Genomic DNA, 57,671 nt, shown 5'->3' with positions numbered 1-57,671 from the left:
TGCCCCGATTCCGAAAGTGACGGAGGATCAGAAGAATCACCGCGTCTTCGGCGGCTTGGGCGATGCGATCGCGATCAATCCGAAATCGAAAAATATCGAGGCGGCGTGGAAGTTTATGAAATGGTACGCCGACGGAGGCATGCTCCCGCTGACGAAGGGCGGACGCATCCCGTCATCCAAGGCGGTCAGTACGGACAAATCGATGCAAATTTTGCTCGATGGCGTCGACAAGCTGTATGACGTCGATTCCGTTAAGAAAGTGCTGTTCAACAACGATTTCAAAACATTCCAGAGCAGCCTGCCGCAGCAAATGATCGACGCCCGGAAAAAAGAATACCAGCTGTATTTCACCAACGACCAGACGCTGGATCAAGTGTTCAGCAAGGTGGTCAAGAGCCATAACACCTACTTGCAGCAAAATAAATAACGAGTCGGGTGCCGCGGCGCAGGCGTTGCGGCACTTCTTCTCTCTTTAGAAGGCGCGCCCCTTTAAATCAACTGGAGGACTTGTCTATGAAATGGGGAAAAAAGCAACAGCTTGCCGGTTATTTCTTCGTGCTTCCCAATATTATCGGCGTCACCGTATTTTTCTTTATTCCGGCTGTATTCACGTTCGTTATTTCGTTTACGAATTGGAAGTTCACGACCAAGACGGCCGATTTCGTCGGATGGGCCAACTTTCAGCGATTGTTTCAGGATGAAGTGTTCTATGAAGCTTTGCGGAACACGTTCGTGTTCTTGTTGTCGGTACCCGTGTCGGTTGTACTGGCCTTTTTCGTGGCGCTGCTGCTGAACAAGCAGGTATATTTGAAAAATTGGCTGCGTGCCATGTACTTCCTCCCTTATATTACCAGTGGTGTCGCGGTAGCGTTCGTGTGGATGCTGCTGTTCGATGCGAAGAACGGGCCGATCAACCAGCTTCTGCGCTCGGTAGGCATAGCCCATCCGCCCGGATGGTTTTCCACGACGACTACGCCGATGCTGGCTTACGATATCATCTGGATTTGGCTGCTGCTCGGGTACAACATGATCATTTATTTGGCCGCATTGCAGGAGGTGCCGAAGGAATTGCTGGAGGCCGCCAAAATGGACGGAGCCAAGGCGAGGCATACGATCCGTCATGTCATTCTTCCGCTCGTCAGCCCGACGACATTCTTCCTGCTGCTGACCGGCTTCGTGGTTACGGTCAAAGCGTTCGGCATCATGGAGGCCGTCACCCACGGCGGTCCGGGAACGAGCTCGCAGGTGCTGTCGCTGTACGTGTACAAAACCGCTTTCCGCTATTATGAGATGGGCTACGCTTCGACGATTTCGATCGTATTGTTCGCGTTCATCTTGCTCATTACGCTGTTCCAGTGGTATGGCCAGAAAAAATGGGTCCATTACTGAGAAAGGGGGATACGATGGAACAAACGAAAGTCACCCATGCGTCTGCCGGCATCAAATCGATCCCTATCGATTTCAAAATGCTTATTTTGACGGCCGTCCTGTTCGCGACGGGCATCGCCATGGTCATTCCGTTTTTATGGATGATCACGACCTCGTTCAGCTCGCCGCAAGACGTGTTCCACTTTCCGATCAAGTGGATTCCGTCCCCGATCGTGCTCGACCACCACATCAAAGTATGGACGGGCAACGACAGCTTCGTCATTTATTATTTGAACTCGCTCAAGATCGCACTGATCAGCTCGCTCGGCGCCGTTCTGCTGGCGGCCATCACCGCTTACGGCTTTTCCAATATTCAGTTCAAAGGCAGAGATGTGCTGTTCGTCTTTTATTTATCGATGATGCTCATTCCGCCGCAAATATTGTTCGTGCCCCAGTTCCTCATGTTCGACTGGATGGGCATTTACAATACGCACTGGGCGCTCATCCTGCCGAACTTGTTTACGATTTACGGCGTGTTTATGATCCGGCAGTTTTTCCTGTCCGTTCCGGTCGATATATCCGAATCCGCAATGATCGACGGGGCGGGGCACTTCACGATCTTTTTCCGCATGATGCTGCCGCTCGCCAAGCCGGTGCTCGCCACGTTCACGATCATCGACTTTTCCTGGCACTGGAACGATTACGAGCGGGCGCTCGTGTTTTTGATCGACAAGGATTTGTTCACCATTCCGCTCGGCCTGCAAAGCTTCATCGACGTGAACTACATTGACTACAACAGCATGATGGCGGCCTCGTTCGCCGCGGTGCTGCCGATGCTGATCATCTTCATGTTCGGCCAGCGGTTTATTATTGAAGGCGTCTCGAGCTCGGCCGTGAAAGGGTAGCGATCAGGGTTGCATGAACGAATGAAATGAAGAGGCGTTCGGTGTAAACGGGGCTACGGCCTCAGCTGTTATGCGCGGGACCATTCGGAATGATCGTCAATACTTGCTTGAAAATAAAGCAATGCAAGTATATAGTTGATATAACTTCAAAAGAGAAGTACTGCCGTAAGCACAAGTCGTTGTTGCACTGGCAGTACTTTTTTGGTTCAAAGGGATATTAGCAAAATGATCATGATGGAGTGATGTTGTGAGTAAAGCGAAAGGCAAGGGCGGAACAGGCAGAGGAACCGACAAGAAGGGCTGGAACCGGTGGCAAGCCAGCGCCAACAGAGCCAAAAACGCCCCCAAGCCTTATAAAAGCAAAGGTACGAAGCGCCAGGATGGCGCTACCGGTACCGGTAATCCACAGGGTGGCAAGTCCGACGCTTAGGCTTTCTTTGCCGAAAGGGTCTTAGCTCAGGAAAGTCAATGTCCACGCAAGCAAGCCATCGTATCCATTTCACCTCGGTCACATTCATAAGAAGAAACGGATTCCCGAATGTTTCGAAGCCATGCAGCGTATGCATTTCGATAGAGGACATGATCTGGGAGGTAGAACGATGAAGCTTACGTATGAACAAAAGCGCTCGATGCTGGATAACGGGTATATCCATGTACCCGGCGTAATCCCCCAAGTGATGGTTGACGAGGCGATGCGCCATATTAACCACTCCGTCGGGCAGGGAATGAATGTCGCAGATATGCCGATCTTTCGCGCGCAATCGTTTTGCCCGGAGCTGCAAGGCCAGTCCGCCATCGCGGACTTGTACAACAAGACGCCGGTGGCGGATATGGTGCAAGGCTTGCTCGGCGAGGGAGCGTCGCGTCCGATCGGGCGCGGGCAGATCGCCCTCCGCTTCCCTTCGCTGCAGGACCCGCCCGGCGAGCCGCGCTGTCATCTCGACGGCATGTATACGCCGACGAACGGGGTGCCGGAGGGGAAGATCAGCAACTTCACGATGCTCGTCGGCGTACTGCTCAGCCCGGTCCGCACTTCATTTTCCGGCAATTTCACGGTATGGCCGGGGACCCATCGCATGTATGAGAATTATTTCCGTGAACACGGCCCGGAATCGCTGCTGAACGGCATGCCGAAGGTGGAGCTGCCGCAGCCGGTGCAGACGACAGGGGAGCCGGGGGACGTCTTTCTTGTCCATTACCAGCTCGCTCACGGCGTGGCGCCGAACGTCTCGCCCTTCCCGAGATACGCGATCTTCTTCCGCGTGAAGCATGTGGACCATGATAAGGATTGGAAAGCGCCGATGACCGACATTTGGCTTCATTGGCCGGGGATTCGCGAGATTCTCGCCTGAGAGCTCGCCCGTAACACCGGTATGGCAACGGCAAGACCGTCCGAAACGAGTTTGGGTTCGGGCGGTTTTTGTGCGTTCGGCAACCCGCCAATCTGTTAGAGGCCGTCCTGCATGCCACGATAGCGCCATGAAGGCGGCATAGCATGGACTGGACTAGATAACGTGTAAGGAAATTTGGGCAGCGTCGTCGCAGTTCGCGCTTGACACCTATTGGAAAGCGTTTTAAAATTAAATTATAATACGAAATTAAATCTCATATTATGAAAGTTACGAGGATCTAACGCAATGGCTGAAAAATCAATCTACTCCGTACAATCGGTCGAGCGGGCGCTCAATTTGCTCGAGACGATCGCAAGCTGCGAGAGCGGCATACGCATTAAAGATTTGGCTGAGCTCGAAAAGCTGAATTTGTCCACTGCGCACCGGCTCGTTTCGCTGCTGGAGCATCGGGGCTACGTGGAGCAGGAGCCGGAGAGCAAGAAGTATTTTCTGGGCATGAAGGTGCTGCAGCTGCAAGGCTATTTATTCAAAAGCAGGCGCCTCAACGAGGTGGCGGCGCAGGAGCTGAAGCGACTCGTCCACAGCTTGGGCGAAACGACGCATCTGGCGGTGCTGTCCGAAGGCGAGGTCGTCTACATCGAGAGTCTGGAAGGCGTCGGCTCGGTCATCAGCCGCGCTCCGATCGGCAGGAAAGTCGCGATCTACAGCACGGCGCTGGGCAAAGCGCTGACGGCCTGGAAGCCGCGGGAAGAGGTGGAACGGTTCCTGCTGCAATGCGACATGGCCGCCAGGACGCCGCATACGATCACCGATGCCGAAGCTTATTGGCAAGAGCTCGCCAACGTTCGGCGGAATGGATACGCCGTCGACCGGCAGGAGCATTCCATCATCAGCTGCTGCGTAGCGGCGCCGATCCGCGACCACCGCGACGAAGTCGTAGCGGCGATCAGCGTATCTTGTCCCGCGCATGATTTTACCGAGGAGAACGAACAGCGCATCGTCCGCGAGCTGCTGCCCGCCGTCTATCGTATTTCGGCAAAACTAGGCAGCCGTCTGTAAGCATAACAAACTGCACCGAAGCATAGCTGGAAACGGTGCAGTTTATTATATGAAATCATTATGAGATTAAATCTCATATTATGAAATAAAATAGTCAAGGGGGCATGGAGTCAATGAAAACATAACCGTGCGTTAAAATATTAAGCGCTTACAAAAAACTTCAAATCGTCCAGCCTTATCGCCAACTCGTAAGAAAGAAAGGTCTCGACCATTCATTCCAAAAAAGAAAGCGGATCCATCCCGGATCCACAGGAGGGGTTGTGTGAATGTTGAATAAAGCAGGAGCGGCCTGCATGTCCATTTGCGTATTGGCCGCATTCATGGCGGCGTGCACGCAGAACGGCGGCGGACAGGAAGCGAAGCCGGCGCCGCAAGCCGAAAAGCCGGACCGGTTATCCACTTCAGAGCCGCTGACGCTCAAAGTATGGACCGGCGACAACGAGCAAATGTTCAAGGAGACGTTGGTCGATCCGATCAAGAAAAAGTTTCCGAACGTGACGCTGGAGCGGATCGCCTCGCAGGAGCTCAGCCTGGATAAGCTGATCGCGGCCGGCAACCCGCCCGATATGATCAAGCAGACGAAAAACTTCATGATCTTTAACGTGATGCCGGTGAAGATGGAGATGGATTTGACACCGCTGATCAAGAAGTACAACTACGATTTGGAGCGGTATGACCCTGGCCTGATTCAGAGCATGCGGAGCTTCGGGGCGCAAGGACAGCTGTACGGCTTGCCGACGACCAAGGTCGGGCACTCGCTGCTGTACAACAAGCAGCTGTTCGATAAATTCGCCGTGCCGGCGCCGAAAGACGAGATGACATGGGATGAAGCGATTAAGCTGGCCGCACGCATGACCCGTCTGGAGAACGGCGTGCAGTACCGGGGCATGGATTTGCAATTTTACAACATGATCGCTTCGCAGCTCAATTTGTCGGTGATCGACAAGAACGGCAAGGCGAATATGTCCGCTTGGTCGCGTCCTGCGGAGATGTTCAGACAGCTGTACAGCATCCCCGGCAACAACGTGCCGATCCCGGGAACGATTGCCAAGGTGATGGAACCGTTCTACAAGGAAACGCTTGCGATGGTCGTCATCAATCCGAGCACGATGATGACGGCGACCAAGCAATACCCGCAGCTGGCCTGGGATCTCGTGACCGTTCCGACATATCCCGAGGCGCCGGGCGTCGATCCGTACACGAACTACACGTATTTCGGCATAACGCCGACGAGCAAGTATCCCGACGAGGCGTTCAAGATCATTACGTATTTGAATTCCGACGAGATGCAGACGGAGCTGAACCGCGCCGGCTATCCGACGGTATTGAAGAACCCGGATATCCAGAAGCAGTTTGCCGCCAACTCGCCCGAGCTGAAGGGGAAAAACTTGCAGGCCATCTTCAAGCATAAGCAATCGGACCCTTATGTAAGCCCTTACTTCGATAATTCGGTCGATTCCCTCGTCCGAACCAAGTTCAATGAAATCATCGCGGGGAAAAAAGACAACAATACGCTGCTGCGCGAGCTGGACGAAGCGATCGACAAAAAAGTGGCGGAGTTGAAGGCGGCCGCCAAATAAAAGGAGCTGATCACGATGAGCAAGCAGCGCGAAACCGTCCCTTCCTGCGCGCAGTCGACTATATGGGCGCCCGGGGAAGGCGGCGTCATGACGCATATGGTGTTCGGCCTCGCCGTAAGCACGAAGGGCACGATTCTCGCCTTCGCGGAAGCGAGAATCCATTACGCCGATGACGGCCCGCATCATCTCGTGCTGAAGCGCAGCACGGACGGTGGCGCAACGTGGGAAGCAGTGCAGCGGATCGAAACGAGCGCGGACGGGGAGTGCTGGGCGAATCCTACCGCGCTGGCCGACCGCGTCACGGGCAAGCTGTTCGTCTTCTACGCGCTGAACGCGCATAACGTGTCGTCGCGGATGTTTTATAAGGTCAGCGCCGACGACGGCCTCACCTGGTCGGAGCGGACGGAAGTGACCGCGCTGTTGCAGCAGGGCAACCGCTGCGGCTGGACGCTGTTTTTGCCTGGGCCCGGACACGGCTTGCAGCTGCGGGACGGCCGGCTGGTGCTGCAATATTGGGCGCGCAAGGACATTGCGCTCCCTGCGGCGGACCGACATTACGGCAACGGCGTCCTGTACAGCGACGATCACGGCGTCAGCTGGCACGCCGGAGGCGTCGTTCCGCTCGTGCCGGAGCTCGGCAATAACGAGTCGCGCCTCGTTGAGCTGGTGAGCGGGGAATTGCTGTTGAACGCCCGGGCGAATGGCTTGCGGCACCGGGTCGTCAGCGTCAGCCGCGATCGGGGGCTCACCTGGTCGCAGCCCTGCTCTGATACCGCGTTCCCCGCCCGCTGGGGCTGTGATTCCGGTCTTGCGAGCTGGAGCGGCGGCGGTCAGGAGGCAGGCACAGCGAAGCCGGTCTGGCTGTACAGCACGATCCGAGGCAAGCGTTCCGATCCCGGCAACGCGCTGGAGGTATCGGTCAGCCGCGATGAAGGCGCGAGCTGGACGACGCATACGGATGTTTACCGCGGACCGTGCAATTATTCGGATATTGCCGTTATGCCGGATCATTCCATTGTAGTGCTGATCGGAGCGGGCGCTTACGAGCCGTCGCCCGGATTTGCCAAAGAAGTCGTGCTGGTACGTACGACGCTCGATTGGCTGTTGCGTGAGTATAGAGAAGAAGTCATTTGACGAGAGGGAGAGAAACGATATGGTATTACCGAAACTGACCGGCGTCATTCCGCCGGTGATTACGCCGATGAAATGCGATTACAGTGTAGATGAGGAGGCGCTCCGCGGGCTCGTGCGCCACATGCAGTCATGCCGCGTGGACGGCATATTCGCCATGGGCACGGCTGCGGAGTCTCCGATGCTGACGCGGCAGCAGCGGCTGCGCGCCCTGCTCGCGGTTCGCGAGGAATGCAAGGGCAAGTCACCGCTGCTGGTCGGAGTCATGGAGACGAGCACAGCGAGAGTGCTGGAGCTGGTCAAGGAAGCGGAGGAGATCGGAGCCGACGCGGTCGTCGCCGTGTCGCCGTATTTTTTCCGCGTCAAGCCGAAGGAGATTGTGAAGCATTTTGCGGCGATCCGCGAGCGGACGGAGCTGCCGATCGTCATTTATAACGTTCCGGCGTATACGGGCAACCCGATCGACGCCGAGACGGTGTACGAGATCGCCCAATTCCCAGGCGTCGTCGCGTTCAAGGACAGCTCGGGCAACATGCCCCAGTTTCAGAAGACGATTCGGCTAACCCGGCACCTGGAGCATTTCTCCGTGCTGCAAGGGGTGCAGGTGCTCAGCGTCATCAGTCTGCTGATGGGCGCGGCGGGTCTCATCCCGGGCGTCGCCAACATGATCCCCGGGCAAATGGTGCGGTTGTATGAAGCTGTCAAGTCCGGCAAGCTGGAAGAAGCGTACGAAGTCCAAGATTTTGTCATGAAGCTGGAGGAGTCGCTTACGATGGAAGGCTACTCGCTATCCGTCTTGAAGGCGGCCCCGCAGCTGCTCGGCTTCGGCGAAGGGCAGCCGCACTATCCTTTGGATAAGCTGAGCGATACGGGACTGGCCAGCCTGGCGGCACTCATGCGCAGCGGCGGCGTGGAGCTGGCGTGAGCATCGAGAGGACGAAGCGGATCGCGGAATCCAAGGCAGACTCGGTGTCTTGCGCTATCGCGCGGCTGAACACTTGGGGGTAACGAAGGTGAAGTGGAAACGAACGATCATAGCAGCGGGAGCGGCGCTTATCGCGCTTGCAACCGCTTGGCAAGGAGTGTCGAACGTGTCTGCAACGAACGCAGCCCGCCGCATTCTTACATTCGGCCAGAGCGGTCCGGTCAACTGGTACAGCACGGATCAGCCGAATGCGACCATTCATCAACTGCTGGATTGGAACGGAGACGGCAAGCTGGATGTGTATGCTCGCGGCAAAATGTACTTGAACCAAGGAACGAACGCGGCTCCGCTGCTGTCCATGCAAGGCGCAAGCCTCGGGCTTCCTGCGCTGGACGGGTACCTCGTGGACTGGAACAACGACGGCGTCGTCGATTATATTGCCCGGTATACGCTGCGCCTGTATTTGAACACCGGGACGAACGACAAGCCGATCTGGAAAGATACCGGCGAAATTCAGGCCGGCGGCGCCGGAATCACGAAGAACTTCATTGCGTATACGAGCTGGAACACGATCCAGAGCCCGTCCATACAACTGGTCGACTGGGATGGGGACGGTAAGCGCGATTTGCTGCTGGGGATGGTCGATCGGACCGGCGTTACCGGGAACTCGAAGCAGGTATATAAGTACGGTTCCATCTGGTTTTTCCGCAACATCGGAACCGACGACGCCCCTGCGTTCGCTTCCGGCCGCATATTGCAGTCGGGCGGAGTAGATATCAATACGCCGTACCGGGTTCAAATTCAGGCGGTTGATTGGGACGGCGACGGCGATGTGGATATCGTCTATGCCGATTATCGCGGTCATGTGTACTGGATCGAAAATACCGGCACCGCTGCAAATCCGGTGCTGGCGGCCCCTGTGCTGCTGCTGGATACGGGGATCGTGACGACGGCGCTATCCGTGTACGATGCGGACGGCGACAGAGACCTGGACCTCATGCTCGGCACCACCGAAGGATTGCTGCTCTATGAGAACACCGGCACGCGGTCCGCTCCCGCATGGAAGTTTAATGGCATCGTCCAGACGCCGGATGGGACGAACGTGGATATCAAGTTCGGGCAGTTTCAGACGCCGGAAGTCGTCGACTGGAACGCCGACGGCCGCTTGGATTTGTTGACCGGCGATGAGAACGGCCATGTGAACTGGTACGAGAACGTAGGGACCGGTGGATCATACCGTTTCCGCAATCCGGTCCAACTGCATGCCGGCGGAGCGGTGCTCAATTTCGATGCGCCTCGCGGTTCTTACGATTGGGGGCCGTTCGAAGCGGCGGTCGGGTACACGAATCCGCTCGCGGTCGATTGGGACGGCGACGGCGATCTGGACCTCATTACGCAGGACGGGCAAGGGACGCTCTATTTGATCGAAAATACCGGCACCCGGTCGAACCCGGTACTCGCCGCCCCCGTGCCGTTCACGCTTGGTGGGAAACCATGGTCGAATCCATGGAGGACGAAGCCTGCGGCGGTGAACTGGGATGGTGACCCCGGCGGTACGCTGGAGCTGCTCATGATCGATAAAAACTACCGTATCGTCGTCTACCAGAGAGTCGGGTCAAGCAAGACCAATCTGAGCATCTTGACCGAGGCGGGAGACAAACATGGACAGCCGATCAAAGTCAGCTACAATAAGCGGGCGAATCTGCAGGTCGTCGATTGGGACGGCGACGGGCGATGGGACATTCTGTGCGGCACGACGAAGGACAAAGAGAACTTGTACTGGTACCGCAACATCGGCTCCATGGGCCAGCCCGTTTTCGAGCAAAGGTATATCTTGAACAACGACTATACCAAATACGTGACGGTCACCAATCATGAGCCGCTGTTCCATGCGGTCGATTGGAACGGGGACGGCGTCCTCGATTTGATCGAGAGCCATCCGTTCAATTATATGTACGTTGTGGACGGCAGGCAGCTCCTTCATACAACGGCGGATAGCTCGGGGTATTACCGGGCGGCTAGGCTGGCGGCCCAATCGTCATCGGGCGGGCAAATCAGCATCGTCCAAGACCCGAACGCAAGCGAAGGGATGGCGCTGAGCTTCGAGGCAGGCAGGGGGCGAGACGAGGTGACGCTCAGTTTCAACGTGCCGTCGCCGGGGACGTATGATTTGACCGTCCGCTGGCAAGTCGTTACCGGGACGGGATTTAGCGCAGCGGAGCTTGCTGAGCCGCAGCCGCAGCTTCGGCCGAATATATTCATCCGGCTGCTGCAATGGATCATGGGGCTGGGAAAAGATCGCGAGCGGCTGCTCGTACAGGCCGGCGTGAACGGACGACCGGTAGGCAAGCCGTTCGAGGCTGTCGGCGGGGATGCCGCCGGCTACAAGGAGGCTGCTCTGGGCAGCGTCACGATCTCGAAGCCGGGCAACCAGACGATCTCGTTCACGGTGAAGGAACGATCGCCCAAGAACCGCACCTATTCGATGGTGCTTGATACGATTCGTTTGGTACCGAACGGCCAATAACGTATAAGGAGTGCTGGCATGAGTCCGCGTGAAATGAATCCGCTAGGCATCTTCAATCATGTATACCGCAATTACTCATTGCAGGATATGGCGGCAACCGTGTCGTCCTTAGGCTTGCATCATCTGCATCTGGAACCGCGAATCCCGCAGATACTTCCTCCGGGTGAACGCATCTCTTCGGCGTGGGCCCGATCCGTGAAGCGGGAGCTGGACCGGTACGATCTGAACGTTGCTGCTCTATGCGGCTACTGCAATCTCGTGCATCACGATCCCGAGGCTCGCGAAGTGGGGCTCCGCACGTTCGAGCAGTTGATTGAAGTCTGCCATGACTTCGGCACGCCGTACATTGCGACGGAAACGGGCGGACTGAACCCGCAATTCCCGAACCTGGACTACCCGGCCAATCATACGGAAGAAGGCTGGGAGCAGCTGCTGATCGTGCTCGACCGGCTGGTCAACAAGTGCAAGGCGCATGGCGTCAAGCTGCTCATCGAAGGCTGTGTCAAATATACGGTCGCTACGACCGAGGAGGCGCTGCGGGTGCTTGGCCGCTACGGCGAGGAGCATATCGGCTTCGTGCTCGACCCGTGCAACTATTTTCGTAATGAGGACTTGGCGGCGCCGACAGCCGTACTGGACGATGTGTTTCGCACTATCGCACCGCACGCTCCCATCGCTCATGCGAAGGATGTCGTGTATACGGATAAAGGGATCGAAACGCCGAAAGCCGGGGACGGCTTTATGGACTACAAGGCCTATGCGCAGCTGCTGCGCAGGCACACCCCCGACATTCCGCTCATCATCGAGCATCTGAAACCGGCGGACGTGCCGGGCGTCATTGAGCTGATCCGGCAGGCGTTCGCCGAAGGGAAAGACCAGGCTGGATAAGAATAGCGTGCGCGTTCCGGCGCTGACCATCGGTCGAGTGCCCCTTATCGGGGCTGCGTCAATGGCAAGTATGTGTTTCAAGGATCAAGCTTGGATCATCGCGGCATGTTTGAGCCATCCCCATCCCGTGGATGGCATTGTCATGGGCTGTGGCGATCCTTGTTCTCGGGCAGCGGCAGTTATACCGCTCGGGTGCAATATTGCGAAGCGGCGTTGCCGGCGAATCCTCAATCCTGTCGATTGAGGATTTTTGCCGTGCGGTTGATTCTGATTTTGATTGGTAATATTTTTCTTTCATTCAGGGAGATGTCGGTTTTATTATAAGAAAACGCTGTCAAACATTTATCATACGATGTTCAAAAAAATCGCAAATACGTCATTGACAATACCCGAGTACGATAGTATGATTTAGCGTAACTATTTATATCATTAATCAATTTTTGGCTGCATTTCGTAGAAGGAATCCGTTGTGATGAACGACGCCTTTTCTCGAGGGGAAAGGTGTTTTTGCTTGGGGGGAGTTTCATGATCGAGCTGAGGCATTTGCACAAGCAATATAAAACGAAAAATGGCATCGTCACCGGCGTGCACGACGTCAATCTGACGATCGCCAAAGGGACGATCTTCGGCATCGTCGGCTACAGCGGCGCAGGCAAAAGCTCCGTGCTGCGATGCATCAACCTGCTGGAGCGTCCCACGTCCGGCGAAGTGATCGTCGACGGTGTCAATTTGACCTCGCTGGCGGGCGAGGGGCTGCGGCTGGCGCGGCAAAAAATCGGCATCATTTTTCAGCATTTTCACCTGATCAGCAGCAAAACCGTATTCGAGAACGTCGCTTTCGCGCTGAAGGCGGCGGGCAAATCCGCGTCGGACTTCGCCCCGCGGGTACGCGAGCTGCTGCAGCTGGTCGGGCTGTCGGATAAGGCGGATCACTACCCGGCACAGCTGAGCGGCGGACAGAAGCAGCGGGTGGGCATCGCCCGCGCGCTCGCGAACGATCCGCAAGTGCTGCTCTGCGACGAAGCGACGTCCGCGCTGGACCCGATGACAACGCAGTCGATCTTGTCGCTGCTGCGGGAGATTAACCAGAAGCTCGGCATCACCATCGTCCTGATCACTCATGAGATGGATGTCGTGAAGGAGCTGTGCCATCAAGTGGCGATCATGAATAACGGCCGAATCATCGAAGAGGGCGCCGTCTATGATTTATTCGCCGACCCGAAGCAGCCGCTGACCAAGGAATTCGTGCAGAACACGCTCGAATTCAAGCTGCCCCGCAAGCTGTGGGACAAGCGCGATCCGAACGGCCGGATCGTCAAGGTGCTGTTCCGTAACGAAGCCGCGGAGCAGGCCGTCATCTATGAAATGCTCAAGCATATTCCGGTGAAGACGAATATCCTCCATGGCAAAATCGACTACATCGGGGACAAGCCGCTCGGCACGTTCATTATGGAAATAACCGGCGACTCGGCGCAGCTGGAGCAAGCTTTGCAATTCTTAAGAGATCAACAGTGCGGCGTGGAGGTGGTCACCGATGCAGGGTAGCGCATTTATGGAGCTGCTGCCGGACATGCTCAAAGCTTTTTACGAAACGCTGTACATGGTCGGACTGTCGCTCATCATTGCGATTGTGGTGGGCATTCCGCTCGGGATTCTGCTGTTCATCAGCGACCGGGGGCTGTTCGCCGAAAATCGCTTCGTCAATCAAGTGCTCGGCGTGATCGCGAATATCATTCGCTCGATACCGTTTCTCATTCTGCTCGTGCTGCTGCTGCCGTTCACGCAATGGCTGCTCGGCACAACCATTGGCCCGACTGCCGCGGCGGTGCCGTTGTCCGTCGCAGCGATTCCGTTCTATGCGCGGCTGGTGGAAAGCTCCTTGCGGGAAGTGAGCAAAGGCGTCATCGAAGCAGCCGTCGCCGCCGGGGCGAAGCCGTGGCTCATTATTCGCGAAGTGCTGCTGCCTGAGGCGAAGCCCGGCATCATCTCCGGGCTAACGATCACCGCGATCAGCCTGCTCGGCTTCTCGGCCATGGCCGGTACGGTCGGCGGCGGGGGGATCGGGGATCTCGCGATCCGGTTCGGGTATTACCGCTACGATAACCAAGTGCTGTTTACAACGGTCATTCTGCTCATCGTGATGGTTCAAATCATCCAGTTCATCGGGGATTGGGCTGCACGGAAAGTAGATAAACGTTAACTATACAAGGGTCATATAGGAGAGGGAGAGAGAGAAATCATGAAAAAACAAGTCATGTTGATGATGGCGCTGGTTCTGATCTTCTCCGTGTTTGCAGCCGCTTGCGGCAGCAAGCCGGGAGCAGGGACAACGAACAATGCAGCCGGTGGAGCCGCAGGGAAAGAAGAGCCGAAGAAAGCGCTGAAGATTGGCGCAACCGCAGGCCCTTACAGCGATATGGTCAGCAAAGCGATCAAGCCGCTGATGGAGAAAAAAGGCTACACCGTCGAAGTCGTGGAATTCAACGACTACGTTCAACCGAATAAAGCGCTGGCGGGCGGTTCCTTGAACGCCAATCTGTTCCAGCACGTGCTGTACTTGAAGAAATTTGCTGAAGACAACAAATTGGACCTGAAAGAAGTCATCAGCGTGCCTACGGCGCCGATGGGTCTGTACTCCAAGAAGTTCAAATCGATTAACGACATTAAAGAAGGCAGCACGCTGACAATCTCCAACGACGCGGCCAACCTGTACCGCTCGCTGCTGCTGCTGCAAGATATCGGCCTGGTGAAAGTGAAGAAGGACGCCGACCCGGCGAAAGCTTCCGAGAAAGACATCGAAGAAAATCCGAAGAAGCTGAACATCAAGCCGCTGGAAGCCGCTCAGCTGCCTAGAACGGTAGACAGCTCCGACCTCGCCCTCGTGCCGGGGAACTTCGCCCTTGCGGCGAAGATGGACCTGACCTCCGCGCTGAAGCTGGAAAACATGGCCGAAAACTACCGCAACGTACTTGTCGTCAACACGAAAGACATCGACAGCCAAATGGCGAAAGATTTGAAAGAAACGATCCAATCCAAAGACTTCGAGAAAATCATGGACGAGCAGTTCAAAGGCTTCTCCAAGCCGCAATGGATGACAGGAAAGTAAAGATCATAGGGATGAAGGCTGCCTAAGGGTGGCCTTTTCCTATTCGTGAGTTTCATCCAATTTGATACGACCTACCTATAGGAGTGATACGCCATGCCGGGGCTTTCCCGCACGCGCACGACGCTGCTCGTCGCGTTTCTCGTACTGGTCTGGGGCGTGAACTGGCCGTTATCGAAGTTCGCGCTCAGCTTCACGCCGCCGGTGCTGTTCTCGGGGATGAGAACATTATTGGGCGGTCTGCTTCTGCTGTTCGCCGCGGTGCCCAGATATAAGCAGCTGCGTCTTAAAGAAACGTGGCATATATACATGTTGTCTTCGCTGCTTAACATTATTTGCTATTACGGCCTGCAAACGATCGGACTGAACTATTTGCCGGCCGGCTTGTTCGCGACCATCGTGTTTCTGCAGCCGGTGCTGCTCGGCGTCTTTTCATGGTTGTGGCTGGGCGAATCGATGTACGGCCTGAAGATCATCGGCCTCATCCTCGGCTTTTCCGGCGTAGCCGTCATCAGCATCGGCGGCTTGTCCGGCCATATCTCCGCCGTCGGCATCCTGCTCGCGCTCGGTTCCGCGTTAAGCTGGGCTTTGGGCACATCGTATGTGAAAAAGGTAAGCGGCGCCGTCGATCCGATCTGGCTCGTAACGCTCCAGCTCATCTTCGGCGGGGTCGTAATGACAGGCATTGGCTCTGAAGTGGAGAGCTGGTCCGGCATCGTATGGAACGCTCCGTATATTTCGAGCTTGTTGTTCATCTCGGTCTTCGTCATCGCGATTGGCTGGCTGGTGTTTTACAAGCTGATCGGCGAGGGGGAGGCCACGAAAGTCGCCTCGTATACGTTTCTTATTCCGCTTATCGCGATCTTGATCGGCACCGTATTCTTGCATGAGCCGTTTACGTTGTATTTGTTAGCGGGGTTAATTCTTATTGTTGTTAGTATTTATTTGGTGAATCGGAAGCCTCGAAGTTGGTCTAATCCCCATTTAGCGGATATTGAAAAAAGACCATGAACTGCAAGCTGGCGTCGGTACTCAACCGGCGTCAGCTTCTTTAGTTTTTTAGCTGTCTCTTCAGAAGAACCTCGAGGACAAATAATTTCAAGTTTTATGCTTGATATTCTAAAAATAAATGACAAAATAGATGTATCCATTATTATGAGGTGCTCCCATGGACAATGTAATACAACAAATCATACAGTTTCGTGATGAAAGGGACTGGAAACAATTTCATAACTCAAAAGATTTAGCAATTTCACTAACATTAGAAGCCAGTGAGCTACTTGAAAACTTCCAATGGAAGGATAGCGAAGTGGCCGTTAATGAAAAAATGGATCAAATTAAAGACGAATTAGCCGATGTCTTGATCTATGCTTTGATGCTAGCACATGATCTAGATATTAATATCGAATCTGCAATTCTTAATAAACTGAAGAAAAATGAAGTGAAGTACCCTATTGATAAATTCAAAGGTACATCAAAAAAGTATACGGATGGTTAGGAATAGAGGTAAGGCTCAATGATCATATATGAAGCGACTAAAGAGCAATTTATGAACGATGTAACCGAGGACAGTATCGCTGTAAAGATATATGAGGCATTTGTTGAAAAAATTGGCCGAACTTCGGAGAGTGAAATTAACTCATGGAATAATTCTATGAATTATATGTATAAAGTTCTGAATACTCCATTAATACCGGATGATGTAGCTGTTGCGATTGAATATAAGGTACCTGCAACTTCAAGAAGAATTGATTTTATTTTAGCCGGTCTAGACGCGAGTGATCGCTATGCCGTAGTCATTGTTGAGTTAAAACAATGGCAAAAAGTAAGCCTGGTTGAGAGCGAGGATGGGATTGTCCAAACCGTTATTGGAAATAGACTTGTTAATCACCCTCACCCCTCGTATCAAGCTTGGTCTTATGCGAAGTTAATATCGGAATATAATGAAACTGTGCAAAATGAGTCCATCTCATTGTATCCTTGCGCTTATTTACATAACTATATTCGATCGGAGAACGATCCTCTTACAAATTCGTGGTATCAAAATTATATAAATGAGGCTCCCGTATTTACGAAGGGAGATGCGCTAAAACTCAGGGGCTTTATTTCTTTATATATTAAGAAATCGGATCGTAAAAAATCACTGTATCTTATCGAACATGGCAAAATAAAACCGTCTAAATCTCTTCAGGATGCTTTAGTAAAAATGCTCGATGGAAATGATGAGTTCACTATGATAGACGAGCAGAAAGTAGTTTATGAAACTGCTATTCAAATGGCTAATAAAGCCCAACTAGGCGATAAAAAACAGGTTCTTATCGTTGATGGAGGACCAGGAACAGGGAAGTCTGTGCTCGGGATTAACTTATTAGTTAACTTGACTTCCAAAGAGTTGGTTTGCCAATATGTTACCAAAAACAGTGCTCCGAGAGAGGTTTACACAAAACGTCTCCAGCAAAATTATAAAAAAACGGTTATCAATAACTTATTTAAGGGATCAGGTGTTTTCTACGAGGCCTTGCCCAATGAATTTGATGTATTAATTGTAGATGAAGCGCATCGCTTAAATGAAAAATCGGGTTTATTTAAAAACAAAGGCGAAAATCAAATTAAGGAAATCATACGTGCATCCAAATTTTCTGTGTTTTTTATTGATGAATATCAGAGAATCTCGATGCATGATATTGGAAATAAAGAACAAATCAATGAATTTGCAAAGCTGTACGATGCCGATATCGTGGAAATGGAGTTAGAATCGCAGTTTCGCTGCAATGGTTCTGATGGGTATATGGCTTGGTTGGATGATGTTCTAGGAATTCGTAAAACGGCTAACTTTGACGGATTTGAATTTGAATATGATTTTCAAATATTTGACGATCCCAATGAGCTTCGAAGTGAGATTTATGAAAAAAATGTAATCAATAATAAAGCAAGAATTTTAGCGGGTTATTGCTGGGATTGGAAGAAAGACGGCAAGGCTAATAGCCAAGTTCACGATATTTTTATTGAAGAACATAACTTTTATATGAGCTGGAATTTAAACAATACAACAACGTGGGCTATTGATTCGGATTCAGTCGAGCAAGCAGGTTGTATCCATACTTCCCAGGGTCTTGAATTTGACTATGTTGGGGTGATCATAGGCGAAGATATGCGCTGTGAGAACGGAGAGATCATAACAGACCCGTTCAAACGAGCGAGGACGGACAAATCGCTTTCTGGTTTTAAATCCTTATATAAGGAGAATAAAGATGAGGCAATTCGAATCGCAGATCAAATCATTAGGAATACCTATCGGACATTAATGACCAGAGGGATGAAGGGCTGCTACCTTTATTGTGTGGATCCTCAATTAAAGCATTATTTAAGGGAAAAGATGAGTAAACGACAACAAACAACCTATGTGACGAATAGGTCAAAACAATATAACCTGCCTCAAGTAGCTGAGAAACCAGGTATTTATCAAATGAATGGGGATAAATGAATATAATTATTTTCTTTTAACTGCAGTTACCCCGTAACCGCAGTTTTTTCTTTCCAAAAGCTTGTCAAACAAGAAAGGATTATGGAAATATTTATCGAATATTGTCCTGTAATATCCAGTTACCAAGGAGCTATTTCATGATCAAACAACTATTGGCTTTGTTCCAAAAGAAAAAACCAGATAACAAACCAACTCAAAAAAAATCCGCCAAACCAACCCAGCGTAAAAAGATTGAATCCACACGGATTGGAGAACTAGGCGAATATAAAATTAACATTCAACTGGATCAATTACCTAAGGAATGCAAATATCTAAGCGATCTGTTACTCCCGAATTCAAAAGCGCGCTCCGGCTACTCCCAGGTGGATCATCTTGTCATTTCGCCTTATGGTATTTTTGTCATCGAAACGAAAAACTACAACGGGGAAATCATAGGTACACGTAGTGATAGATATTGGAGCGTGAGCAGACGATTTAAGATGTACAATCCGCTCATGCAAAACTATGGACATATCAAAGCGATTGAAGCGCAGCTCTCCGGTAGGAAGGATATCAAATTCATCTCCATGATTTCTTTCACCATGAGATGCAGATTCAGTATCGATCCGGAGCTTCGGAAGATTCACTCGGATGAGCTGATCGTGTACGATGTTGAGCTATCCGAATTCATACATAGAAAGATCACGAGATTGGCAGCGGAACAACCCGCTCCGTCCCTTACGGAAGCGGACATTCAACGGATCTTCGATCAAATTTCCAGTGCAAATATAACGGATCCCAAGATTCGAGCGGAGCACATTGAGAAAGTGAAGCAGCCTAAAGCATAATGTTGGAGGGACATCATGGCACTCCCCGTCGAGCTTTCCTCGATATTTCGTAACAAACAGAAATCCTATAAAATGGTCCTCATTCTCTCTATGATCGACGAATACGAGGCGTCGCAGCAAGCGTCCTTACCGCTCAGCCAGGTTGCTGAACGGTTCTTGGCATATTATCGGAATAGCTGTAGTGAGGGGGAAAAGGTGGACCCTCCTCCAAGCGGCGTAGCTTCGACTTGGAACGACTTTACAGTAAGTCGAACAAAAGCGTTGCTTAAAACGCCAATAGAAGCTTTATCGTCCATACTAGAAGTGGATCATGACAATCAAACAATTGCGTTCAAACAAACGATCATAGATAAGCTGGATGAGCAGGGGATGGGCGAATTGAAGAGTTATGCGTTAACTGAGCTCCATCAGTACAATAACCAGCTAACCTCAGGCTTTTCACTTAAGGAAACCTTGACTCAAATTTTAAAGGGCTACATTGAAGCCAAAGCCCAGCCATTCGCGAATCACCTGCTAGGTACAGTGTTTAGGCAGACGATACCGGAGTATTTGAAGAAGCTGCCTTTTATCAATGAAAACTATAAAATCCAAGGCTCAATCGGTCAGGGCAATTGGGCAAACATCCCGTGGATCGCGATCCTTGATAAACGAATTTCGGAAACGACGCAGCATGGGGAATATGTGTGTTACTTGTTTGCGGAAGATATGAGTTCCGTATATCTCACGCTGATGCAAGGGGTCACAGCCCCTGTGAAGGATCATGGCAAAAAAGAGGGCTACCAGTACCTCCAACAAAAAGTGCAACAAATGCGAGAGCTGCTACCGCTGGAACATCTCCAGAAGGATGAGCATATACAGCTTACATCCAGCGGCTTGGGCCGTGATTACCAAGTGTCCACGGTAGCTTATATACGATATGATCGAGACCATATCCCCGATGATGATCGGTTAATCGCGGACTTAGAAAACGTGATGCATAATTACAAGCTTTATGCCGAGAGCATGGGTGAACTAAGCACGGAGAGCACGCCAGCCCTTCAAGAAGATGAGGAGAAAGAGCCTTTGGATCCATTGACGGTATCAGAGCGCATCGAGAAAGTGAAGTCGTATATCCAACAGAAGGGTTTTCACTACCCAAGTGCGCTGATCGAGAATCTGTACCTGTCGTTCAAAACGAAACCTTTTGTCATTTTGGCTGGTGTATCGGGGACCGGGAAAACGAAGCTCGTCAAACTATTCGCGGAAGCGCTCGGTGCGAAGAGTTTTAATCATCAGTTTACGCTCATCCCGGTCAGACCGGATTGGAGCGATCCGTCGGATCTCTTGGGCTACAAGGATTTATCCGGTGTTTTTCGTCCGGGCCGTTTGACGGAAGTGTTGGTGGAAGCTTCGAAACCGAGCAATCGATACAAGCCTTATTTTATTTGCTTGGATGAAATGAATCTCGCCAGGGTCGAGCATTATTTCAGCGATTTGCTCAGTATTATTGAGACCCAAGAATGGCAGAACGATCGCATCGTCACATCGACTCTGATCGATCAACAATCTTTACGACCGGAGGATCAGCCGATATACGGCAATTTATCTTTACCGGATAATGTATACCTTGTGGGCACGGTGAACATGGACGAGACGACGCATCCTTTTAGCAAAAAGGTACTGGACCGCGCGAACACGATCGAATTTAATTACATTAATCTAGGACAGTACCCGGAAGACGAACTTGCGGCAGATGAGGAGGCTTCTCCGCCAGCAGCCAATTCGTTTCTGCGTAGCGATTACCTTCAACTGGCTGATGTGTATCGAGACCATCGAGACTTGATCCATAAAACAACGGAGAAGCTCGTGAAGATCAACGGCATCTTGGAGGAGATTCATTCTCATGTCGGGTTTCGGATAAGGGATGCGATTTGTTTTTACATGATATATAATGAGCGGTTTGAACTCATGAGTGAAGATGCGGCGTTCGATCTGCAACTGCTTCAGAAGATATTGCCTCGCGTTCAAGGCAGCAGCTCTTCAGTAAAACGTGTCTTACTGCAACTGATGCAAGGGGCGCTGGGTAAATCTTTGCAGATTGCGGAGCTTATGGAGGATGCGTCAGAGCTGTACTCCAAATGGAACGCCAGCCAAACGGCAGAAGCGGCCAAACATCCGCAAAGCGCGCGGAAAATCGCATTCATGCTGCGGAGGTTAGAGGAAGATGGCTTCACCTCATACTGGCTCTCTTAACCAAAGTGTCGAGCTGCTTCGCGTGGAGACAAATCTATTTAACCTGTATATTCAAGGCAAGCCGTTTCATCCTACAGTCGAGTCTCTACAATTGCATCGAACGGATACGGAGCAATGGGTAGATGCCCGACTTCATATCTCAGCGCTTTCCACGCCGTTGATAATTGAGCGAATTTCTGCTTTTAACCCGGAGCGTGGAGTGCTAGAGCCTTGGCAGAGCGGGAGCCCAAGCTTCCCGATGTTTTACGAGACACAATCCTATGAATTGGTTATTGAGAAGAAGCAAGATATTGCGTTAACGTTTCATCACGAGAATGTATACTTGCGTCATGCGGTAAAGCCGTTAGGTAGCATGATTTTATGCGGCATCCTGAACTTTCAGAATGAAGTGGGCCTTACGGAGCTTGAGCTCCGATCGAACGGGCAGCCGATGTTTCAACTGCAGCTCGAGGTTTTTCCTTCCAAAATGGATTACAAGCAAGATTACCAAATGATTCTTAACGATGTGAACCAGCAGATTTACAATCTTTCCTTTGATTTTTTGCGGAAGACATATCATTTAACGGGACTCAAAGAGACGAGAAACCAAAGCTTAACGGAGTTTTTTACGATTTTGCAGCATGTGTTTGATCAGCTGGTACAGGCGGTGGAGCGGATCAAGGCTTCGCCTCATGCACAGCTTCAAGTAGAGAATCGAATTGTCGATGCGTCTCGTGTGAAGAAGGCGGGAAAGGAAAATATCGCTTTTCTTACGAAACGCCCGCAGTTGTTGATTCCGGATGAGAAGCTGGGGATGATTGCCGCGCACGATCAACGGTTTCGCCCGAGTCACGCGTTGGAGACGAAGCGTCATGTGCATTACGATACGATGGAGAACCGATTCATTCGGTGGGTCCTGCTGCGCATTTCTACGAAGCTCAAAGACTTAAAAGTGCGCTTGATCGAAAAAAATCGTCTGCAAGATCCGCTACTGAACAAGCGGTTAAGCTATATGCAAACGCAATTACAGCGGTTGTTGAATTTGGATTTTCTCCGTGTCGGCGAGATGCGGCAGCTCTCGATTACGCTTGTATTGCAAATGGCCCCGGGTTATCGAGAAGTATACCGAAACTATTTGATGCTGATGAAGGGCTTGTCCATCCAAAGTGACTTGTTCCGACTGTCGATGAAAGATTTGGCCCAGTTGTATGAATATTGGTGCTTTTTGAAAATCCATGATTTGCTTAACCGGAAGTATGAACTTCTAAAGCAGGATATCATCAAGGTGAATCGCACCGGCGTATTTGTCACGTTGGACAAGTCGCAGCAGGCTCGAATGGTGTATCGAAATCCGAAAAACGATGAAATCTTTACGCTTTACTACAATACGCTTCCGAAAGGCGATCGAAGCCCAACGTTATCCCAACGACCTGACAATGTGCTAACGTTGAAGAAGAACGACGCCGCGGCGGAGTACAAGTATATTTTTGACGCCAAATATCGCTTGAACCCTGCTTACGAGGGAACGTTTTATTATGATAAGTACAAGCTGCCTGGGCCTGAAGAAGACGACATCAATACAATGCATCGATACCGAGATGCAATCGTGTACGAGGACGGGCAGAGTCGCGAGATGGAACGAAGTATGTTCGGCGCCTATGTGTTATTTCCTTACCACAACGAGGAGCAATTCCGTGAGCACCGTTTTTACAAAAGCATCGAGCTCGTTAACGTGGGGGCCTTCCCCTTTTTACCGAATTCCACGAAGCTGATGGAAGATTTTCTGGATGAGATCATTATGGACAGTCCGGAAAAAGCATATGAACGTTCTACAAGGCCACGAGGCACCAAGGATTACTACCGGAACAAGTTCACGGGTAAGAATGTGCTGGTCGGTTCGTTAAGGGAAGCATCGCAACTCGATGCGGCGTTGAAGTATGGGTTTTACCATGTGCCGCTCGCGAATATTTCAGACCATAAATTATTAACGCAATTCGAATATGTTGCTTTATACCAGTCGCGAGGGCGGTTTCAAGCGAACGGAGATGCCGGCATTCACTGGTATGGCAAGATCGCCGATTGGAAGGTCATCCGGCGTAAAGAAATTACGGAGCGCCCTGCCAGACGCGGTACGGAAGAACAGTTATACGTGAAGTTTACGGTAGAGAAATGGCTGAAGCGGGAGCGGCCCATCGTTCCTGGAGGCCGAGGGATTTATACGCTGCTGTATACCTCGAAGTATATGTTCGATCGCGCGCTTGAAATCGCAGAGCTGAAGCTGGAAACGGAAGAAGATCTGCTGCAATGGCGTGAGCAGCGACGGAGAGGGCCTGTGCATGTGGAGCTGGATCATGAACAGGTGGACTTGGCGAGCAAGGTCGTGGGCGTGCGCGTTGTGGAGCAGGGGGAGAAGTAGTGGGATTTAGGGACATTAGCTCTAAGGCTAATGTCCTTTTTTTATTTCCATATTATCCAAATGATATTATAATAGGAAAAAAGTCTTATTACCATGAAATATGGCCTATCATGTAGGAGGATAGCAAATGGCAAGAACGTATTATGCAGAAGGTAGACAAATAGCTAAGGGGATTCAAGCATTATTAATTTTGGCAGGGTTATCCCTCTTTTTTTACACCGATTTGAAGAAGATATGGTGGATGTTTTTTGTCATATTATTCGGAAGTGTTCTTGTCGGCGAGATCGTTGGAGCGATGTGGACAAAGAAGAAACGAATAGAAAAAAAGGAACGAGCATCGCAAGCGAAAAAAACAGTAGATCGTAAACCCGCTGTAAATACCGCAACAAAAACAACAAAATCAACGACAAACAAGAAGCTTTCCGATCATGATCTTCTTCGTGCCAATGTAGATGCGTTATCCGGTACGGATTTTGAAAGATTAATGGAGATGTACTACAAAGATCAAGGCTACAAGGTTCAGCGGACCGGAGGTTCCGGTGATCATGAAGTTGATCTGATCTTAAAAGGCAAAGAAGGCTACAAAATAGCCGTTCAATGTAAGCGCTGGAAACAAGATGTCGGAAACGATATCGTTCTACGATTGAAAGCTGGCAAACAGGTGCATGGGTGCTATGACGCATGGATCGTCACAACGAGTAATTTTACAACTGCGGCCCGAGAAGCAGCAGAGCGATTAAATATTAAGCTTATTAACGGATTAATCTTACATGACAAGCTGAAAAAGTGGAAATCGCAAAAAGCATTGTAAGGGGTGAATAAGGTGGCTCGAAGAAATAAAAAATCGATTTCTATGTTTTTGGTCAGCTTTTTGGGCGTGCTCGTGATGATGAAGGCTTTTACATGGGTTCTGAGTAAGAATATTTTAATTATGGAAATAAAAATTCCTGAGTTAGATTGGGCTATGGCTGTAGTTACTATTTTGTTAATGCTGCGTGTTGGATTCGTTCTCTGGAGGGTAAGAAGGCAGCGAACTGTAAGTTTAGAGAGTTTGCATGAAGACCCAGTTGGGACTGTGACGGTTGAGAACCATGAAGAATGTGCGAAATGCGGTAAAGCTGTAAGCAGTAAGGTAAAGCAATATTGCTTGGATCGCCCCGAAAAGTTTAAAGGAAATGTATACTGTTACGAACATCAATACCGTTAATGTTAAGGTGCGTTATAACCATCCTCTACTGTGATATAATGGTAATAACTATGCGGAGAGGAGGGGAAATTCATGAACTTTCAGATCATCGATGAGTTAAAGAAAGAGCTTGATCAGCTCAGGCCACTACCATCGGCGGCGGTGAAAAATTTGGATGAAGTATACCGGGTGGAGTGGACGTATAACTCAAACGCGATCGAAGGGAATACGTTGAGCCTTCTGGAGACCAAGCTTGTATTGGAAGAAGGGTTAACCATTGGCGGAAAAAAGCTGCGTGAGCATTTCGAAGTCATCAACCACTCCGAGGCGATAAGCTATGTACAAGATCTAGTCCGTCGAGACGTCGAGTTGTCGGAGTTCGCTATCAAATCCATCCACCAGTTGGTTCTTAAAAATATCGACGATGATAACGCAGGTCGCTATCGAACGATTAACGTTATGATTTCCGGCTCACAGCATACCCCTCCGCATTTTACGGTGGTTTCCGAAAGAATGGAGCAGCTGGTGAAATGGTACCACGACCGGAAAGACGAGCTCCATCCCGTAGAGCTTGCAGCGGCGTTTCATTTTCGGTTTGTCTATATTCATCCATTTACTGATGGCAATGGACGAACGGCCCGGTTGTTAATGAATCTAATTCTAATGAAGTATGGTTATCCCCCTGCTATCGTAAAAGCCGCAAGCGACACGCGGTTGAAATATTATGAGGCGTTAGAAACAGCTAGTATTCACGACGATTTGAGTTCCTTTCTCCAGCTCATAGCTGAGTGCGTTGAGGAGAGTTTACACAAATATATTGCTTCGGTAAAGTGAGCCATTAGAGTGCTCCATATATAGATAAACAATGAAGCGTTGGCTCACTGCCATCGCTTTTTCTACACCGCATTCCTTGAATTGCAGGATCTAGTCTGAACATCGCTCTAATGATATACTGTCATGAAGCTAGGCTGAACTACATTTTCCCAAACAAACGATTGCCTACATACAATCCGCTGCGGTAAAGGGGGCTGAGAGGAGAAACGAATGAACGCGATACCCGATACCACCTATGATATTGCACAAGTGTGTTTATTAGCGGGGAAGATCATTCTGGAGAACGGCGGGGAAACGTCGCGGGTGGAAGATACGATGACCCGCATGGCCGCTGCCTTCGGGTTTCCTGACGCGCATAGCTATGTTACGCCGACAGGCATTTTATTCTCCCTGGACGGCCCGGAGCAGGCGACCAGATTAATCCGCATCGCCGATCGTTCCACCGATCTTCGCAAGGTGACGGTCGTCAACGCGATCTCGAGAAGAATCAGTCTGGGAGAGCTTACGGCGGCGGAGGCGTACCGGCTGCTAAAAGAAGTCGAGACGGCGAACGACGGGTATACGACATGGTTCCGCATCGTGGCGGCGGCGGTGGCCAGCGGCTGCTTCTTGATCATGTTCGGCGGGAGCTGGCGGGATTTTCTCCCGGCCATGCTGTGCGGCGGTGCCGGCTTCTGGTTCGTCATTTATTTTCACAAGCTCATTCCGATCAAGTTTTTCGCAGAATTTCTGGCTGCGCTGGTGACCGGCGCGACGGCGTCGCTGCTGCTGCAAACAGGACTTGGCCACGATCTGGAGAAGATGATCATCGGCTCGGTCATGCCGCTCGTGCCGGGGCTTCTGATCACGAATGCAGTTCGCGATTTAATGTCGGGTCATCTCGTGTCCGGCATTTCCAAGGGAGCGGAGGCGTTCCTGACCGCTTTTGCCATTGGAGCGGGTATTGCCTGCATTCTCTCGTTTTACAAAGGGGAGGGGATCGCATGATGATGCTCGAACAGCTGTTGACCAGCTTTGCCGCGTCCGCTGCGTTCGCGATCTTGTTCCAGGCGCCGCGGCGCACGCTGCTGCAGTGCGGCTTTGTCGGCATGGCCGGCTGGCTGCTGTATATATCGTTCATGGACATGTCCACCGACCCGATTCTGGCGACGCTGTACGCCTCGTTCTTCATTACAGTATTGAGCCTTCTCTTCGCCAAATGGTACAAAACGCCGATCATCGTGTTCAATGTTGCGGGCATCATTCCGCTCGTCCCCGGAGGGCTCGCCTACGATGCGATGCGAAACGTCGTCGAGAACCGGTACGACATCGCGGTACAGCTCGGATTTAAGGCCTTCTTGCTGTCGGGCGCGATCGCGGCGGGGCTCTTCTTCACTGAAGTGATTAACCAGATCATTATGAGGCTGAAAGCGCGGCGGGAGACATGACGCAAGTCTCTCCCGGTGGATCGATCGGCGGCGCAATCGCGAGGCGGTGCAGCCATCGCAGCTCGTAAGGGAAGAGCCTGCTGCTAACCAAGGGGCTCTTCAGGAAGAAGCGCTGCCTCCCGACGCGCACTCGCGCGAATCCCGGATGCGCGTTTCGGCGCTGCGCGGTGGTCGGCCGGACCCCACGCAGCAGCCGCAAGACCTGATCCGTACTGCACCGCATGAACGGGCATACCACGAATATCGCCTCTTTGCTTAGAAAATAAGCGGAGGCTTTTTTTGTTTAAGTATAAACGATCGGCCGGCCATATGATAAAATAGACGTACAATATTTTCCTCTATTCCCATTCCCGCTTGCAGGCTCCCCTTCACGTGCAGACAGCTTTGCGGCCTGCGGCGGTTTCCTACCCTATACGCGCGAGAGAAGGGGACGCCTTTGTTTACGCCAACGCAACCCGTATTGGAAGTGAAGGAGCTGCGGGTTTCTTTCCGCATTCAAGACAAATACTATGCTGCTGTCGACGGTGTGTCGTTAACGGTTCATCCGAATGAAGTGCTTGCCCTTGTGGGCGAGTCCGGCTGCGGGAAGAGCGCGCTCGCGCTGGCCATCGCCGGGCTGCACGAAGCGGGCAGAACGAGGGTGGAAGGCTCCGCTATGTTCCATGGCGCCGACTTGCTGACGCTGCCGTCGAATGAACTGAACGCGATTCGCGGCAAGCACATCGGCATGATCTTTCAAGACCCGCTGACCGCGCTCAATCCGCTCATGACGGTCGGCCGGCAAATCGAAGAAAGCTTGGACTACCATACGAAGCTGTCATCCGCAGCCAAACGGCAGCGCGCATTGGAGCTGTTGGGGCGGGTCGGCATGGCGGACCCGAAGCAGGCCTACGCCCGCTACCCTCACGAGCTGTCCGGCGGCATGCGGCAGCGCGTCATGATTGCGATCGCCATCGCCTGCGAGCCGCATCTGCTGATCGCCGATGAGCCGACGACGGCGCTGGACGTCACGATTCAGGCGCAAATGATGGATCTGCTCCAGGAATTGCAGCAGCAAACAAACGCCGGCATTTTGTTCATTACCCATAACTTCGGCCTCGTCGCCGAAGTGGCCGATCGCGTGGCGGTCATGTATGCGGGCGAGATTGTGGAGCTGGCGGATGTCCATACGCTGTTCGACCGGCCGCTGCATCCGTATACGCGTTCGCTGCTGCAATCGATTCCTTCCCTTCATACTCCGAAACAACCGCTGCATGTCATCCAAGGGATGGTCCCGCCATTGCATCAACAATCCAGAACAGGCTGCCGATTCCAGCCGCGCATTCGCTGGATCGCCGACTCCGAGCACGAGGCGGATCCGGCGCTGCGCGAGGTCGAACCCGGACATTGGGTCCGCTGCACCTGTTACCGGCATTTCCGTTTTCCACATGAGTTCGCGGGAGGTGCAAGCGATGGCGCTGCTGACCGTGTCTGATTTGAAAGTGCATTATCCCGTACGCGGCGGCTTCTTCCGAAGGGTGGTCGGCGAGGTGAAAGCCGTCGACGGCCTCAGCTTCGAGCTGCGGCGCGGGGAAACGTACGGCCTCGTCGGGGAATCCGGCTGCGGCAAGACGACGACCGGCCGGGCGATGATCGGGCTGACCGAGGCGACGTCCGGGAGCATTTCGTTGGAGGATCACGCGCTGACGAGGCGCTACCGACGCGAACATCCGCAGTACCGCAAAGACATCCAAATGATTTTCCAAGACCCGTATTCGTCACTGAACCCGAGGAAGCGGGTGCTGGATATTGTGGCGGAGCCGCTGCGCAACTTCGAACGACTGTCGCCGCAGGAAGAGAAGATGAAGGTGCAGCAGTTCATGGAGCGGGTAGGGCTGCACCCGGAAGCGATCTTGAAATACCCGCATGAGTTCTCCGGCGGTCAACGGCAGCGGATCGGCATTGCCAGGGCGCTGATGCTGAATCCGAGGATCATCATTGCGGATGAACCCGTCTCGGCGCTGGATGTGTCCGTACAAGCCCAGGTGCTTAATTTCATGAAGGATATCCAGCAGGAATTTCAGCTTACGTATTTGCTGATCAGTCATGATCTGGGCATGATTCGGCATATGTGCGACCGGATCGGCATTATGTATCGAGGCAGGCTGGTCGAGGAGGGAACGGCGGACGATCTGTTCCAGAGCGCGCAGCATAGTTATGCCAAGCGGCTGATCGCGGCCATCCCGAATTTGAACCCGCATGAGCGGCAGGAGCAAAAAAAGCTTCGACAGCACATGGAGCGGCAGTTCGAGCAGAGCCGCGAGCATGACTTTGACCAAGAGGGACGCGCGCATCCGTTGAAGCGGCTCTCGGATACGCATTATGCCGCGATCCTATAAGAGAGGGGGATGGGATAACCGATGTGGACTTTTATTTTGCGGCGGCTGTTGACGATGATCCCCCAATTGTTTCTATTGAGCGTGCTTGTCTTCCTGCTGGCCAAAGCGATGCCCGGCGACGCCTTGACCGGCCAACTTGTGAACAATCCGCAGATGGACGCGAAGACGCTGAACGAACTGCGGCAGAAGCTCGGCTTGACCGATCCGCTTTACGTCCAGTATGGGCACTGGATCGAGCGTCTGCTCCATGGCGATCTCGGCCTTTCGTACATTCATCAGCAGCCCGTCACCGACCTGCTCGCCGGTAGGATGGGGAATACGGTATTGCTGTCCGCCTGCATTCTGGTCTTGACGTATCTCATCGCAGTGCCGCTGGGTGTTGCTTCCGGCCGATGGACCGACTCGGGGGCCGACAAGCTCATTGTCGGGTACAGCTATGTCAGCCTGGCGACGCCGTTATTCATTTTTGCCATCGTCATGCTGTTCGTGTTCGGCTTCGCGCTGGGCTGGTTCCCTACGGGCGGCAGCGTCGATGTGCAGGCGGAGCAGGGGACCTTCGCTTACTATGTCGATAAAATGCACCATCTTGTTCTGCCCAGCTTGTCGGGAGCGCTCATCGCCACGGCGGGCTTGATCCTGTATTTGCGCAATGAAATTATCGAGACGAAAATAAAAGATTTCGTCAAGACGGCCAGAGCCAAAGGCGTGCCGGAATCGCACGTTTATTCGCGCCATATCGTGCGCAACTCTTTTTTACCGATCGCCGCCTTTCTGGGGTACGAGATTACGGGGTTAATCGGCGGGTCGATCTTCCTGGAATCGATCTACAGCTATCCGGGGATGGGCCAGCTGTTCCTTCAGTCGATCACGCAGCGCGACTACAGCGTCGTCACTGCGCTCGTCATGATCTCGGGACTGGCCACGCTGCTCGGAACGTTGCTGTCGGATATTATTCTAAGCGCCGTAGACCCGCGCATACGAATGGAATAGCGGGATAGGAGGACAAGAACGTGAACACCACCATCGCAAGCGACCGGGAGCAGGAAGAGGCGGCATCGGCCGGCAAAAGTCCTTCCGCACTCTCCATTCTGTGGCGCGAATTAACCAAAGACACGCTGGCCGTCGTTTCCCTGTGCCTGCTGCTGCTCATTCTGGCCGTCGTCTATATCTCATCGCTGTTTCTGGACCAGGAAAGCATCGTCAAGGTCGATCTGCTGTCCATCTATGCGCCGCCATCTGCGGATCATTGGCTTGGCACCGACTACGGGGGACGCGACATATACGGGCAGCTGATCATCGGCGCGCGGAACTCGTTTTCCATCGGTCTCGCGATTACGCTCATTACCGGAGTCATCGGTCTTGCCGTCGGCCTGACCGCGGGGTATTTCGGCGGTATGCTCGATCATCTCATCATGCGCGTGATCGATTTTATTCTCGTGCTGCCGTTCCTGATGCTCGTCATCGTCTTCATTGCAATCGTGCCGAAGCATAATGTAGGGACGTTTATCGTCATCATGAGCGCCTTTCTATGGACGGGCAAAGCGCGGCTCATTCGCGCCAAGACGCTGGCGGAGCGCGAGCTCGATTATGTCAGCGCCTCGAAGACGCTTGGAACACCCGACGGGCTCATTATGGTGCGGGAAATATTACCTAATCTAAGCTCGATCATCATCGTGAACTTGACGCTCAATCTGGCGGGCAACATCGGGATCGAATCGGGTCTGAGCTACTTGGGCTTCGGCTTGCCGGAGAGCACGCCGAGTCTCGGCACGCTCGTCAGCTATGCAACGAACCCGGTCGTGCTGCAGGGCAAATGGTGGATTTGGGCGCCGGCCGCGGTGCTCATACTGGTCATGATGCTATGCATCAATTTTATAGGTCAAGCGCTGAAGCGCGCAGCGGATGCGAGACAGCGATTAGGATAAGAGGGGGAGATCGTGATGAAGAAATCGTACTGGATTTATGTCGGCGTACTAGCTGTCCTGATCGTTGCGGTAGCAGTGTACGTCAGCTCCACCGGAGGCCGTTCGGGCAAAGGTGACGGCAGCAAACCGGCTGCGGCCAAAGAAAACATTGGCAATTTCCCGATGGATGTCAAGAACGGCGGCGCCATCGTCGAAGGCGTGCTGAATTACGGGCTTGTGTCGGATACCCCGTTCGAGGGGACGCTGAACTCGGCATTTTACACGGGCGAGCCGGATGCGGAAATATTGCAGTTTTTCGAGGAATCGCTCTTTTACGGCAATGGCGATTATGAAATTACGAATGACGGCGCGGCCACGTATGAGCTATCGCCGGACCGCAAAACGATGACGATCAAAATTAAAGACAACGTCCGCTGGCAGGACGGCGTGCCGGTCAAAGCGGAAGATCTGGAATACGCCTACCTGATTATCGGCAGCAAAGATTACACCGGCGTCCGCTACGGGAGCGCGCTCTTTCAGGACGTCGTCGGCATGGAGGATTACCACAGCGGCAAGGCGGCGAGCATCTCCGGCATCAAAGTGCTGAACGACAAGACGCTCACGATTACGTGGAACCATGCGAATCCTTCGCTGCTGACCGGTATATGGGCGACGCCGTTTCCGAAGCATTATTTGAAGGACATTCCGATTTCGCAGCTGCCGCAGTCGGATAAAATCCGCAAAACGCCGATCGGCTTCGGTCCGTTCAAGCTGAGTAAAATCGTTCCCGGCGAGTCGGTCGAATTCGTCCGCAACGAAGATTATTGGGCCGGCAAGACGCATTTGAAGGGCGTCATCGTCAAAGTCGTCAGCCCGCAGGTCGTCCTGCAATCGCTCAAAAAAGGACAGATCGACGTCGCCACCTTCCCGACCGATCAGTATCCGACGGCCAAGGATACGAAGAACGTGCAGTTCATCGGCAAAATCGACCTGGCTTACAACTACATCGGCTTCAAGCTCGGCCGTTGGGATGCGGCCAAACAGCAAAGCGTCATGGACAATCCGAAGTTCCAGAACAAGCAGCTTCGCCAGGCGATGGCTTACGCGCTTGATAACCAATCCGTAGGGGATAAATTGTACCACGGCTTGCGCTTCCCGGCGACGACGCTGATCCCGCCTTCGTTCCCGGGCTACCACGATACCACTGCGAAGGGCTATCCGTACGACCCGGAAAAAGCGAAGAAGCTGCTCGACGAAGCCGGCTACAAGGACCGCGACGGCGATGGGCTGCGCGAAGACCCGACCGGCAAGAAATTCCCGATCCGCTTCCTGTCGATGAGCGGCAGCGATGTCGCCGAGCCGCTGGCCAAATTTTATATCCAATGCTGGAGAGCCATAGGGCTCGACGCCCAGCTGGTCGACGGGCGGCTGGCGGAGTTCAATTCGTTCTACGATATGGTACAAAAAGACGATCCGAAGGTCGATATTTTCGCCGGGGCTTGGGGAACGGGCTCGGACGTAGACCCGTACGGACTGTATGCGCGGGACGTTATCTTCAATTACACCCACTGGGTCAGCGACAAGAACGACGATCTGCTGGCCAAGGGCCATTCGGAGCAAGCGTTTGATAAATCGTACCGCAAAGACATTTACAACCAGTGGCAGGCGTTGATGAGCGAAGAGGTGCCGGTCATCCCGACCTTGTACCGCTCGGAAATTTACGCCGTGAACAACCGGGTGAAAAACTTTACCGTCGATCCGAACTCCAAGCTGACGTGGAAGGATGTCGGCGTGACCGCGGAGAAGCCGCAGGTGGAGTAGTGTTGAGGCTGTGCAGGATATTTAGGGAATGGTTGCAAGTTGGGAAAGGTGAGCAAGGGATCTTATTAGATACTAATATCGCTATTGCGAACCTTATCAACGAAGGAATTGTAATTGATTTTATTCAGCAATAATTTATTGTCATGAGCCGTCTCTATATGTTAAATGGAGGCGGCTTTTCTGTTTATGGTTTAAATTGGAAATGCTTAAATATTAGATGCACTTGAAGTATGTTGGAAAAGTTGAACATAGAGCAAGTGGAAAGAAACTCACGGTCGTTTCGCAAGATGCCAAAAGAAATCGAAGTCCACTATTACGGGATATCAAGCAAAAGCTATCGCCCAAGAAAGACGCATTAACTTCATGGGAGCCGAATAAAGCGTGTTCAGTGGAGATTCCTGACACATGCTCGAATTTTAACATTGCAATCATCGACTACTTCTTATCCATAACTGCCGCAAAATAGGCTTTTGCGGCGCTTGACATTTTTAATAAAAATGTCATAATGATAATATCAAATCGAAATACACAAACCTTAACGGCAGGCAGGTGAGGTCATGGCCCGAAACGAGAGCAGCGAGAACGAGTCCAACTACACGGCGAGCAAATACCGGACGCCGGACGGCGCGCCGAGCGATATCGTGATCTTCACCATTACTTCTACGGAGAAGAATACCGCGAAGAAGGCGCTCCCGGTGCGCGAGCTGCAGGTGCTGCTCATCCAGCGGAAGAGCTGGCCGTATGAAGGGCAATGGGCTTTGCCCGGCGGATTTTGCAAGGAGTCGGAGAGCATGTACGAATGCGCGCGGCGGGAGCTGCGGGAGGAAACCGGCGTGGCGGACGTTCACATGGAATACTTGAACGTATACAGCAAGCCGGGGCGCGACCCGCGAGGCTGGATCCTCTCTCACGCCTTCTGCGCGTTAGTTCAGGAGAAGAACCTCACTGCCCGTCGGGCGGATGACGATGCCGCGGACGTGAAGCTGTTTCCGGTGGAGGAAGCGCTCCGCATGGAGCTGGCGTTCGACCATAGGGAGATTTTGACCGAAGCGCTGCAGCGAATTCGTTACCAAATGCTGACGACGACGATCGCACGCGAATTTCTCCCGGAGGAGTTCACGATTAGCGAGCTGTATCAAGTGATCCAAACCGTAGTCCCGGATTTCGAGGAGAAGAACTTCTTTCGCAAAATCACTTCTACGCAAAGCCGCAAGGGCATTATCGAGGAAGTAACAGACCGCCAGGGAGAGCCGAAGCTGTCCAACCGCTATTCTCAGCGGGCTGCGCAGCTGTACCGGTTTACCGATGTGACGCCGCAGCTGTCGATATACAGCTAAGGCCTTCTTTTTTAATTATCGATAATGTCATGTTGATATTATTGTAATGACAATTAATGTGGCGGGACGATGCATAACCTAAAGTAAGCGTTAGTATGCATGAAAATCCGGATGAAAGCAAGGAGGAGCTTCAGATGAATAAACGTTGGATGTTACCCGTACTCATGCTGCTGATGGTGGCGATTGCCGTGCTCACCTCGTCCACGACGCTCGAGATCGTGGCGACGACGACAGGACTATGGTGCGTGTGGCTTACTGCAAGAGAGAAGCTATGGGCTTGGCCGGTCGGGCTGGTCAATGTTGGCTGCTTCTTCTATATGTTCGAGGAAGCCAAGTTATATGCGGATATGACGCTGCAGGTCTTCTTCTTCGTGCTAAGCATTTACGGCTGGATCGTATGGCTGACGAAAAGAGAGGGAGCCGAAGTCCGTCCCACCCGTACGATCACGCTCCGCGAGGCAATGCTGATGGGGGTGCTGCTCGTAATCGTAACGGCCGGCTGGGGATACATGCTGCAAACGCACACGGATGCTTCCATTCCATACGCCGATGCGCTCATTGCGACGCTTAGCCTGATTGCGCAGTATTTGTTGTCGTCGAAAGTATTGGAGAACTGGCTGTGCTGGATGGCGGTCGACGTCATGTCGGTCGCCATGTATGCATACAAAGAGCTGTATGCGGTAGCTTTTCTATATGCAATCTTCTTATGTATCGCCACGGCCGGGTATATCGCCTGGAAGCGTGAGCTTCAGCTCGACAGGAGGAACGGGACATGCGCCAACACCGAACAGGCTTGACACTAGGGAAATTTGCGCCGCTGCATCGCGGTCATCAGCGGATGATCGAGACGGCGATGGAGGAAACGGATGAAGTGATCGTCGTGATCTACGACTGCCCGGACACGATCGATATTCCACTGAACGTCAGGGCGAATTGGATTCGAACGCTTTATCCGCAAGTGCAGGTGATCGAAGCTTGGGACGGCCCGGAGGCTATGGGTGATACCCCCGAGATTAAGCGGATGCAGGAGGCGTATATATTGAAACGGCTCGGGGGAAAACCAATTACGCATTTTTATTCCAGCGAGTTCTACGGCGATCATATGAGTCAGGCGCTCGGGGCGGTCAACCGCCAAGTCGATCCTGACCGGCTGATGGTTCCGGTATCCGGCACGCAGGTTCGAGATGATCCTTATGCGAACCGGCACTTCCTGAGCCCGGTCGTTTACCGGGATATGATCGCAAGATTCGTGTTCCTCGGGGCGCCGTCCACAGGCAAAACGACGCTCGCCGCCCATATGGCGGAGCGGCATGATACGGTATGGATGCCCGAGTACGGCAGAGAGTACTGGGAGAAGCACCAGGTTAACCGGCGTTTGACGCTTCGGCAGCTGGAGGACATTGCGGAAGGACATCTGGAGCGGGAAGAGAAGCTTGTACAGGATGCGCGCGGCATGCTGTTCGTCGATACGAACGCGATCACGACGTATATGTTCTCGCTATATTACCATGGCGAAGCGACTCCGTTGTTAGCGCAGCGGGCTGTGGAAGCCGCTTCCCGTTATGATCTCGTGTTTGTATGCGATACGGATATGCCTTACGACGATACGTGGGATCGATCAGGAGAGGTGCAGCGACACGTTTTCCAGAAACAGATCATCGCCGATCTTCAAGTACGCAACATTCCGTATATTATCTTGAGCGGATCGCTGGAAGAGCGCGCAGAGCAGGCGAGCCGGATGGTTGCCGGGTTCCGCAAATACCGAAGCTGTCACTACACAGGAGGGTTAGGCTGATCCATACGTTAGAGAGCATGCATTTCTACGGAGCAGGCGCCGCGGCGACCTGCTCTTGACTTTGAAGTCGCAATATCAGGCTGGAGTGGAAATTTTAACAATAAATAAATCATATGAATAAATATATTTTTATTGTAAAACGATAAATTATGTGTTACATTCAAATCGAGATTCCATAAGTGAGGTGCTTATTGTGAAACATGGAACGACGTTGTTTTTAAAGATCGCTGTGATTTGCATTGGAATTCCGATTCTGGCTTTATGTATCTTTCTGGTGCCGGAGATAGGGAAATATGCAGTCGTATTGTACCCGGAGCTCCCTTTTTTGAAATTTCTCGTGATGACTCTTTTTTACGCATCGGCGATCCCTTTTTACTTCGCCCTGTATCAAGCATTTAAGCTTTTATGCTATATTGACAAGAACAATGCGTTCTCGGAATTGTCCGTTGGGGCTTTAAAACGTATTAAGTACTGTGCGATCATCATCAGCAGCTTGTATGTGGCCGGCATGCCGCTCTTTTATCTGATCGCCGAGAGAGACGATGCCCCAGGGGTCATCATTATCGGGATGATCTTGATTTTTGCCTCCTTGGTGATTGCCGTCTTTGCTGCGGTTCTCCAGAGGCTCTTACAAGACGCGATTGATATCAAATCGGAAAATGACTTAACCGTCTGAGGTGAATAATATGGCAATGATCATCAATATTGATGTGATGCTCGCAAAAAGGAAGATGAGCGTAACCGAGCTTGCGGAGAGAGTTGGCATTACCATGGCTAACCTTTCGATATTGAAAAATGGAAAGGCCAAAGCCATTCGGCTGTCCACCTTGGAGGCGATCTGCAAAGCACTGGAGTGCCAGCCTGGGGACATATTAGAGTATCAAAGCGAGGAAGGCTAGCGGGGGTGTCAGCCACCCAACAGCGTAAGATAGCAGGGTTGACTAGAGGAGGAAAAGGCGCTGCCTGTGGAGAATAGATGGAAAAGGAACAAATTTCCATAGGGGGTCGTTGAGTGCGTATTACAATCGTTGAAGGAGAGCAATCCGCAAGCTTCGGCCAGACAGCGCCGGGGCTTTTTTGGTATGCAGTCAAGTGGCGGGACGGCATTAAGCGCCGCGCCGGCGTCCTATCGTGTATCGACGGTTTCCGCTAGCCTGACGAGCGGCCGGTATGATTCATGACGCTTTGCAGGAAAGCCTGCAATTCTTGTATAAAAAGCTTGGCAGCTTGCCCCATAAATTTGTCCGTCCGATAGAGGATACAAATGTCTTGGCTGGGTGTCGGATGCAGCAGCTTCACGCCAACGATCTGTTCACGGTTCAAATAATCCAGCAGCAGCTTGGGAAGAATGGAAGCTCCGATGCCTTGCTCGACCAAGGACAGCTGCGTCGATAAGGTGGAGGTTACGATCGGGTTGTCCATCGTAATTCCTTTTTCAAGACAGCAGGACTGGATGACCTTAGTAATCTGATGCTCGGGACCGAACAGGACCATCTTCAGCTCCTGCAGCTGTTCGAACGGAACGGCCTTTAGCTTCGCCAGAGGGTGATCCGACCGGACGGCCAGCACAAACTCCTCGTGAAATAAGGGAATTACCGCAATACTCTCATCAGGCTTGAGAGGCACCGTGGTCACTCCGAGATCTCTCGTGCCGTCAAGGACCTGTTCGTATACATCCGTGGTTTCCGTCACGCTGATCGATAGCTTCGGATACGTTTTATGGAAATCGATAAGCAAAGCGTCGAACAGCAAATCGCCATCTCCCGGTAAAATGCCGATGTCCAGCCTGCCGCCTTCCATTTGCTTCAGATCCGATATCGCCCTCTTGGCATAGTCGACATGCTCGAAGATGCTGCGGCTTTGCTCGAGCAGGATGCGTCCGGCGTCCGTTAACGCGATCCGCTTGCCGATGCGGTCAAATAGCGGAAGTCCAATCTCGTTCTCCAAAAACTTGATCTGCTGGCTCAAATTCGACTGGGTGGTACAGAGCTTTTCAGCCGCCCTGGAGAAATGCATCTCCTTACAAATGGCAGCAAAGTATTCAAGCTGTCGAAGTTCCAATGCGGATGCCCCTTTCGGTGATCGATCTTCCTCCGTCATTATAATCGCTGAACCCCGGTTCCAGCAATTTCTAAATAAATCATTACTGAAACCGATCGATAGCATCGGATTTACGTGATTGTTGCGAAGCGGCAGATGGAGGTAAGCTGTAAGTGTGAAACGAACAACCGACCAAGAGGAGGATTCAATTATGACACAATCGATTATCCGCACAGGGAATGTGCTTCGCTCAATCGTCATCGGCCAGCTGCAGGAGGTATCGGAATCGCAGATGGACATCCAACCGGAGGGCTTCCGCAATACGGTTCGCTGGAATATCGGTCACATCGTGTATTGGATGGATAAATACGTATCGCTCAGCTTCGGCTTCCCATCCGCCATACCGCTGCAATGCGAGGCGCTGTTCAACTCCGGGACGAAACCGTCCGATTGGGCGGAAACGCCTCCGCCCAAGGAAGAATTGATTGGGATGTTAACGGCGCAGCTGTCCCGGCTTGCCGAACTGACACCTGAAATGCTCGAACGGAAGCTGCCGTCTCCGTATGCAATGGGGCCGTTCTCATTCGTGACAGCCGGTGACTTGTTTAATTTCGCTTTGATGCACGAAGCGATTCACCTGGGTGTCATTTCAAGCCAGCTTAAGCTTGTTAAGTAAAAGCGGATCACATTCAAAAAAACATTCAGGAGGCGATAGCGATGGCTGAATCGAAGCTTCATACCAATGAAATACAGCTGAACGATTCGTTCATGGGGAGAGCCGCAGGTTCGGGACCATCCCGAAACCGTGAAGTATTCGGTGCTTTCAAGCGGGCTTTTGAAACAGGGCATACTGCAGATTTTGTGAATAGGGTTACGGAAGATTTCCATTTCTTCGTGCCGCTCCCGCTTGAAGGGTGGAACCACGAGCAGCAGGGCAAGGCGCGGTTCGAGGCATTGATCCGGTTCGAGCGCTCGGTATTGCAGGTGCAGATAACACCGCTCATCGAGCTTGAGAACGAACGCTGGGGGATTGTCGTATTTCGCGCGGAGGGCATGCTGAACGGTCTGCCTTATCGCAATGAGCTTACGGTTGCCTTTGAGTTCGAGGCCGACCGGATTCGTTCCTTCCGCGAATATGTAGGCATGCCGCTAAAAAACTACGAGATCCCGTAATCGTGCAGTATGGCGGCTCGATGTAACGGATATGACAAGTTCAGTAAAACAGTGAGAGTCTGGACAGGGATGTTCTTGTCCATGGCTGTCGCTGTTTTCCATTTTCGGGGTGCTGACGGGGAATTTGCATTGCTTATTTGGATAAATTTGGTATATGATGTATAAGAACGTATATTCTTATGTTAGGACGGCCAATACATATGTGGAAAAGAATTGAGTGTACTGCAGTATACACAGAAAACATCGAATTGTCGGTAGACTTTTATCAGTCACTTGGTCTCAATAAGGCTTGGGAAGCGTTCCAAGATGAAGATAAACAGTGGAAGCTTATCGGAATGAGTTTTCCGGAAGGAACTGCTCAGTTAGTTCTCAAGAACAATCCCAATCTTGCAGTTGCCGAAATAGAAATCGTTGTTGAGGATGTTCGCGGCACTTTCGAATCGCTACAATCAAACGATCAAGTGAAATGGATTCGCACTCCATTCCCTAACCCAAACGGCGGATACGTAGCTGTAATGCAAGCGCCTGATCGAAACATATTCGTTTTAGTTGGCAAGTAGGGGGCTTAGCCCGAAGTGGTCTGCTGTTGGAAATTAACGTAATGGTGAATATTTTTTCATGAGGGCACAATCAAAACTTGAAATAAAGCAGGGAGGTTTTTCGATGGTTGATGTTTTTGCTGTCGCTGATATTATAGTGAATCACATTAAGACAAGCTATCCCCAAGATGTCGCGATCGTCGGATATTACGGATCCTATTTGCAGGGGCGAGCGACGGAGCGGTCCGATTTGGATTTCTTCTTCATTCCGGCCACAGCCAGAGGAAGAGAAGTAGAATGCCAGTTTATAATCGACGGCATAAGTTTTGATTTTTGGCCGATCGGATGGGAACGTGCTGAGAGAATGGCAACGTTCGAGGACTGGAGCACGACGATTATAGCAGACTGTGAGCTGCTGTATGTACGATCAGAGGATGATCTTGCGAGATTCACGGAACTACGCGCGACGATATCCAGCATGGGAAGCGGGTCTAAAACACCTGCGATGATCAGTAAGGCCGAAACGGTGTTAACGGAATGTTTTATCAGCTTGGCGAAGATGCGGCTTGCCGACAATCCCAAGGAGTTATCCTATTGTCGAATCAAAGCTCGAGAAATTGCTGGAAACATTGTGAAGTCACTTGGCCTCTTGAACCAAATCTACTATAAGCGCAGTTGGGGCCACTATCGCGAGCAAGTCAGGGAACTTCCCATAAAGCCGGACCAACTGGATCAATACCTCGATACTATGATGTTCAGCCTAAATCCAGATGAGATTATATTGGCGTGTGAGAAGTTGACGGCAGATACGGCTCGCCTTATATCGGAGCGGCAAGATAATCAAGAAGAGACTCGCTCATTTGAAAAGCGAATGAAAGGGTACTATGAAGAGGCAAGGGGGATGCTGAACAAACTGTTAACCGCGTGCGAGAAAGGCCATTACGAAACAGCTTTCTTCGTTGCTAGCGGTGTACAAGACGGGCTTGCTCGAATATTGTATGCCGCGGAAAAAGGACGCTGGCCCGGTAAGGTTGATTTGGGTGAGCATCGGGCGTTCTATATTCGTCATGGGTACCCAGATCTTGTGGCGTTGTTGGATCCAACAGATTTCGAGCCATTGCGATTAGCCGTTCTGCATCTTATCGAGAAGTTAGAGCATCACTTAAGAACAGAAGGTGTGGTTTTGAACCTGTTTGACTCTGTTGCTGAGTTCGAATCCTTTTATATGAACAGAGCTTGATTGAATAAAAAGAGTATAAGGAAACAGATCACCACGATGGCAAAAATCTAACGAAGTCTAATCAGGCTGCGTTAGATGTGCGCGAACGGTGGTTGTTTTTCAATTATAGATCGCTGTCCAGCTCAAACCCGTTCCAGACAATCGTATCCTCCACTGGGAAACGGGAGGTCGCTCGAGCAGGCTTGGCCGCCTTGCCTATGGCGACGAGCAGGACCGGGACATAACGCGGCGGGACATGGAACGCTTTGACGAAGGCGTCGGCGTCGAAGCCGACCATCGGGCCGGAATCGAGGCCCATCGCTTTTACGGCGAGCATGAGCTGCATGGCGGCCAGCGATGCGTTGCGAATCGCTTCGTCGCGCCGATAGGAGGAAGACTCGCTAACCGCATACGCTTCTTCGATTTGATCGAACAGCGCTTGATGAGAGCGATAGCCTGCGTAAGCATCCTCAAGTCCTGCACGGATGACGGGCCCGTACACGGTTTCGGCATTCCGGCCTGCTTCCAAGTCCCCGAGTATGGCGATCGTTACCGAAGCGTCGACGACCTGTTTCTGGCCATTGGCGACCGGAAGCAGCTTTTCCTTGGCGGCCGCTTCGGTGAAGGCGACGAACTTCCAATGCTGCAGATTCCAAGACGACGGGGCGCTGCCCGCAATGTTCAGAAGCTCCTTGATTTCTTGCTCGCTAAGTTTATGCGACGCATCAAAATATCTAACGGAATGACGTTCACGGAATAGGGAGAAATGATCGGTTGGATTAACGGATGACATTTTTTATCGACTCCTTTGCATGAATAGTTTGTACGGACCGTTCTATTTATCGCATCTTATCGCATCGCGGACTTTTCCGCAGAATTTCAATCCAGACGGGCTGTGTGAAGAACCTCCTTCTTTCTTCTAACTAACTGGAGCTGTATTCGCGAACGCACCTCCGTTATTTGACATGATAAGCCGCGCTGCCGCTTGGAACAATAGCATTTTTGTCAAAGTGTATCGATACAGTTAACCGAGTATCCTATATAATGGCAGGAGGAAGAGAGGCGAGCGGTATGAAAAGATATGAGGATGTTCTCTCCGATATGGAGCAAAAAATAGACGGAGGGCAATTCGTTTCGGGGCAAAAGCTGCCTTCCGTGCGAACAGCCGCGCAGCTGTACGGATGCAGCATCAGTACGATTACGCGGGCATATGCGGAACTTATGAAACGGCATGCCATCTACTCGATCGCGCAAAGCGGATATTATGTGGTGGAGAAGCCCGGAAGCCGGACGGGCGTCACGGAGAGCAAGGCAATCGATTTCGCTTCTGCTATGCCGGACCCGAGCGTGTTTCCGTATTTGGATTTCCAGCACTGCTTGAACAAAGCAGTGGACACATACAAATACGATCTGTTTACATGCGGCGACTCGAAGGGGCTGGAGACGCTTCGGCGTACACTCGTCTCCCATTTGGCGGCAGATCAAGTATTTGCCAAGGCGGAGCGGATCATCATCACGTCGGGTATCTCACCGGTGCTTGAATTGTTGGCGAGGATGCCGTTTCCGAACGGGAATTCGGTGATCCTGGTTGAGCAGCCGAGCTACGATCTGTATTTGCGGTTTCTTGAAACGGAAGGCGTTCCGGTATGCGGAATCGCCCGTACGTCGGCTGGCATCGACTTGCGGGAATTGGAGGAGAAATTCAAGCTTGGCGGAATCAAGTTTTTCTACACGATGCCGAGATACCACAATCCGCTTGGGACCTCGTACAGCGCGGAAGAGAGGAAAGCGATCGCCCGATTGGCAAGCAAATATGACGTATACATCGTAGAGGACGATTATATGGCCGATTTGGGCGAAGAACCGGGTCTCGATCCGATTTATGCTTATAACGGCACGTCGCACGTCGTTTATTTGAAAAGCTTCTCGAAAATCATTTTCCCCGGACTCCGGCTCGGTGCCGCCGTGTTGCCGGAGAAGCTGCTCGGGACGTTCCATGAATACAAAAGATATGCGGATACTTCGCTGCTGTCCCAGGCTGCGCTCGAAGTGTATATCAAAAACGGCATGTACGAACGGCATAAACGCAAAATAAGCAGCCAATATGCAGCCCGGATTCGCGCTCTGAACGAGGCGGTCCAGCGGTATAACGGCGCGCAGTTACTGGAACGATCTGATGTTCACTACGGAGTGTTTGTGCAATTCAAGCTGCCTCAGACGGTCAATCTCGAACGTCTCATCGAGCGCCTTGCGACTAAGCATATCTTTGTCGTCTCCGGCAAGCCATTTTACTTATCGGATTATATCGAGCGGGAGAAGTTTTTGCGGATCAGCATCTCGCGGGTCCAGCCGGAGCAGATCGAGGAAGGGGTTCGGGAGATCATCGAAGAAGTGAGACGTGAAGTCAGGTCTCCATCTTACTAGCGTTAAACAACAAGTGTCACGCAAGCGGCGCGTTAGTGCGATTGGAGTAACTGTGGGGCTGTGGTCTACCTAAAAAACCGGTGTAGGAAGATGGGGTAAATACCAAATTTTAAATAACACAAAGGAGCAGAGAGTATGATTGTAGGAATTGATTTTGGAATACACCAGGAGTTTATTGATATTTCAGAGGCTTTGGGAGAGCGGATTGAGCAATTACAGACTGAATTTCTAGGGTGGTTATACAATAAAGAAATAGATCACGAATATTGGATTTATAAGGACGGAGAAAAATGGGGAGTCAATTATAATGGATCAGCCTTTGTAGAATGGTTAAATAATAATGTTTCTGAAAAATTAGTTTTGCTTCAAGGTGGTCAATATATTTCAACAAAAACGATTTATTTCTAAATAGGGGTCCCGCCAACAAAACGCGGATAACGTACGCTAAGGTATATTTATTGGACCATACGCCCTATGTGTGCAAAAACAGGCTGCCATGGCAGCCTGTTAGTTTATTGAACTCGTACCCGTTAGCACAACAATTAATTTATATGAGCTAGCATCCAATACCGGTCCACGATATCGCGAGGATCTTAAAACCACTTCAAATGTTTAGGATTTAGCCACATGGATGTTGATTTCCTGATCAATCTTTTCTTTCCGCAAGATAAGTCAGAACAACGACGCCTGAAGCGAATGTCTTTGTTTCCGCCAGTTTTAGCACTTTCTTATCGATCACTTCTCCAAAGAGGCGTTTTCCGTTTCCGAGGACAACTGGGAAAACCATGAGCCTATATTCGTCGATGAGGTCAAGCTGCATCAGCGTTTGAACGAGCGTGCAGCTGCCAAATACCAAGATATCCTTACCGGGTTGCTGCTTCAGCTTGGATATTTCCTCCGTGATCTCGCCCTTGATCAGCGATGAATTGTTCCATTCCGCTTTTTCCAGGGTTGTTGAAATCACGTGCTTGGGGTAACCATTCATCATTCGGCCATATTCCCCTTCTTGTTCAATCAATTTAGGCCAAGCCGCTGCAAATTCATCATACGTTTTGCGTCCAAGCAGAAGAGCGTCGCTTGCCTTCAGTTCATTGAACTTGAATTGCTTTGTTTCTTCACTACGGAATTGGGCTGTCCAATGCGGATTTTCCATGATGCCATCCAGCGACACTAACTCAGATACAACTACTTTTCTCATGTTCATTCTCCTCGTTTCCATTTTGAATGACCTCACTCGATTTTTGTTTTTTTATCTCATTTATTTAGACGAAATTCGAATGCAATATTCATCGGTTATATTTGTTATTCATCCGTTTGATCCTCTGCCGGATCATCTCTACAGCTTCGGGCGGCTCCACAATTTCAGCTTCTTCGCCAAGCGCCCATATCATATTTACATAAAAGGAAATATTGTCGACTGGCACCTGAATACGAGCGAGCGCGCTCGCGTCGTCCCTCATTTCAAGGTAAGGTGCGAACCTGCCGTTCGATAACACCGCCTGCACGCCCGAGGGCGTAAACGAGACGACAAAATCCTTTTTCGGCTTCGCGAGCCACTCCGCTTTGTCCCAATCTTTTACTGTCCGCTCATCTACTTCGTCTAGGCATTGAATAGAGGGATTAGTGGTGGCCGTAAGAATCCGGTCAGCGCGAAACAGTCGGTATGCGTAACGGCGGAAACAGAAAGCCGGGCAATACCAATACCCTTGACTTGCGTACAGGCCGATCGGCTGAATATCCCTTGTCGATTCTTCTGTGCCGGATTTGTATGTGATCGTAACGGCGCTGCGAAGCATGACGGCCTGCAGCAGCGTTTGTAACACAGAGGAAGACATGGACCGGAATGGACTCCAAATGGCCACTTTGTTTCTCAAACGCTCTATTTGCTGTCTAACATCTGCAGGCAGGTAATGATAAAATTTGTTCAGCGCAGTGGCCGCCCCTTCACCGAATGGAAGAGACCCGAAGAACTCCAAGGACTGACAGGCGAAAAACATGGCGACCGCTTCGCTCTCGGTGAATGTGATGGGAGGAAGCATCCGTTCGCGCAGCAACCGGTATCCTCCCCCTCTCCCCTGTACGGAGTAAATAGGAACGCCTAGCGTGCTCAACTCTTCGAGATCGCGCGTGATGGTGCGCGTCGATAGGCCAAATTCCTTTGCCAGCTCTGGCACGGTGAATGATTTCTTGACGTTGATGACCATGATAAGCTGAATGAGCCGCTGTGATTTCAGCATTCATATCCTCTCCTTTTTCATCAAGAGTACTGAACAAGTCAAGATCTGTCTTGTTTACATGATACGCTAACTTTGCACCACAAAACATAGGAGGTTGAATAAATATGGATGGTCAATTGAACAAACATCTGCTGATCAAGGAAGAGGAGTTCCGCGGCAGCCTGCCTGCCGAACACGAAATCCTGATGAAATCCATCGATTATTTGAAGCAATCGGGCATCGCAAATGGCTTGCAGGCCGGCGACACAGCGCCTGACTTTACCTTGAAGGATTCGCTTGGTGCACCGGTTAGCTTAAGTGAGTACATTGCCAAAGGACCTGTTATCTTGACGTTCTACCGCGGGAGCTGGTGTCCGTTCTGCAACTTGCAGTTGCGGGCGTACCAGGAGATGCTGCCACAATTCAAATCGACAGGTGCTAACTTGATTGCAGTTTCCCCCCAAAAACCAGAAGACTCAATAAGCCGTCAAGAGAAAGAGGAGCTTCCATTTGCTGTCGTGTGCGATACGAACGGCAGCGTGGCCGACCAATTCAAGTTGCGTTACGAAGTATCCAGTTCGCTTAGAGAGCTTTACGAGAAGCTCGCGATTAATTTGGATGAATATAATGCAAACGGGCAATGGTTTTTGCCAGTATCCGCAACTTTCGTGATCGATCGGAATTCCGTCATACGCTATGCGTATGTCGATCCCAATTTTATGCGCCGGTTGGAACCGGAGATCATTATGAATGTATTAAGCTTACTGTAATCCAGCAATTCTGTACGGAATTCTCAGCGAGAGATTCCGTTTTTTTGTAAGTATAACGGAGCCTTGCAATACGCAAAGGTATTGCAAGGCTCCGTTAATTCATATACACATCTTTAACTTACTCGAATAATAACTTTACCGAAAGGGTTGCTGTCTTTATAATAAACCAGCGCCTGATCAAATTCGTCAAACGAGAACACACGGTCAATTACAGGCTTTAATTGGTGGCTTTCCATGAAGCGGACCATATTAGAAAAATGGCTTCGGTTGCCTACGGCAATGGAGTGCAGCGAATAGACATTAGAGACGAGGGCATTATAGTCGACCTTATCAACATGGTTGGCAAGGCCGCCGATCAAGCTGATTTGGCCATTCAGAGCCGTTGACATGACCGACTGCGTGAGCGTACCCGCACCGCCGACTTCGATGACTCGATCGACACCAGTGCCACCGGTTATTTCGCGTACAGCCATGTGCCACTCCGGTCGTGCCTTGTAGTTGATCACTTCGTCCGCACCGAGTGCCTTTAAGCGTTCGGACTTTTCCGGTGATGATGTTGTTGCAATGACTCGGACACCGAGCCGTTTAGCAAATTGCAGTGCAAATAACGAAACGCTCCCCGAACCGAGCGTTAGAATCGTTTCTCCCTCTTGTATGGGAACGCCGCATTGCAGCGCATGCCATGCCGTAACCCCGGCACAAGGCAGAGCCGCTGCCTCTTCGTCGGATAAATGCGAGGGTACCGTTACAAGGGCTTCTTCCCTTAACACCACGTATTCAGCCATCATGCCGTCGAGAGAACCTCCAAGCTGTGCTGCTTGATCCATGTTGAACGGACCCTCGAGCCAGTTGGGGAAGATGGAAGCCATTACGCGGTCTCCGGGTTTTACGCGTGTTGCGCCCTCACCGACCGCAACAACCTCGCCAGCGCCGTCCGAGACGGGGATGACATCCTGGCGAACAGGTAACGGATAGCGTCCCTGAAAGATGATCATCATTTCCCGGAAATTGAGAGAGCAGGCCTTTACGCGAATCAGAGCTTCTCCCGGTCCAGGAACCGGTACGTCCTGCTCGGTCTTATAGAGACCCGACAGCCCCTTACCCATATGAGCTCGATAGCTTTTCATTGGAATCACCTCTTTTCTAGATCGCATCGGAAAATTGATAATCGGTCTGAATTCGGCCGTACTGGTCAAGAAGAATGAACACCGTGCCTGCGGCAACCACATTCCCACCGCTCTGCGGTACCATGAACCACCGAAGTCTTACGGCATCATGATGATAGTTAAAGGATGAGTCGATCTCAAAAATGTATTCCCCCGTCCCGACATAACGCTCATAAGTTGATCTAATTCTGTCCTCGATCGCCACATGTCCGACAAAAGCGTTTGTCTCCATATAGTGAGCACCTTCCTCAGTCCATAGCTCGGCGATCCTTCTCCTTCGCCTCTCAGCATCCGGTTCGTTCCACACCTCATTATACCGGCGTAAGAATAGTTGGACGTCAACCATGCAATCATCACCTTTCTTCGAGATAAATTCGATTTGCTACAAGATCAAAATAACATATTAACTTGTCAAATCATGTCTTGTTTATTTGCATCTATTAATAGTCCAAAAAACGATCGTTTTCTAAAGTGATTAATACAAACGCTAGGGATGCGGTGCACGTCATTGATGGATTACTCCACCATGAAACAGACTTAGCCATCGAAGAACATTATACGGATACAGCCGGATATACCGATCAAGTCTTTGGTTTGACACACCTTCTTGGCTTCCGATTTGCACCGCGATTACGTGACCTTTCAGATTCCATGCTTTATACCATCGGGAAGTCCAGCGATTTTTCGAAACTGGAGAAGCTGCTGCGCGGACAGATCAATACAAAGATCATTCAAGAGAACTACGATGATGTGTTGCGGGTGGCGCATTCAATCCGGGAAGGAACGGTTTCTGCATCCCTAATAACGGGGAAGCTTGGATCTTATTCGCAGCACTCCGGGAAATGGGACGAATCGAAAAAACCATCTTCATTATGGATTACCTTTCAAGTGAGGCGCTACGACGGAAAATCCACAGGGGCTTGAACAAAGGAGAAGCCATGAACGCATTGGCCAGAGCGATCTTCTTCGGCAAGCATGGCGAGCTGCGTGAACGTGCTCTGCAAGACCAGCTCCAGCGGGCCAGCGCATTGAATATTCTCATCAATGCAATCAGTGTATGGAATACGGTCTATTTGACCCAAGCAACAGAATTTAGAAAGAGCAGCAAGCAATTAAATGAGGACTTGTTGAAACACATATCCCCTCTTGGATGGGAACACATAAATTTCCTAGGCGAATACAAATTTGATATAAAACAAATCGCATCTTTAAAAGGATTACGCCCTCTCAAACAGCTGTCAAATGAAGAATAAGAACAAGATGACTCGAATGACATTTACAACATTTACGAGAGATATGAGTAAGATAATGGCCTTCTAGAGTCGTGCACCGATGAAGAGATAAAAACGAGCCGGATTTTCCTTAGCGTACGGATTATCCGGCTTATTTGGATAAATTTTCGCTTAGCGTACGTTTTCCGCGTTTTGTTGGCGGTACCCCAAATAGCATGGCCCAAAGTGAATTGAAAATGTTGCTGTAGTTTACGGAGAACGATAACTCAGAGATGCAGAGGCCGCCGCGATGGGGCGGTGTGTTTTTTATATGGCCGGAACATGGATACCTTGAAGAGTGGGCACTTCGGCTCGGGATTGCCCCTGAGCTTCTTAACCGTCTCTTATTGCATGGGCCGGCGAAAAGCGGATGCGCGTATTTATGATATTACCCTTCAATGGCATGACGCTGCGCCCGCGGAGGTCATTTCGTAGATGATGCGGAGGAGAATGTACGGGTCGCACAAACTTTTGACATACCAACTGATTTTTTTTAAAACCATTTACATACATACAGTATGTATGTTAAAATTCATTTATCATATCCGAGAGGGGCTTTTCCCATGAAAATATCCAGTTTTTATCCCGTCATCTTAACAGATCAAGTTCTGGTCACGGCTGCATTTTACATCGAGCATTTTGGATTCGAGAAAGTTTTCGAGGCGGATTGGTATATCAGTTTGAAAAGAATCGAAAATGACATGGCTTTCGAATTGGCGATTCTCGATGCCGCTCACCCAACGATTCCCGAACCTTATAGGACGACGGTAAAGGGGATGATCTTTAACTTTGAGGTAGATGATGTGGATGCCGAATACGAACGCCTCATTCAACAGGCGAAACTTCCCCTGAAGCTTGATATTCGGAGCGAGGAGTTTGGACAGCGGCATTTCATCACTTCCGATCCCAACGGGATATTGCTCGATATCATTACCGTCATCCCTCCGACGGAGGCGTTCAGCAGCCAGTATGTCGATAACACATGGAAATAAGGAGACACTCGTATGGGGACGCATGTACCTTTGAAAAATTATTTCGGCAAAGAACTATGTATCCGGTTAGCCGAATCAATCAAGCCCTGCTATCCTGATTTTCCAGTATCTCATTTTGTTACGGCTGTCGCGGATCATGTGGAACCGCTGGAACTAAAGGCCAGAGTCCAAGTAATCGCAGAAGAGCTGCATGATGCATTGCCGTTCGAATATCCCGATCAACTGGCTATCTTGTTACAAATACTTGGTCCGGAGAATGATACGGAGCAGGGAATGTTCACGGAAGGGTTCTTCCTGATGCCTGTCGCCTATTTCGTGGAACGATATGGGTTGGAGCATTTTCGAATATCGATGGATGCGCTATATGAAATCACCAAACGTCATACTTCGGAATATGCCATACGACCGTATATACTCCGTTATCCGGAGGAATGTATGGAGTTACTCGCCTCTTGGGCTTACGACTCCAACTTCCATGTTCGCCGTTTAGTCAGCGAAGGTACGCGTCCTCGGCTTCCGTGGGCCAAGCGGATGAACATGTTACAAGGCGATCCGTTGTGTAATCTTGCTTTACTGGAGCCATTGCTGGATGACTGTTCAACCTATGTCAGAAGGTCAGTGGCCAATCATTTGAACGATTTGACGAAGGATTGTAAACAGGTCACAATAAATTGGATGGCTGACAAACTAAGCGCCGGATGGGCGCATGGCCCGAGCATGGTTCGCCACGCATTAAGATCATTAGTGAAGTCCGGCGATCCGGATGCGCTCGCTATGATCAAGGAGCTATAGGAATCGGGGACACCAATGTTTTATGAATGGAGAATCTATCGATCATGAGGAGAAGTAAAGCGGAAACAACGGAAACGATTCGCAAACTGATCGAAGTCGCCCGAACGCATTTTACCGAGCATGGCTATGCGAATGCCGCATTGGAATCGATCGTTGCTGAAGCGAATTTGACGCGGGGCGCGGTCTACCATCATTTTCGCAGCAAAAAGGAATTGTTTCGAATCGTCCTTGAAGACGTCCAGCGCGAGGTTGCCGAAAGGGTAGAGCAGGAAGCATCGACAAGCGAAGATCTGTGGCAGCAGCTCTACCTCGGCTGCCGCGCATTCATGATGGCGGCCGTTGAAGACCGCAACCGGCGAATCATGCTGATCGACGGACCTGCGATATTAGGCTGGGATGTTTGGAGGGAAATGGATAAGAAGCATTCGATGCGTCTGCTAAGGGAGCAGCTTGAGATCATGCAGGAGCAAGGGTACGTTCAGAAGGTTCCGCTTGACGCCGCGGCTCATTTTATTTCGGGCGGCTTGAATGAGACGGCGCTCCGGCTTGCCAGCGAATCGATGAAGCCGAATGCGCTGGAGGAGACGATGCAGGTGCTCTCCGTATGTTTGGAAGGCTTTAAGCGAATGACGTACAATCCTCCGTTGTCCGATTAACCATTTGGCCGAATGGTAAAGAATGCTGCCGTTCCTTTCGCTGTCGCGGCAGCATTTGAATGCATAACCAGCTAACGGTCGACCTGTGTTGAAATAAACGTGACACTTACCTGCTTTTTCCTAAAGAAAAGCCCTCAAACAATCTGCCGCCTGCGACAATCGCTCATGATCCGATTCACCTCGCGAAGTACTAACGGAAAAGAGCCACTCTCAGCAAGTGACTCGGAGAAAAGCAACGTAACCTTTATTTCGAAAGCTCGCTATACTTTTTAAAATTGTCCAAAATCGCTTGCCAGCCTGCTTGCTGCATCTCAATCTCATGGGTAGATTCTGCTTCAAATGCCTCAGTCACTTGAGTCGCATTACCCTGACGGCTAAACGTAACCGTCACTTTTCGTCCATCGCCAAGCGTGTATGCAATAAATTCATTTGTTCTCACTTCGTCATATACTCCGCCAAAATCAAATCCAAAGCTGCCATCCTTCGCTTCCATTCTGGTAACGAACGTTCCGCCAGCCCTCAAATCGTTTTCCGCTTTTGGCGCATGCCATTCATCGGCAGCAAAAGACCACTGTGTGATATGTTCCGGTTCTGTCCAATACGCCCACACTTTCTCGACAGGCGCTTGAACCGTCGTTTCTACCGTGATCGTTACGGGTTTGCTTGTTTCCATGACATGACCTCCAATTATGATTTCAAATGTTAACTACAGCTATTATAGCATGCACTTCGTAGCTAGATTTCTTCCAGATTGCTATCGTGAAAATGACGTAGCGTCCTTCCCGTAAAAAAACAGTCGCAGAGTACCGGCGGTTATGCCGATGCCCCGCGACTGTTCGTCGTGTCCTCGTTTATTTGCCTTCCTCATCGGCGGAGGGACCGTAGAGGCCCGGCACAGGGATATCGAGAAGCCGCAAATAAACTCCAAGCTGCGCGCGGTGATGAACCATGTGGCTTAATCCGAAGGTGCGAAGCGCGATCGCCCGCGGTTGGCGCAGGATGATATGGTCGCCGTTCCGCAAGGTCCATTGTTCGCCGAGCGTGGTTTCGTCGCATTCGGCTAACAGCTTTTCAAGCTTAATGATGTTCGCGTCGAATTCCTCCAGCATGTCTTCGCGTCGGTTCAGAGGCTCCCGCCGAAGCGGCACGGTCGAAAGATCGAATTCCGGATAAAGAAAGATGGCGACTTGCCAGTTCAGCAGATTGATCAGGTGCGTGGCCAGACCGCTCAATGTCATCGATTTCTCATGCGGTTTCCACGTCATATGCTCCTCGGGCAAGCGCTCCAGAATGCGGCGCGTAGCGGTCAGCTCCTGCATGGCGTCTCCGACGATCAGTTGTTTTACCATAGATTTCTTCGCCTCCCTTATACAAGCTAGCATACTATAAACCCGGTGGAGTGGAAAGGCGCAGCCCAACTACTTTGCGTTTCCGAATTCGATCACCGCGATGGAAGCGCCGATCCCGGGAGCGTTCGGATTGTTGGCCCCGCGCGGCTGATCGAAATTGCTGATATACAGCTTGCTTCCGACAAAATGAAGGCTGGCTGGAAACTCCAGCGGCCCTTGATTGCCGTTCTGCGCAACCTCCGTCACTTTCCCGTCCAAGCTCACGCGGACGATCGCATTCCGCTCGTTGGCCGCAATATATATCGCACCGTCCGGGCCGAAGTTGAGCCCGTCGGCTCCGTAGAGCAGCTCGCTCTTCGCGATACGCTCCAGTTTTCCCAAGGAGCCGTCCGCCTGCATCGTAAATCGGTTCACCTCGCCCGAGCTGGTGTTGGCGACATACAGCTTGCCATCCGGACCGAACGCGATGCCGTTGACGACGATCTGCTGCTCCTTGCGCTCCGCCGCAATGCCGCTCGGGTAGGTGCTTAACTTCCCGTCCGGCGTGACTTTGTAAATATTGCCGTTCGCGCCGCCGCTGACGTACAGGTTGCCTTTGGCATCGAACGTCAGCCCGTTGGCGCCCTGCACGCCGCTTACGAACGTTTCCACCCGCGACGTATCGAAAGGCCCGCCGTTCAAATCGCTCGCGTTCACTTTGAAAATGACGCCTTCCTGACCGCCGCTGGCGATGTATAAATTGCCCGCCGCATCAAACGCCATCCCGGTTCCTGAGCGGGGAAGCTCGGTCAGGACGTCCATCGCTCCGCTCTCGGCCATGATTCTGTACAGCTTTTTCGAGTCCATCTCTGCCGTGTACACGCGATGCTTGGCATCGGCAATGACGCCTTCGATGCGCAGGCCGGCCGACTGGTTCGGATCCAGATCCTTCAGAATCGATACGGACACGGTATGGAACGGAATCGTCTGCTTGACCTCCGGTTGAATCGGCTTATGATCGTTGCCGACGAGTTGCACCGTCAGCGTATGTTTGCCGGGCTTCACGTCGCGAAAGACGACCGGCTCATTTTTAAACACTTTGATCGCACTGGCAGCATCCAGCTTTTCATTATCCAGCCACACATGAATGTGGCCCTCTCCCGCCTTGGGCTCCTTGTGCTGGGCAAAATCTTTCAGCACATGATGAAAGGCGGAGATAGATACTTTGACCTCGCTCCCCGTGACATAGCCGTCCGGCGAGATGCCGTGGACGAGCATAGCGGGCTTCGTGTCGATCCGAGACTGCATGCTTACGGTCCGTGTCTTGTTCTCGTAGCCGATCTGGTAGCCGAACGCCTCGAAAACGGTACGGACGGGAAGATATACGCTGCCGCCAATGTCCTGAAGCGGTGTGGCCGTTGCCAGCTCCAGCCCGTTGATACGATAGGACAGAGCGCCGGCTTTCATCTCCAGCGTATTGCCTGCTTGGACCAGCGTCAGCGTCTGCGTCCCGGCATTCCACTTGGCCTCGGCCCCGAGCTGCTTGGCGGCCGCTTCATAAGGCGCGTACAGACTGCTGTCGACGAGAAGGCTTTGCTTGGCAAACGATGCTTCCGCCTTGCCGATCAGAACGGCCATGTCCGACTTCACGGATTCCGCCGCGGCGCCCGCAGCTGCCGATAACAGCAAGCTCCCGCACAGGATTGACATGACGGCGAATCGGTTATTGTGATTCATCCGTATAACCTCCCAAATTTATAATTGTAAGCACTTCCAATAGTTCTCCACTCCGCTTATTTTTTCCTTCGATAACAAATCATAACAATATTAAATTTTTGTAATTTATTTCTGTCGCAGCCCAGGTGCGGTATGTTAGGAGGGGAATACCCGGTAGCGGCAAGAGGAGAAGCGAAATGATCGTAAGGGAGGAATCGGCGCATGAGCGGAATTCCGCAGCATGTGATCGCGGCTTTGCAAGCTATTGAACAAGAAGAGCACGTGCGCATCCTGTACGCCTGCGAAGCGGGAAGCCGGGCATGGGGCCTTCATTCGGAGGAGAGTGACCATGACGTCCGGTTTATATATATTCGGCCGACGGCATGGTATTTATCGATATTCGATCAAAGCGATGTCATCCAACGTCCGGCGGGCAGCTCGCTGGATCTGAGCGGGTGGGATCTGAGAAAAGCGCTCCGGCTGCTTCGCAAATCGAACCCGTCGCTGCTGGAATGGCTGCAATCGCCGATCGTATATGCGCAGCGAGAGTCGGTAGCGTCACAGCTGCGCAACTGCTCGGCAGCAGTGTTCTCTCCAAGGTCTTGCGCCTGTCATTACTTGAATATGGCAAAGAGGAACATCCGATTGCTTGAGAAGGACCGGCAGCGCATCAAAAACTACGTTTACGTGCTGCGCCCCATCCTGGCCTGTCAGTGGATTGAACGCTACCGCACCATGCCTCCGCTTGCTTTTCCCGATCTAATGAAGCGCCTGGTGCTGGAAGGAAGCGAGCTGTGGGCAGCAATGCTGCAGCTGTCGGAACGCAAGAAGTCCGGAGGCGACCTAGCCGATGGGGAACGGTGGATGACCCCGATCCATACGTTCCTGGAGCGGCAGCTGGCGTGTTACGATCAGGCCGCGGTCAAGATGGCGGAGCGTCAGGAGCATTCGGAGGAGCAAGGGGATGATGACCGGCTCAATACCTTGTTTCGTTCTGCACTGAATGACGTATGGGCATCCGATGTGTGACCGTATACGCTGTCGACGCTTATCGATGCTGCGAAGATAACGTTGTCGCTCCGGAAGGGCAGCTGCTATATCATCCCCGACCATGGACGGGGGAGCCGGTTTGACTTAAGTCCGATGTTTGACGAAGCGCCGCAGCGTATAATAAACTCATAACAACGGAGCCCTATAGCGGGCTGCATATTCGGGAGGAAACGCCAATGAGCTTATCTAGACTCATGAAATTCGTAACGGGCGGCATGGAAGCTTTTCTGGGCATACCGGTTCTGGGAGGCGCCTTCATCATTTCTACGGGATACACCGCCCTATGGGTGATGCTCGCCTTACACCTGGTCACCTTGCTCATCTGTCATAATGAACGTTCGGGCCGGTTAGGCAGCGTAGTCGGGATCTTTACCTCGATGATCGGCTTTATTCCGATCGTGGGCATGATCATGCATATCATATCCGCCATTATCCTCGTCCTGGGGGCGCTCACGCAGCAGGACAACTATCCGCCGACCCATCGCAGATTGCGATAAGGCGGGGCATATCCCGCAGCGAACAAATCGCCGAATTTGCGAATTCCGGCGGTTTTTCGTTATGGAGAGCTATGTCCGGCATTGGATTAGGCTATCGCAGCGCATCTGCACAGGCGATGGGGCACGGAATCGTAACTGAAACGGAGGCTGGATGCATTGGGCAGCGTATTTGTCATATCGGATCATCATTTCGGTCATAAGCACATTATCGATTTTGAATCCCGCCCATTCGAGAATGCGGATCAAATGAATGAAGCGATGATCGATAAATGGAATGCCGTCGTAGGGAAGGACGACAAGGTGTTTCATCTCGGTGACTTCTCATTCTTGAATCGGGAGAAGACCGGAGCGATTGTCAGCCGGCTGAACGGCTATAAATATTTAATTATGGGCAATCACGACCGGGGGAGAACGCGAAGCTGGTGGCTGGATGTCGGATTTGACGAAGTCAGCGAATATCCGATCGTCTACAACGGCTTTTATTTATTATCCCACGAACCGATGTACATGAATAAGCATATGCCTTATGTCAACATTCACGGACATATTCACGGGCAAAAGTATGAAGGCCCGCAATACGTCAATGTGAGCGTGGAACATTGGAACTACGAGCCGGTCCGCTTTGATGCGATCCAGGAAATGGTCGCGCCGAAAGAGGAACAGTGACGCGCCGGAATCCGCATATGCGCATTCGCATCCACAGGCTGGTGCGCCGTGGTGTCGGTTTTGCCGATGCGCGCCATGTGTCCGTTAGCGAATCGTCTCTTATCGGGCGTTTACTAGATTGATAGATGGGGTATCCTGTTAACAAGGTTCCCATTCTTTCGGAGGTGATGCCCGATGAGAACAACGCCAGACGTCAAGAAGCCGATACATCATTCGCGCCATCCTGTTCTATGGAGCATTCGCGATGGCATACTGATGCGGGCCGCAGCTGCTAAAATCCATAAGCCCCGCAAGCTTCGGGGAGTGAGCGTATGAGCACCTTCGCGAAGCCCGTTATTCCGCAAACCGTCGCTGAATCGATCGAACGTCTGCGGGCGCAAGGGTGGTCGGACGATGATTTTTTTTCAATTTTGGCAGTATGACGAAGAGTGCCCCGACGCCCGCCTCCTGTACCATTACTTCCGCCGTCACCGCGCCGTCTTCGCGGCTGCTATCATCAACGGCTTTGAAGTCGTGAGAGGCGCGTAAGGGACCGCCCTCGTCCAGTTACGGACCGCATTCGCTCGGGATGCGGTCTTTTTTTTACGTAAATGTATCTCTTAGCACCAAACCAGACTGCGGAGCGATACCACGAAGAGCTACAAAGAGATATCTTCTTGAATAGTGTCAATTTGAAAAATGGCAATAGGATGCCCGAG

At 51.5% G+C, this 57,671-nt stretch carries 58 protein-coding genes and 1 pseudogene (1 of these 59 running past the window's edge); 50 read left to right on the top strand and 9 right to left on the bottom strand.

The annotated features are described in order from the left end of the window. The 35 genes from KXG62_RS26310 to KXG62_RS26140 form a co-directional block, all read left to right on the top strand. On the top strand, positions 1–427 hold the 3' end of the coding sequence (locus KXG62_RS26310) for an ABC transporter substrate-binding protein (RefSeq protein WP_218095011.1). 878 nt of this gene lie to the left of the window's left edge; 427 of the gene's 1,305 nt are visible here — the last part of the coding sequence; its start codon lies beyond the left edge, outside the window; the stop codon is at positions 425–427. Between the two features lie 86 nt (positions 428–513). Beyond that, entirely contained in the window at positions 514–1,389 is an 876-nt protein-coding gene (locus tag KXG62_RS26305; protein ID WP_343223520.1) for a carbohydrate ABC transporter permease, read from the top strand. 14 nt (positions 1,390–1,403) lie between these two features. Next, a complete protein-coding gene (locus KXG62_RS26300; RefSeq protein ID WP_218095009.1) occupies positions 1,404–2,273 on the top strand; it encodes a carbohydrate ABC transporter permease in 870 nt (289 codons plus the stop codon). 247 nt (positions 2,274–2,520) lie between these two features. After that, the gene (locus KXG62_RS26295; protein WP_218095008.1) at positions 2,521–2,703 is read left to right on the top strand and encodes a DUF3934 family protein; all 183 of its coding nucleotides are present in this window, start codon (positions 2,521–2,523) and stop codon (positions 2,701–2,703) included. A 169-nt stretch (positions 2,704–2,872) separates the two neighbouring features. Next, a complete protein-coding gene (locus KXG62_RS26290; RefSeq protein ID WP_218095007.1) occupies positions 2,873–3,625 on the top strand; it encodes a phytanoyl-CoA dioxygenase family protein in 753 nt (250 codons plus the stop codon). Positions 3,626–3,910: 285 nt separating this feature from the next. Then, positions 3,911–4,684: an IclR family transcriptional regulator gene (locus tag KXG62_RS26285; RefSeq protein WP_218095006.1), complete on the top strand. Its 774-nt coding sequence runs from the start codon at positions 3,911–3,913 to the stop codon at positions 4,682–4,684. 266 nt (positions 4,685–4,950) lie between these two features. Next, entirely contained in the window at positions 4,951–6,264 is a 1,314-nt protein-coding gene (locus KXG62_RS26280) for an ABC transporter substrate-binding protein (RefSeq protein ID WP_218095005.1), read from the top strand. A 15-nt stretch (positions 6,265–6,279) separates the two neighbouring features. Further along, positions 6,280–7,398, top strand: coding sequence for a sialidase family protein (locus KXG62_RS26275; protein ID WP_218095004.1), 1,119 nt, complete (start codon positions 6,280–6,282; stop codon positions 7,396–7,398). 19 nt (positions 7,399–7,417) lie between these two features. Beyond that, positions 7,418–8,320, top strand: coding sequence for a dihydrodipicolinate synthase family protein (locus KXG62_RS26270; protein ID WP_218095003.1), 903 nt, complete (start codon positions 7,418–7,420; stop codon positions 8,318–8,320). Positions 8,321–8,408: 88 nt separating this feature from the next. Beyond that, positions 8,409–10,847, top strand: a complete 2,439-nt coding sequence (locus tag KXG62_RS26265) for an FG-GAP repeat domain-containing protein (RefSeq protein WP_218095002.1) — start codon at positions 8,409–8,411, stop codon at positions 10,845–10,847. Positions 10,848–10,865: 18 nt separating this feature from the next. Then, a complete protein-coding gene (locus KXG62_RS26260) occupies positions 10,866–11,735 on the top strand; it encodes a sugar phosphate isomerase/epimerase family protein (protein ID WP_218095001.1) in 870 nt (289 codons plus the stop codon). Between the two features lie 525 nt (positions 11,736–12,260). After that, positions 12,261–13,280, top strand: coding sequence for a methionine ABC transporter ATP-binding protein (locus KXG62_RS26255; protein WP_218095000.1), 1,020 nt, complete (start codon positions 12,261–12,263; stop codon positions 13,278–13,280). After that, positions 13,270–13,935 carry a methionine ABC transporter permease gene (locus KXG62_RS26250; RefSeq protein ID WP_218094999.1) on the top strand — a complete coding sequence of 222 codons (666 nt, stop codon included), beginning with the start codon at positions 13,270–13,272 and terminating at the stop codon, positions 13,933–13,935. Before KXG62_RS26255 ends, KXG62_RS26250 begins: the two co-directional genes overlap by 11 nt. A 39-nt stretch (positions 13,936–13,974) precedes the next feature. After that, a complete protein-coding gene (locus KXG62_RS26245) occupies positions 13,975–14,841 on the top strand; it encodes a MetQ/NlpA family ABC transporter substrate-binding protein (RefSeq protein WP_218094998.1) in 867 nt (288 codons plus the stop codon). Positions 14,842–14,934: 93 nt separating this feature from the next. Continuing rightward, entirely contained in the window at positions 14,935–15,849 is a 915-nt protein-coding gene (locus KXG62_RS26240) for a DMT family transporter (RefSeq protein WP_218094997.1), read from the top strand. 157 nt (positions 15,850–16,006) lie between these two features. Then, the gene (locus tag KXG62_RS26235) at positions 16,007–16,336 is read left to right on the top strand and encodes a nucleotide pyrophosphohydrolase (protein ID WP_218094996.1); all 330 of its coding nucleotides are present in this window, start codon (positions 16,007–16,009) and stop codon (positions 16,334–16,336) included. Between the two features lie 18 nt (positions 16,337–16,354). After that, positions 16,355–18,322: a DUF2075 domain-containing protein gene (locus tag KXG62_RS26230; protein WP_218094995.1), complete on the top strand. Its 1,968-nt coding sequence runs from the start codon at positions 16,355–16,357 to the stop codon at positions 18,320–18,322. A gap of 137 nt (positions 18,323–18,459) precedes the next feature. Next, positions 18,460–19,149, top strand: coding sequence for a nuclease-related domain-containing protein (locus tag KXG62_RS26225; RefSeq protein WP_218094994.1), 690 nt, complete (start codon positions 18,460–18,462; stop codon positions 19,147–19,149). 15 nt (positions 19,150–19,164) lie between these two features. Further along, positions 19,165–21,381, top strand: coding sequence for an MrcB family domain-containing protein (locus tag KXG62_RS26220; RefSeq protein WP_218094993.1), 2,217 nt, complete (start codon positions 19,165–19,167; stop codon positions 21,379–21,381). Between the two features lie 238 nt (positions 21,382–21,619). Further along, positions 21,620–23,776 carry a DUF2357 domain-containing protein gene (locus tag KXG62_RS26215; RefSeq protein ID WP_343223518.1) on the top strand — a complete coding sequence of 719 codons (2,157 nt, stop codon included), beginning with the start codon at positions 21,620–21,622 and terminating at the stop codon, positions 23,774–23,776. 127 nt (positions 23,777–23,903) lie between these two features. Further along, positions 23,904–24,587 carry a restriction endonuclease gene (locus tag KXG62_RS26210; RefSeq protein WP_218094991.1) on the top strand — a complete coding sequence of 228 codons (684 nt, stop codon included), beginning with the start codon at positions 23,904–23,906 and terminating at the stop codon, positions 24,585–24,587. Positions 24,588–24,599: 12 nt separating this feature from the next. Then, on the top strand, positions 24,600–24,983 hold the full coding sequence (locus KXG62_RS26205) for a hypothetical protein (protein WP_218094990.1): 384 nt from the start codon (positions 24,600–24,602) through the stop codon (positions 24,981–24,983). A 72-nt stretch (positions 24,984–25,055) separates the two neighbouring features. After that, positions 25,056–25,796, top strand: a complete 741-nt coding sequence (locus tag KXG62_RS26200) for a Fic family protein (RefSeq protein WP_218094989.1) — start codon at positions 25,056–25,058, stop codon at positions 25,794–25,796. 210 nt (positions 25,797–26,006) lie between these two features. Then, entirely contained in the window at positions 26,007–26,783 is a 777-nt protein-coding gene (locus tag KXG62_RS26195; protein WP_218094988.1) for a threonine/serine exporter family protein, read from the top strand. Then, positions 26,783–27,223, top strand: a complete 441-nt coding sequence (locus KXG62_RS26190) for a threonine/serine exporter family protein (RefSeq protein WP_218095017.1) — start codon at positions 26,783–26,785, stop codon at positions 27,221–27,223. Before KXG62_RS26195 ends, KXG62_RS26190 begins: the two co-directional genes overlap by 1 nt. A 436-nt stretch (positions 27,224–27,659) precedes the next feature. Further along, positions 27,660–28,697, top strand: a complete 1,038-nt coding sequence (locus KXG62_RS26185) for an ABC transporter ATP-binding protein (RefSeq protein ID WP_218094987.1) — start codon at positions 27,660–27,662, stop codon at positions 28,695–28,697. Then, on the top strand, positions 28,675–29,601 hold the full coding sequence (locus KXG62_RS26180) for an ABC transporter ATP-binding protein (RefSeq protein WP_218094986.1): 927 nt from the start codon (positions 28,675–28,677) through the stop codon (positions 29,599–29,601). The genes KXG62_RS26185 and KXG62_RS26180 overlap by 23 nt, the downstream gene beginning before the upstream one ends. A 21-nt stretch (positions 29,602–29,622) precedes the next feature. Beyond that, entirely contained in the window at positions 29,623–30,591 is a 969-nt protein-coding gene (gene opp4B, locus KXG62_RS26175; protein ID WP_218094985.1) for an oligopeptide ABC transporter permease, read from the top strand. A gap of 32 nt (positions 30,592–30,623) precedes the next feature. Beyond that, a complete protein-coding gene (locus tag KXG62_RS26170; RefSeq protein ID WP_218095016.1) occupies positions 30,624–31,526 on the top strand; it encodes an ABC transporter permease in 903 nt (300 codons plus the stop codon). Positions 31,527–31,541: 15 nt separating this feature from the next. After that, the gene (opp4A, locus tag KXG62_RS26165) at positions 31,542–33,326 is read left to right on the top strand and encodes an oligopeptide ABC transporter substrate-binding protein (protein ID WP_218094984.1); all 1,785 of its coding nucleotides are present in this window, start codon (positions 31,542–31,544) and stop codon (positions 33,324–33,326) included. 557 nt (positions 33,327–33,883) lie between these two features. Continuing rightward, a complete protein-coding gene (locus KXG62_RS26160) occupies positions 33,884–34,663 on the top strand; it encodes an NUDIX domain-containing protein (protein WP_218094983.1) in 780 nt (259 codons plus the stop codon). Between the two features lie 134 nt (positions 34,664–34,797). Next, positions 34,798–35,460, top strand: coding sequence for a nicotinamide riboside transporter PnuC (gene pnuC, locus KXG62_RS26155; RefSeq protein WP_218094982.1), 663 nt, complete (start codon positions 34,798–34,800; stop codon positions 35,458–35,460). Further along, positions 35,436–36,458, top strand: coding sequence for an AAA family ATPase (locus KXG62_RS26150; protein WP_218094981.1), 1,023 nt, complete (start codon positions 35,436–35,438; stop codon positions 36,456–36,458). The genes pnuC and KXG62_RS26150 overlap by 25 nt, the downstream gene beginning before the upstream one ends. Positions 36,459–36,651: 193 nt before the next feature. Further along, complete coding sequence (locus KXG62_RS26145; protein ID WP_218094980.1) at positions 36,652–37,134, top strand: DUF2975 domain-containing protein; 483 nt, start codon at positions 36,652–36,654, stop codon at positions 37,132–37,134. Positions 37,135–37,144: 10 nt separating this feature from the next. Next, positions 37,145–37,357, top strand: coding sequence for a helix-turn-helix domain-containing protein (locus KXG62_RS26140; RefSeq protein WP_218094979.1), 213 nt, complete (start codon positions 37,145–37,147; stop codon positions 37,355–37,357). Positions 37,358–37,607: 250 nt separating this feature from the next. Here KXG62_RS26140 and KXG62_RS26135 read toward each other — a convergent pair whose 3' ends face one another. Next, entirely contained in the window at positions 37,608–38,519 is a 912-nt protein-coding gene (locus tag KXG62_RS26135) for a LysR family transcriptional regulator (RefSeq protein ID WP_218094978.1), read from the bottom strand. Positions 38,520–38,709: 190 nt separating this feature from the next. Here KXG62_RS26135 and KXG62_RS26130 point away from each other — a divergent pair, with 190 nt between their 5' ends. From KXG62_RS26130 to KXG62_RS26115, 4 genes are all read left to right on the top strand, one after another. After that, positions 38,710–39,174, top strand: coding sequence for a DinB family protein (locus KXG62_RS26130; protein WP_218094977.1), 465 nt, complete (start codon positions 38,710–38,712; stop codon positions 39,172–39,174). Positions 39,175–39,266: 92 nt separating this feature from the next. Continuing rightward, positions 39,267–39,671 (top strand): nuclear transport factor 2 family protein, encoded by a 405-nt coding sequence (locus KXG62_RS26125; RefSeq protein WP_218095015.1) that lies wholly within the window; start codon positions 39,267–39,269, stop codon positions 39,669–39,671. A 200-nt stretch (positions 39,672–39,871) separates the two neighbouring features. Next, positions 39,872–40,231 carry a VOC family protein gene (locus KXG62_RS26120; RefSeq protein ID WP_218094976.1) on the top strand — a complete coding sequence of 120 codons (360 nt, stop codon included), beginning with the start codon at positions 39,872–39,874 and terminating at the stop codon, positions 40,229–40,231. Between the two features lie 103 nt (positions 40,232–40,334). After that, on the top strand, positions 40,335–41,450 hold the full coding sequence (locus KXG62_RS26115; RefSeq protein ID WP_218094975.1) for a hypothetical protein: 1,116 nt from the start codon (positions 40,335–40,337) through the stop codon (positions 41,448–41,450). Between the two features lie 103 nt (positions 41,451–41,553). Here KXG62_RS26115 and KXG62_RS26110 read toward each other — a convergent pair whose 3' ends face one another. Further along, complete coding sequence (locus KXG62_RS26110; RefSeq protein WP_218094974.1) at positions 41,554–42,222, bottom strand: nitroreductase family protein; 669 nt, start codon at positions 42,220–42,222, stop codon at positions 41,554–41,556. Positions 42,223–42,500: 278 nt separating this feature from the next. Between KXG62_RS26110 and KXG62_RS26105 the strand changes: the two genes are divergently transcribed. After that, positions 42,501–43,853 (top strand): aminotransferase-like domain-containing protein, encoded by a 1,353-nt coding sequence (locus KXG62_RS26105; RefSeq protein ID WP_218094973.1) that lies wholly within the window; start codon positions 42,501–42,503, stop codon positions 43,851–43,853. A 135-nt stretch (positions 43,854–43,988) separates the two neighbouring features. Beyond that, a complete protein-coding gene (locus tag KXG62_RS26100; RefSeq protein WP_218094972.1) occupies positions 43,989–44,261 on the top strand; it encodes a hypothetical protein in 273 nt (90 codons plus the stop codon). 238 nt (positions 44,262–44,499) lie between these two features. Here KXG62_RS26100 and KXG62_RS26095 read toward each other — a convergent pair whose 3' ends face one another. After that, complete coding sequence (locus KXG62_RS26095; protein WP_218094971.1) at positions 44,500–45,051, bottom strand: dihydrofolate reductase family protein; 552 nt, start codon at positions 45,049–45,051, stop codon at positions 44,500–44,502. An 88-nt stretch (positions 45,052–45,139) separates the two neighbouring features. Continuing rightward, on the bottom strand, positions 45,140–46,090 hold the full coding sequence (locus tag KXG62_RS26090; RefSeq protein WP_218094970.1) for a helix-turn-helix transcriptional regulator: 951 nt from the start codon (positions 46,088–46,090) through the stop codon (positions 45,140–45,142). A gap of 104 nt (positions 46,091–46,194) precedes the next feature. Between KXG62_RS26090 and KXG62_RS26085 the strand changes: the two genes are divergently transcribed. After that, positions 46,195–46,839 (top strand): peroxiredoxin-like family protein, encoded by a 645-nt coding sequence (locus KXG62_RS26085; protein ID WP_218094969.1) that lies wholly within the window; start codon positions 46,195–46,197, stop codon positions 46,837–46,839. Positions 46,840–46,952: 113 nt separating this feature from the next. Here the strand turns inward: KXG62_RS26085 and KXG62_RS26080 are convergent, their stop codons facing one another. Both KXG62_RS26080 and KXG62_RS26075 read right to left on the bottom strand, forming a co-directional pair. Next, complete coding sequence (locus tag KXG62_RS26080; RefSeq protein WP_218094968.1) at positions 46,953–47,966, bottom strand: zinc-dependent alcohol dehydrogenase family protein; 1,014 nt, start codon at positions 47,964–47,966, stop codon at positions 46,953–46,955. A 16-nt stretch (positions 47,967–47,982) separates the two neighbouring features. Further along, the gene (locus KXG62_RS26075) at positions 47,983–48,351 is read right to left on the bottom strand and encodes a hypothetical protein (protein ID WP_218094967.1); all 369 of its coding nucleotides are present in this window, start codon (positions 48,349–48,351) and stop codon (positions 47,983–47,985) included. A gap of 116 nt (positions 48,352–48,467) precedes the next feature. Here KXG62_RS26075 and KXG62_RS26070 point away from each other — a divergent pair. The 4 genes and pseudogenes from KXG62_RS26070 to KXG62_RS26055 form a co-directional block, all read left to right on the top strand. Further along, positions 48,468–49,258: pseudogene (locus KXG62_RS26070) on the top strand (Tn3 family transposase); the annotation flags it as partial. Positions 49,259–49,839: 581 nt separating this feature from the next. Next, a complete protein-coding gene (locus tag KXG62_RS26065) occupies positions 49,840–50,268 on the top strand; it encodes a VOC family protein (protein ID WP_218094966.1) in 429 nt (142 codons plus the stop codon). A 12-nt stretch (positions 50,269–50,280) separates the two neighbouring features. Beyond that, positions 50,281–51,060 carry a hypothetical protein gene (locus KXG62_RS26060; RefSeq protein ID WP_218094965.1) on the top strand — a complete coding sequence of 260 codons (780 nt, stop codon included), beginning with the start codon at positions 50,281–50,283 and terminating at the stop codon, positions 51,058–51,060. 44 nt (positions 51,061–51,104) lie between these two features. Then, a complete protein-coding gene (locus tag KXG62_RS26055; protein WP_218094964.1) occupies positions 51,105–51,716 on the top strand; it encodes a TetR/AcrR family transcriptional regulator in 612 nt (203 codons plus the stop codon). 244 nt (positions 51,717–51,960) lie between these two features. Here KXG62_RS26055 and KXG62_RS26050 read toward each other — a convergent pair whose 3' ends face one another. The 3 genes from KXG62_RS26050 to KXG62_RS26040 all read right to left on the bottom strand — a co-directional run bounded on the left by KXG62_RS26050 (position 51,961) and on the right by KXG62_RS26040 (position 54,781). Beyond that, the gene (locus KXG62_RS26050; protein WP_218094963.1) at positions 51,961–52,389 is read right to left on the bottom strand and encodes an SRPBCC family protein; all 429 of its coding nucleotides are present in this window, start codon (positions 52,387–52,389) and stop codon (positions 51,961–51,963) included. A gap of 178 nt (positions 52,390–52,567) precedes the next feature. After that, the gene (locus KXG62_RS26045) at positions 52,568–53,065 is read right to left on the bottom strand and encodes a DinB family protein (protein WP_218094962.1); all 498 of its coding nucleotides are present in this window, start codon (positions 53,063–53,065) and stop codon (positions 52,568–52,570) included. A gap of 69 nt (positions 53,066–53,134) precedes the next feature. Continuing rightward, positions 53,135–54,781, bottom strand: a complete 1,647-nt coding sequence (locus KXG62_RS26040) for a stalk domain-containing protein (protein ID WP_218094961.1) — start codon at positions 54,779–54,781, stop codon at positions 53,135–53,137. A gap of 201 nt (positions 54,782–54,982) precedes the next feature. On the opposite strand from KXG62_RS26040, the gene KXG62_RS26035 reads away from it, so the two are divergent. The 4 genes from KXG62_RS26035 to KXG62_RS34445 all read left to right on the top strand — a co-directional run bounded on the left by KXG62_RS26035 (position 54,983) and on the right by KXG62_RS34445 (position 57,501). Then, complete coding sequence (locus KXG62_RS26035; protein WP_218094960.1) at positions 54,983–55,789, top strand: nucleotidyltransferase domain-containing protein; 807 nt, start codon at positions 54,983–54,985, stop codon at positions 55,787–55,789. A gap of 197 nt (positions 55,790–55,986) precedes the next feature. Then, positions 55,987–56,307: a hypothetical protein gene (locus KXG62_RS26030; RefSeq protein WP_218094959.1), complete on the top strand. Its 321-nt coding sequence runs from the start codon at positions 55,987–55,989 to the stop codon at positions 56,305–56,307. A 156-nt stretch (positions 56,308–56,463) separates the two neighbouring features. After that, a complete protein-coding gene (locus KXG62_RS26025; RefSeq protein WP_218094958.1) occupies positions 56,464–56,973 on the top strand; it encodes a metallophosphoesterase in 510 nt (169 codons plus the stop codon). 393 nt (positions 56,974–57,366) lie between these two features. Beyond that, the gene (locus KXG62_RS34445) at positions 57,367–57,501 is read left to right on the top strand and encodes a hypothetical protein (protein WP_281426998.1); all 135 of its coding nucleotides are present in this window, start codon (positions 57,367–57,369) and stop codon (positions 57,499–57,501) included. The last annotated feature ends 170 nt before the right edge of the window (positions 57,502–57,671 follow it).

The sequence above is a fragment of the Paenibacillus solanacearum genome, assembly GCF_910593845.1.
Classification (GTDB): Bacteria; Bacillota; Bacilli; order Paenibacillales; family NBRC-103111; genus Paenibacillus_G; species Paenibacillus_G solanacearum.
Note: the sequence above shows the minus strand (reverse complement) of the source record. Positions and strands in the feature narration are given on the sequence as shown.

Coding starts and splice junctions, on each gene's coding strand:
- KXG62_RS26305 (WP_343223520.1), top strand. CDS start 514: ATGAAATGGGGAAAAAAGCAACAGCTTGCCGGTTATTTCTTCGTGCTT.
- KXG62_RS26300 (WP_218095009.1), top strand. CDS start 1,404: ATGGAACAAACGAAAGTCACCCATGCGTCTGCCGGCATCAAATCGATC.
- KXG62_RS26290 (WP_218095007.1), top strand. CDS start 2,873: ATGAAGCTTACGTATGAACAAAAGCGCTCGATGCTGGATAACGGGTAT.
- KXG62_RS26285 (WP_218095006.1), top strand. CDS start 3,911: ATGGCTGAAAAATCAATCTACTCCGTACAATCGGTCGAGCGGGCGCTC.
- KXG62_RS26280 (WP_218095005.1), top strand. CDS start 4,951: ATGTTGAATAAAGCAGGAGCGGCCTGCATGTCCATTTGCGTATTGGCC.
- KXG62_RS26275 (WP_218095004.1), top strand. CDS start 6,280: ATGAGCAAGCAGCGCGAAACCGTCCCTTCCTGCGCGCAGTCGACTATA.
- KXG62_RS26270 (WP_218095003.1), top strand. CDS start 7,418: ATGGTATTACCGAAACTGACCGGCGTCATTCCGCCGGTGATTACGCCG.
- KXG62_RS26260 (WP_218095001.1), top strand. CDS start 10,866: ATGAGTCCGCGTGAAATGAATCCGCTAGGCATCTTCAATCATGTATAC.
- KXG62_RS26255 (WP_218095000.1), top strand. CDS start 12,261: ATGATCGAGCTGAGGCATTTGCACAAGCAATATAAAACGAAAAATGGC.
- KXG62_RS26250 (WP_218094999.1), top strand. CDS start 13,270: ATGCAGGGTAGCGCATTTATGGAGCTGCTGCCGGACATGCTCAAAGCT.
- KXG62_RS26245 (WP_218094998.1), top strand. CDS start 13,975: ATGAAAAAACAAGTCATGTTGATGATGGCGCTGGTTCTGATCTTCTCC.
- KXG62_RS26240 (WP_218094997.1), top strand. CDS start 14,935: ATGCCGGGGCTTTCCCGCACGCGCACGACGCTGCTCGTCGCGTTTCTC.
- KXG62_RS26235 (WP_218094996.1), top strand. CDS start 16,007: ATGGACAATGTAATACAACAAATCATACAGTTTCGTGATGAAAGGGAC.
- KXG62_RS26230 (WP_218094995.1), top strand. CDS start 16,355: ATGATCATATATGAAGCGACTAAAGAGCAATTTATGAACGATGTAACC.
- KXG62_RS26225 (WP_218094994.1), top strand. CDS start 18,460: ATGATCAAACAACTATTGGCTTTGTTCCAAAAGAAAAAACCAGATAAC.
- KXG62_RS26220 (WP_218094993.1), top strand. CDS start 19,165: ATGGCACTCCCCGTCGAGCTTTCCTCGATATTTCGTAACAAACAGAAA.
- KXG62_RS26215 (WP_343223518.1), top strand. CDS start 21,620: ATGTTTTACGAGACACAATCCTATGAATTGGTTATTGAGAAGAAGCAA.
- KXG62_RS26210 (WP_218094991.1), top strand. CDS start 23,904: ATGGCAAGAACGTATTATGCAGAAGGTAGACAAATAGCTAAGGGGATT.
- KXG62_RS26200 (WP_218094989.1), top strand. CDS start 25,056: ATGAACTTTCAGATCATCGATGAGTTAAAGAAAGAGCTTGATCAGCTC.
- KXG62_RS26195 (WP_218094988.1), top strand. CDS start 26,007: ATGAACGCGATACCCGATACCACCTATGATATTGCACAAGTGTGTTTA.
- KXG62_RS26190 (WP_218095017.1), top strand. CDS start 26,783: ATGATGCTCGAACAGCTGTTGACCAGCTTTGCCGCGTCCGCTGCGTTC.
- KXG62_RS26180 (WP_218094986.1), top strand. CDS start 28,675: ATGGCGCTGCTGACCGTGTCTGATTTGAAAGTGCATTATCCCGTACGC.
- opp4B (WP_218094985.1), top strand. CDS start 29,623: ATGTGGACTTTTATTTTGCGGCGGCTGTTGACGATGATCCCCCAATTG.
- opp4A (WP_218094984.1), top strand. CDS start 31,542: ATGAAGAAATCGTACTGGATTTATGTCGGCGTACTAGCTGTCCTGATC.
- KXG62_RS26160 (WP_218094983.1), top strand. CDS start 33,884: ATGGCCCGAAACGAGAGCAGCGAGAACGAGTCCAACTACACGGCGAGC.
- pnuC (WP_218094982.1), top strand. CDS start 34,798: ATGAATAAACGTTGGATGTTACCCGTACTCATGCTGCTGATGGTGGCG.
- KXG62_RS26150 (WP_218094981.1), top strand. CDS start 35,436: ATGCGCCAACACCGAACAGGCTTGACACTAGGGAAATTTGCGCCGCTG.
- KXG62_RS26140 (WP_218094979.1), top strand. CDS start 37,145: ATGGCAATGATCATCAATATTGATGTGATGCTCGCAAAAAGGAAGATG.
- KXG62_RS26130 (WP_218094977.1), top strand. CDS start 38,710: ATGACACAATCGATTATCCGCACAGGGAATGTGCTTCGCTCAATCGTC.
- KXG62_RS26125 (WP_218095015.1), top strand. CDS start 39,267: ATGGGGAGAGCCGCAGGTTCGGGACCATCCCGAAACCGTGAAGTATTC.
- KXG62_RS26120 (WP_218094976.1), top strand. CDS start 39,872: ATGTGGAAAAGAATTGAGTGTACTGCAGTATACACAGAAAACATCGAA.
- KXG62_RS26115 (WP_218094975.1), top strand. CDS start 40,335: ATGGTTGATGTTTTTGCTGTCGCTGATATTATAGTGAATCACATTAAG.
- KXG62_RS26110 (WP_218094974.1), bottom strand. CDS start 42,222: ATGTCATCCGTTAATCCAACCGATCATTTCTCCCTATTCCGTGAACGT.
- KXG62_RS26105 (WP_218094973.1), top strand. CDS start 42,501: ATGAAAAGATATGAGGATGTTCTCTCCGATATGGAGCAAAAAATAGAC.
- KXG62_RS26100 (WP_218094972.1), top strand. CDS start 43,989: ATGATTGTAGGAATTGATTTTGGAATACACCAGGAGTTTATTGATATT.
- KXG62_RS26095 (WP_218094971.1), bottom strand. CDS start 45,051: ATGAGAAAAGTAGTTGTATCTGAGTTAGTGTCGCTGGATGGCATCATG.
- KXG62_RS26090 (WP_218094970.1), bottom strand. CDS start 46,090: ATGCTGAAATCACAGCGGCTCATTCAGCTTATCATGGTCATCAACGTC.
- KXG62_RS26085 (WP_218094969.1), top strand. CDS start 46,195: ATGGATGGTCAATTGAACAAACATCTGCTGATCAAGGAAGAGGAGTTC.
- KXG62_RS26080 (WP_218094968.1), bottom strand. CDS start 47,966: ATGAAAAGCTATCGAGCTCATATGGGTAAGGGGCTGTCGGGTCTCTAT.
- KXG62_RS26075 (WP_218094967.1), bottom strand. CDS start 48,351: ATGGTTGACGTCCAACTATTCTTACGCCGGTATAATGAGGTGTGGAAC.
- KXG62_RS26065 (WP_218094966.1), top strand. CDS start 49,840: ATGAAAATATCCAGTTTTTATCCCGTCATCTTAACAGATCAAGTTCTG.
- KXG62_RS26060 (WP_218094965.1), top strand. CDS start 50,281: ATGGGGACGCATGTACCTTTGAAAAATTATTTCGGCAAAGAACTATGT.
- KXG62_RS26055 (WP_218094964.1), top strand. CDS start 51,105: ATGAGGAGAAGTAAAGCGGAAACAACGGAAACGATTCGCAAACTGATC.
- KXG62_RS26050 (WP_218094963.1), bottom strand. CDS start 52,389: ATGGAAACAAGCAAACCCGTAACGATCACGGTAGAAACGACGGTTCAA.
- KXG62_RS26045 (WP_218094962.1), bottom strand. CDS start 53,065: ATGGTAAAACAACTGATCGTCGGAGACGCCATGCAGGAGCTGACCGCT.
- KXG62_RS26040 (WP_218094961.1), bottom strand. CDS start 54,781: ATGAATCACAATAACCGATTCGCCGTCATGTCAATCCTGTGCGGGAGC.
- KXG62_RS26035 (WP_218094960.1), top strand. CDS start 54,983: ATGAGCGGAATTCCGCAGCATGTGATCGCGGCTTTGCAAGCTATTGAA.
- KXG62_RS26030 (WP_218094959.1), top strand. CDS start 55,987: ATGAGCTTATCTAGACTCATGAAATTCGTAACGGGCGGCATGGAAGCT.
- KXG62_RS34445 (WP_281426998.1), top strand. CDS start 57,367: ATGATTTTTTTTCAATTTTGGCAGTATGACGAAGAGTGCCCCGACGCC.